Source organism: Azospirillum sp. B510 (assembly GCF_000010725.1).
In the GTDB taxonomy this organism is placed as follows: Bacteria; Pseudomonadota; Alphaproteobacteria; order Azospirillales; family Azospirillaceae; genus Azospirillum; species Azospirillum lipoferum_B.
This window is the reverse complement of record NC_013857.1, coordinates 230,687-286,847: the sequence shown is the minus strand read 5'-3', so window position 1 is coordinate 286,847 and position 56,161 is coordinate 230,687. Positions and strand designations below refer to the sequence as shown.

53 protein-coding genes (2 of these 53 cut by a window edge) are annotated in these 56,161 nt (G+C 66.7%); 19 read left to right on the top strand and 34 right to left on the bottom strand.

What is annotated here, in order from left to right; translation table 11 throughout:
* Both AZL_RS25770 and AZL_RS25765 read right to left on the bottom strand, forming a co-directional pair.
* A protein-coding gene (locus AZL_RS25770) for a hypothetical protein (protein WP_012977359.1) crosses the window boundary here: on the bottom strand, positions 1-859 show its 5' portion. 209 nt of this gene lie to the left of the window's left edge; only the first 859 of its 1,068 coding nucleotides appear in the window; it begins with the start codon at positions 857-859; its stop codon lies off the left edge, out of view.
* Positions 860-967: 108 nt separating this feature from the next.
* A complete protein-coding gene (locus AZL_RS25765) occupies positions 968-2,482 on the bottom strand; it encodes a bifunctional metallophosphatase/5'-nucleotidase (protein WP_012977358.1) in 1,515 nt (504 codons plus the stop codon).
* Positions 2,483-2,664: 182 nt separating this feature from the next.
* Here AZL_RS25765 and AZL_RS25760 point away from each other — a divergent pair, with 182 nt between their 5' ends.
* On the top strand, positions 2,665-3,363 hold the full coding sequence (locus tag AZL_RS25760) for a type 1 glutamine amidotransferase (RefSeq protein ID WP_012977357.1): 699 nt from the start codon (positions 2,665-2,667) through the stop codon (positions 3,361-3,363).
* On the opposite strand, the gene AZL_RS25755 is transcribed toward AZL_RS25760, so the two are convergent.
* The 8 genes from AZL_RS25755 to AZL_RS25720 all read right to left on the bottom strand — a co-directional run bounded on the left by AZL_RS25755 (position 3,320) and on the right by AZL_RS25720 (position 12,140).
* On the bottom strand, positions 3,320-4,987 hold the full coding sequence (locus tag AZL_RS25755; RefSeq protein WP_012977356.1) for an NTP transferase domain-containing protein: 1,668 nt from the start codon (positions 4,985-4,987) through the stop codon (positions 3,320-3,322). The two genes, AZL_RS25760 and AZL_RS25755, sit on opposite strands and share 44 nt — an antisense overlap.
* A gap of 124 nt (positions 4,988-5,111) precedes the next feature.
* The gene (locus AZL_RS25750; RefSeq protein ID WP_012977355.1) at positions 5,112-5,828 is read right to left on the bottom strand and encodes an XdhC family protein; all 717 of its coding nucleotides are present in this window, start codon (positions 5,826-5,828) and stop codon (positions 5,112-5,114) included.
* Positions 5,825-6,154 (bottom strand): XdhC family protein, encoded by a 330-nt coding sequence (locus AZL_RS25745; protein WP_173380524.1) that lies wholly within the window; start codon positions 6,152-6,154, stop codon positions 5,825-5,827. The genes AZL_RS25750 and AZL_RS25745 overlap by 4 nt, the downstream gene beginning before the upstream one ends.
* Positions 6,151-7,368: a vWA domain-containing protein gene (locus AZL_RS25740; protein ID WP_012977353.1), complete on the bottom strand. Its 1,218-nt coding sequence runs from the start codon at positions 7,366-7,368 to the stop codon at positions 6,151-6,153. Before AZL_RS25740 ends, AZL_RS25745 begins: the two co-directional genes overlap by 4 nt.
* Before the next feature lie 7 nt (positions 7,369-7,375).
* On the bottom strand, positions 7,376-8,299 hold the full coding sequence (locus tag AZL_RS25735) for an AAA family ATPase (protein WP_012977352.1): 924 nt from the start codon (positions 8,297-8,299) through the stop codon (positions 7,376-7,378).
* A 71-nt stretch (positions 8,300-8,370) separates the two neighbouring features.
* Positions 8,371-9,162 (bottom strand): FAD binding domain-containing protein, encoded by a 792-nt coding sequence (locus tag AZL_RS25730; protein WP_012977351.1) that lies wholly within the window; start codon positions 9,160-9,162, stop codon positions 8,371-8,373.
* A 28-nt stretch (positions 9,163-9,190) separates the two neighbouring features.
* Positions 9,191-11,581 carry a xanthine dehydrogenase family protein molybdopterin-binding subunit gene (locus AZL_RS25725; RefSeq protein ID WP_012977350.1) on the bottom strand — a complete coding sequence of 797 codons (2,391 nt, stop codon included), beginning with the start codon at positions 11,579-11,581 and terminating at the stop codon, positions 9,191-9,193.
* A gap of 64 nt (positions 11,582-11,645) precedes the next feature.
* Complete coding sequence (locus AZL_RS25720) at positions 11,646-12,140, bottom strand: (2Fe-2S)-binding protein (RefSeq protein WP_012977349.1); 495 nt, start codon at positions 12,138-12,140, stop codon at positions 11,646-11,648.
* A 347-nt stretch (positions 12,141-12,487) separates the two neighbouring features.
* On the opposite strand from AZL_RS25720, the gene AZL_RS25715 reads away from it, so the two are divergent.
* From AZL_RS25715 to AZL_RS25700, 4 genes are all read left to right on the top strand, one after another.
* Positions 12,488-13,450, top strand: coding sequence for a TAXI family TRAP transporter solute-binding subunit (locus AZL_RS25715; RefSeq protein ID WP_042445631.1), 963 nt, complete (start codon positions 12,488-12,490; stop codon positions 13,448-13,450).
* Between the two features lie 25 nt (positions 13,451-13,475).
* Positions 13,476-15,566, top strand: coding sequence for a TRAP transporter permease (locus AZL_RS25710; protein WP_012977347.1), 2,091 nt, complete (start codon positions 13,476-13,478; stop codon positions 15,564-15,566).
* Between the two features lies 1 nt (position 15,567).
* Positions 15,568-15,945, top strand: a complete 378-nt coding sequence (locus AZL_RS25705) for a DUF1850 domain-containing protein (protein ID WP_012977346.1) — start codon at positions 15,568-15,570, stop codon at positions 15,943-15,945.
* A gap of 118 nt (positions 15,946-16,063) precedes the next feature.
* Positions 16,064-17,551 (top strand): sodium:proton antiporter, encoded by a 1,488-nt coding sequence (locus tag AZL_RS25700; protein WP_012977345.1) that lies wholly within the window; start codon positions 16,064-16,066, stop codon positions 17,549-17,551.
* Positions 17,552-17,723: 172 nt separating this feature from the next.
* On the opposite strand, the gene AZL_RS25695 is transcribed toward AZL_RS25700, so the two are convergent.
* Together AZL_RS25695 and AZL_RS25690 are read right to left on the bottom strand one after the other, a co-directional pair.
* A complete protein-coding gene (locus AZL_RS25695; RefSeq protein ID WP_012977344.1) occupies positions 17,724-20,846 on the bottom strand; it encodes an efflux RND transporter permease subunit in 3,123 nt (1,040 codons plus the stop codon).
* Positions 20,843-21,961, bottom strand: coding sequence for an efflux RND transporter periplasmic adaptor subunit (locus AZL_RS25690; protein WP_012977343.1), 1,119 nt, complete (start codon positions 21,959-21,961; stop codon positions 20,843-20,845). Before AZL_RS25690 ends, AZL_RS25695 begins: the two co-directional genes overlap by 4 nt.
* A gap of 111 nt (positions 21,962-22,072) precedes the next feature.
* On the opposite strand from AZL_RS25690, the gene AZL_RS25685 reads away from it, so the two are divergent.
* Positions 22,073-22,687 carry a TetR/AcrR family transcriptional regulator gene (locus AZL_RS25685; RefSeq protein ID WP_012977342.1) on the top strand — a complete coding sequence of 205 codons (615 nt, stop codon included), beginning with the start codon at positions 22,073-22,075 and terminating at the stop codon, positions 22,685-22,687.
* Between the two features lie 5 nt (positions 22,688-22,692).
* Here the strand turns inward: AZL_RS25685 and AZL_RS25680 are convergent, their stop codons facing one another.
* The gene (locus AZL_RS25680) at positions 22,693-24,084 is read right to left on the bottom strand and encodes an HD-GYP domain-containing protein (RefSeq protein WP_247894494.1); all 1,392 of its coding nucleotides are present in this window, start codon (positions 24,082-24,084) and stop codon (positions 22,693-22,695) included.
* A gap of 161 nt (positions 24,085-24,245) precedes the next feature.
* Between AZL_RS25680 and AZL_RS25675 the strand changes: the two genes are divergently transcribed.
* Complete coding sequence (locus AZL_RS25675; protein ID WP_012977340.1) at positions 24,246-24,719, top strand: YchJ family protein; 474 nt, start codon at positions 24,246-24,248, stop codon at positions 24,717-24,719.
* A gap of 24 nt (positions 24,720-24,743) precedes the next feature.
* Here the strand turns inward: AZL_RS25675 and AZL_RS25670 are convergent, their stop codons facing one another.
* Both AZL_RS25670 and AZL_RS25665 read right to left on the bottom strand, forming a co-directional pair.
* Positions 24,744-25,373 carry a YitT family protein gene (locus tag AZL_RS25670; protein WP_012977339.1) on the bottom strand — a complete coding sequence of 210 codons (630 nt, stop codon included), beginning with the start codon at positions 25,371-25,373 and terminating at the stop codon, positions 24,744-24,746.
* 14 nt (positions 25,374-25,387) lie between these two features.
* Entirely contained in the window at positions 25,388-26,560 is a 1,173-nt protein-coding gene (locus AZL_RS25665; protein WP_012977338.1) for an amino acid aminotransferase, read from the bottom strand.
* 206 nt (positions 26,561-26,766) lie between these two features.
* On the opposite strand from AZL_RS25665, the gene kynU reads away from it, so the two are divergent.
* From kynU to AZL_RS25650, 3 genes are read left to right on the top strand one after another with little or no spacing between them, the layout of a single operon-like run.
* Positions 26,767-27,960, top strand: coding sequence for a kynureninase (gene kynU / locus AZL_RS25660; RefSeq protein WP_012977337.1), 1,194 nt, complete (start codon positions 26,767-26,769; stop codon positions 27,958-27,960).
* An 11-nt stretch (positions 27,961-27,971) separates the two neighbouring features.
* Positions 27,972-28,808 carry a tryptophan 2,3-dioxygenase gene (gene kynA / locus AZL_RS25655; protein WP_042445842.1) on the top strand — a complete coding sequence of 279 codons (837 nt, stop codon included), beginning with the start codon at positions 27,972-27,974 and terminating at the stop codon, positions 28,806-28,808.
* Positions 28,805-29,638, top strand: coding sequence for an alpha/beta hydrolase (locus AZL_RS25650; RefSeq protein ID WP_012977335.1), 834 nt, complete (start codon positions 28,805-28,807; stop codon positions 29,636-29,638). The genes kynA and AZL_RS25650 overlap by 4 nt, the downstream gene beginning before the upstream one ends.
* Positions 29,639-29,673: 35 nt before the next feature.
* Here AZL_RS25650 and AZL_RS25645 read toward each other — a convergent pair whose 3' ends face one another.
* From AZL_RS25645 to AZL_RS25635, 4 genes are all read right to left on the bottom strand, one after another.
* Positions 29,674-30,201, bottom strand: coding sequence for an ATPase AAA (locus AZL_RS25645; protein ID WP_012977334.1), 528 nt, complete (start codon positions 30,199-30,201; stop codon positions 29,674-29,676).
* 81 nt (positions 30,202-30,282) lie between these two features.
* Positions 30,283-30,441, bottom strand: coding sequence for a hypothetical protein (locus tag AZL_RS36425; protein ID WP_158306018.1), 159 nt, complete (start codon positions 30,439-30,441; stop codon positions 30,283-30,285).
* 21 nt (positions 30,442-30,462) lie between these two features.
* The gene (locus tag AZL_RS25640) at positions 30,463-30,765 is read right to left on the bottom strand and encodes a cytochrome C oxidase subunit IV family protein (protein ID WP_052293779.1); all 303 of its coding nucleotides are present in this window, start codon (positions 30,763-30,765) and stop codon (positions 30,463-30,465) included.
* Positions 30,766-30,776: 11 nt separating this feature from the next.
* Positions 30,777-31,376: a cytochrome c oxidase subunit 3 family protein gene (locus AZL_RS25635; protein WP_012977333.1), complete on the bottom strand. Its 600-nt coding sequence runs from the start codon at positions 31,374-31,376 to the stop codon at positions 30,777-30,779.
* A gap of 231 nt (positions 31,377-31,607) precedes the next feature.
* Here AZL_RS25635 and AZL_RS25630 point away from each other — a divergent pair, with 231 nt between their 5' ends.
* The 7 genes from AZL_RS25630 to hypF all read left to right on the top strand — a co-directional run bounded on the left by AZL_RS25630 (position 31,608) and on the right by hypF (position 40,397).
* Positions 31,608-32,060, top strand: a complete 453-nt coding sequence (locus tag AZL_RS25630) for a c-type cytochrome (RefSeq protein WP_012977332.1) — start codon at positions 31,608-31,610, stop codon at positions 32,058-32,060.
* Positions 32,061-32,073: 13 nt separating this feature from the next.
* The gene (locus tag AZL_RS25625) at positions 32,074-33,423 is read left to right on the top strand and encodes a cbb3-type cytochrome c oxidase subunit I (RefSeq protein WP_012977331.1); all 1,350 of its coding nucleotides are present in this window, start codon (positions 32,074-32,076) and stop codon (positions 33,421-33,423) included.
* A 65-nt stretch (positions 33,424-33,488) separates the two neighbouring features.
* Complete coding sequence (locus tag AZL_RS25620) at positions 33,489-34,322, top strand: CbbQ/NirQ/NorQ/GpvN family protein (RefSeq protein WP_012977330.1); 834 nt, start codon at positions 33,489-33,491, stop codon at positions 34,320-34,322.
* A 23-nt stretch (positions 34,323-34,345) separates the two neighbouring features.
* A complete protein-coding gene (locus tag AZL_RS25615) occupies positions 34,346-36,259 on the top strand; it encodes a nitric oxide reductase activation protein NorD (RefSeq protein WP_012977329.1) in 1,914 nt (637 codons plus the stop codon).
* Positions 36,260-36,277: 18 nt separating this feature from the next.
* A complete protein-coding gene (mog, locus tag AZL_RS25610) occupies positions 36,278-36,832 on the top strand; it encodes a molybdopterin adenylyltransferase (RefSeq protein WP_012977328.1) in 555 nt (184 codons plus the stop codon).
* A 146-nt stretch (positions 36,833-36,978) separates the two neighbouring features.
* Positions 36,979-38,046: a copper-containing nitrite reductase gene (gene nirK / locus AZL_RS25605; RefSeq protein WP_012977327.1), complete on the top strand. Its 1,068-nt coding sequence runs from the start codon at positions 36,979-36,981 to the stop codon at positions 38,044-38,046.
* Positions 38,047-38,156: 110 nt separating this feature from the next.
* The gene (gene hypF / locus AZL_RS25600) at positions 38,157-40,397 is read left to right on the top strand and encodes a carbamoyltransferase HypF (protein ID WP_012977326.1); all 2,241 of its coding nucleotides are present in this window, start codon (positions 38,157-38,159) and stop codon (positions 40,395-40,397) included.
* A gap of 69 nt (positions 40,398-40,466) precedes the next feature.
* Here the strand turns inward: hypF and cybH are convergent, their stop codons facing one another.
* The 15 genes from cybH to AZL_RS25525 form a co-directional block, all read right to left on the bottom strand.
* Entirely contained in the window at positions 40,467-41,261 is a 795-nt protein-coding gene (gene cybH, locus AZL_RS25595; RefSeq protein WP_012977325.1) for a Ni/Fe-hydrogenase, b-type cytochrome subunit, read from the bottom strand.
* Positions 41,262-41,285: 24 nt separating this feature from the next.
* The gene (locus AZL_RS25590; RefSeq protein WP_012977324.1) at positions 41,286-43,100 is read right to left on the bottom strand and encodes a nickel-dependent hydrogenase large subunit; all 1,815 of its coding nucleotides are present in this window, start codon (positions 43,098-43,100) and stop codon (positions 41,286-41,288) included.
* A gap of 2 nt (positions 43,101-43,102) precedes the next feature.
* Positions 43,103-44,176, bottom strand: a complete 1,074-nt coding sequence (locus AZL_RS25585; protein ID WP_012977323.1) for a hydrogenase small subunit — start codon at positions 44,174-44,176, stop codon at positions 43,103-43,105.
* A 192-nt stretch (positions 44,177-44,368) separates the two neighbouring features.
* Positions 44,369-44,917 carry a HupE/UreJ family protein gene (locus AZL_RS25580; RefSeq protein ID WP_012977322.1) on the bottom strand — a complete coding sequence of 183 codons (549 nt, stop codon included), beginning with the start codon at positions 44,915-44,917 and terminating at the stop codon, positions 44,369-44,371.
* 86 nt (positions 44,918-45,003) lie between these two features.
* Positions 45,004-46,491 carry a sigma-54-dependent transcriptional regulator gene (locus tag AZL_RS25575; RefSeq protein ID WP_012977321.1) on the bottom strand — a complete coding sequence of 496 codons (1,488 nt, stop codon included), beginning with the start codon at positions 46,489-46,491 and terminating at the stop codon, positions 45,004-45,006.
* Between the two features lie 59 nt (positions 46,492-46,550).
* A complete protein-coding gene (gene hypA, locus AZL_RS25570; protein ID WP_012977320.1) occupies positions 46,551-46,892 on the bottom strand; it encodes a hydrogenase maturation nickel metallochaperone HypA in 342 nt (113 codons plus the stop codon).
* Positions 46,885-47,724, bottom strand: a complete 840-nt coding sequence (gene hybE, locus AZL_RS25565) for a [NiFe]-hydrogenase assembly chaperone HybE (protein WP_012977319.1) — start codon at positions 47,722-47,724, stop codon at positions 46,885-46,887. Before hybE ends, hypA begins: the two co-directional genes overlap by 8 nt.
* Positions 47,721-48,590: a hydrogenase expression/formation protein gene (locus tag AZL_RS25560; protein WP_012977318.1), complete on the bottom strand. Its 870-nt coding sequence runs from the start codon at positions 48,588-48,590 to the stop codon at positions 47,721-47,723. The genes hybE and AZL_RS25560 overlap by 4 nt, the downstream gene beginning before the upstream one ends.
* A complete protein-coding gene (locus AZL_RS25555) occupies positions 48,587-49,027 on the bottom strand; it encodes a hydrogenase (protein WP_012977317.1) in 441 nt (146 codons plus the stop codon). Before AZL_RS25555 ends, AZL_RS25560 begins: the two co-directional genes overlap by 4 nt.
* A 5-nt stretch (positions 49,028-49,032) precedes the next feature.
* Positions 49,033-49,344 (bottom strand): HypC/HybG/HupF family hydrogenase formation chaperone, encoded by a 312-nt coding sequence (locus tag AZL_RS25550; RefSeq protein WP_012977316.1) that lies wholly within the window; start codon positions 49,342-49,344, stop codon positions 49,033-49,035.
* Between the two features lie 14 nt (positions 49,345-49,358).
* Entirely contained in the window at positions 49,359-50,009 is a 651-nt protein-coding gene (locus AZL_RS25545) for a HyaD/HybD family hydrogenase maturation endopeptidase (protein ID WP_042445833.1), read from the bottom strand.
* Positions 50,010-50,223: 214 nt separating this feature from the next.
* Positions 50,224-51,513, bottom strand: coding sequence for a hypothetical protein (locus AZL_RS25540; protein WP_247894493.1), 1,290 nt, complete (start codon positions 51,511-51,513; stop codon positions 50,224-50,226).
* Between the two features lie 431 nt (positions 51,514-51,944).
* A complete protein-coding gene (locus AZL_RS25535; RefSeq protein ID WP_247894492.1) occupies positions 51,945-52,661 on the bottom strand; it encodes a uridylate kinase in 717 nt (238 codons plus the stop codon).
* A 4-nt stretch (positions 52,662-52,665) separates the two neighbouring features.
* Complete coding sequence (locus tag AZL_RS25530; RefSeq protein WP_012977312.1) at positions 52,666-53,163, bottom strand: dihydroneopterin aldolase; 498 nt, start codon at positions 53,161-53,163, stop codon at positions 52,666-52,668.
* A gap of 190 nt (positions 53,164-53,353) precedes the next feature.
* Entirely contained in the window at positions 53,354-54,298 is a 945-nt protein-coding gene (locus AZL_RS25525; protein WP_204367326.1) for a GlxA family transcriptional regulator, read from the bottom strand.
* Between the two features lie 54 nt (positions 54,299-54,352).
* Here AZL_RS25525 and AZL_RS36420 point away from each other — a divergent pair, with 54 nt between their 5' ends.
* Together AZL_RS36420 and AZL_RS25520 are read left to right on the top strand one after the other, a co-directional pair.
* Complete coding sequence (locus AZL_RS36420) at positions 54,353-54,526, top strand: hypothetical protein (protein ID WP_158306017.1); 174 nt, start codon at positions 54,353-54,355, stop codon at positions 54,524-54,526.
* 804 nt (positions 54,527-55,330) lie between these two features.
* On the top strand, positions 55,331-56,161 hold the 5' portion of the coding sequence (locus AZL_RS25520) for an HAD family hydrolase (protein WP_042445830.1). 207 nt of this gene lie beyond the right edge of the window; the window shows 831 of its 1,038 coding nt (coding positions 1-831); its start codon is at positions 55,331-55,333; its stop codon lies beyond the right edge, outside the window.

Below are 56,161 nucleotides of genomic sequence, written 5' to 3'. Positions count from 1 at the left end.
ACCGGTGCACGGCCAGACCGTCGGGCGGCTCGATCCCGCTTTCCTCCATGTAATGGACCAGCATGCCGAGGCTGGCCATCGACAGCGGCACGATCTGCTTCAGGCTGCGGTGGACGAGGTCGTCGTAGAAGGCGGCGTCGCGGCCGGGGACCAGCAGAGGAGCCGCTTCCACCAGGGCCCAGCAGATATGGATCGCCGTATGGCTGCCGGTTTTGGTGATCGACAGCATGTCGTAGCCGGCGCGCTGGTAGAGCGGCGAATGTTCCAGCACCGTGCGCAGGACGAAGGTCGCCGCCGCCTCCAACGAGATGGCTCCGGAGCCCTGGGAGCGGAAATACTCCTCCTCATGCACCAGATCGACGGCCCAACCGGTGATCAGCCCATCCAGCAGATGGCAGGTGGCGTCACGCAGGACGGAGCAGAAGACATCCGGTTCCGCCGCCGCCATGGCGGCGCGGTCGGCCGGATCCAGCCCATGCGGCGAACGCGGCGGAATCGGCAGCATCGGCCGTCCGTCGGCGTCGAAGGGCAGCTTCTCGGCGATATGGTCGCGCAGGCGGTTGAACAGCAGCGACAACAGGCTGTTGACCGCCACCTTGTCGGCATCATCCTGGGGGATGGGTGCCTGGGGATTCGACGCTTCCCCCTCCGGTCCCTCCGCCTTGTCCGCTGTCGCCCCGGCATGGAACGGGCATTGCCCGGCGCCCCGGCGGAACTCCTCGCTGAACAGGAAGCTCGGGTCGGACTGGACGCGCTGGAGAATGTGGGCGATCGACACCCGGCCCAGACCGGCCTCGCCATGGGCGGTGTTGAAGATCTGGGCGAAGTCGTTGGAGCGGGCGGACACGGTGTCGGACATACGGCAGCCTTCGGCGCGGACTGGGACAGGCAGACTACCCTAAATGGGAATGCCCGCCTTGCGCAACGGAGTGGCGGCATGGCGCTCCATAAAGTCCCCATCGCTGCGTTATTTTGCCACGACCCGGCCCTCGACCTCGGGTGCCACCGTCTTCTTGGATTCGACATAATTCATCACGATGGTCGCCAGCAACACCGCCCCCGAAGCGTCGACGATGACTTTGGCGCGCGGGAAGGCGGCATAGCCGTCGCCGCCCTTCAGCATGTAATCGTTGGTGGCGACGCGATAGGTCGCCTGCGCATCGACCGGCTTGCCGCCAACCAGGACGGAGGTCACCCGCCGCCCCGCCGGCGCCTTGGGGTCGTAGGTCATGGTCAGGCCGGAGACCTGGGGAAAGCGGCCAGCCTTCTCCTCCACCTTGCTGACACCATGTTCCAGGGTGGAGATCAGATCCTGGCCCGACATCTCCACCAGCACGCCGACATTGCCGAAGGGGAGTTCGGCGAAGATGTCGCGACGGGTCAGCCGGGCTCCCGCCGGATGCAGCGCATCGGCGCGGATACCGCCGCCGTTGGTGATGGCGACGTCGGCCTTCAACGTTTCGCGCAGCGCATCGGCGATCAGATTGCCCATGCTCGATTCGCGGCTGCGCACCACATCCTTGCGGCTGTCCAGTTCGGTCGTCGTCGTGCCGATCTCCGCGGCCAGATCGCTGTCCAGACGCTTGGTATAGCCATCGACCACCGTTTCGACCGCCGGATCCGGGGCGACGCCGGCGGTGGTGACGAAGCGCCATTCGGTCGGGATGGTCGTGGTCGCCGGCCCCTTCCCGGCATCCTTGGTTTCCACCGCCAGCTTGACGACGCCGAGATACTGGGCGTCGTGCCCGGCCTTCAGGATCAGGGTGGAGCCCTCGTAGAAGCTGATCGGGTCATGATCGTGGCCACCGAGGATCAGGTCGATGCCCTTGACCTTGGACGCCAGTTCCCGGTCCTCCGCGATGGTCAGATGGGTCAGCGCCACCACGACCGCGGCCCCCTTCGCCCGCAACTCCTTCACCGCCGACGCCGCCGTCTCCAGCACCGGCGGGAAGCTGAGGCTCGGTCCGGCGCTCGACAGGCGGGCGGTATCGGGGGTGATCAGACCGAGGAAGCCGACGCTGATGCCGTCGATGGTCCGGGTCCAACTCGGCACCGTGCCGGCGAAGGCGGAGCCGTCGGCCAGACGGACATTGGTGCCGATCCAGGGGAACTTCGATTCGGCCATGCGCTGCTTCAGCAGATCGGGGCCGAAATCGAACTCATGATTGCCGAAGGTCACCGCATCGACGCCGATGGCGTTGAACAGCGCGATCATCTGTTCGCCCCGCGTCGTGCCCGACAGCAGCGACGGCGAAAGGAAATCGCCGCCGACGGTGGTGATCGCGTCGGGAGCCGTGGCGCGTTCGCGCTTCAGCAGGGTCATCAGCGGCCCGAATCCACCCTGTCCCTTCACCGGCGCGATCTCGTACACGTCGTTGACGTGCAGGAAGGTCAGCGTGCCGTTCTGCGCCCAGGCGGGCAGGGCGGCTCCCAGAATAGCGGCGAACAGCGGTGCGGCGAACAGGCTGGGGCGGATTGACATGCGCGGAGACCTCCGGAGGGAAACAAGGGTGCCGGGCGCACTCTAGACCAGCTTTCGGCCGCCGCGCATAGCGGCTTTGCACAGCGGGGCAGGCGATCGGGAGCGGCTGTGGCTTGAACTCCGTTCGCGACGGTCTCACAACTTCATGATATCCGTGCCAACGACGCGAGCCGAGCCGACCCATGCGCATCCTGGTCATCCAGAACAGCCGTACCGCTCCCATCGGTCTGGTGGGCGATGCGCTGACCGACAATGGCGCCAGCCTCGTCACCATCGCCGCCAACGAGGGGGAGGCGATTCCCGACAAGGACGGCTACGCCGGTCTGGTGGTGCTGGGCGGCCCGCAGGACGCCTGGGATGACGCGAAGGGGCCGCATTTCGGCCGGGTGATGGAGAGCATCCGCGACTTCACCGACGCCGACCGTCCGGTGATGGGCATCTGCCTGGGCGCGCAGCTCGCCGCCCGCGCCTATGGCGCCAAGGTCTATCGCCACACCACGCCGGAACTGGGTATCCACACCGTCAGCCTGACCGATGACGGCAGGGAGGATGCGCTGCTGGGTGGCTTCGGTCCGGAGCTGAACCTCGCCCAATGGCATTACGACACCTTCGAGTTCCCGGACGGCGCCGTGCCGCTGGCCCACAGCCCCGCCTGCGAGCGGCAGGCCTTTCGTCTCGGCCGCGCCACCTACGCCTTCCAGTTCCATCCCGAGGCCACCGGCGACATCCTGCGCGGCTGGGCCTCGCGCATCCGCGAGGAGGCGCGGGAGACCAATGCGGATATGCTGCACGGGCTGGAGGATTCCATCACCACGCACATGCCGGTTGCGGAGCGCTTCACCCGGGCGATGACCCGGCGCTGGCTGGATCTGGCCCGCTGACCATGCCGTTGCCGGCCATCCCGGCGAAGCGGGCGAGCAGGTCGGGGGTGTCGACGTCGTAGAGGATGCCGGCGTCGTCGACCGGCACCTCGCACAGCCGGTCGGCATGCTGGCCGATCAGCCGCTTGGCCCCGGCGTCGCCGGCCAGCGCCGCCATCTCAGCGAAAAAGGCCCGGTCCCACAGCACCGGGTTGCCCTGCTTGCCATGAGTGGTGGGAATGCAGATGGCGCGGCCCTCCAGCGGGCTGTAGGCGGCGATCAGCCGGTCGATCACCGCCGACGCCACCCGCGGCATGTCGCCCAGGCACACCACCACCGCATCCGACTCCCCGGGCACCGCCGCCAGCCCCGCGCGCAGTGAACTGCTGAGCCCGTCGGCGAAGGCGGGATTGTGGACGAAGGTGACGGGGCGGTCGGCCAGCGCCCGCGCCACGCTTTCCCCCTGATGTCCGGTGACGACGATGACGCCGGCCGCTTGCGAGGCCAGGGCGGCATCGACCGCGCGGGCGACCAGCGGCGCGCCATTGATCTCGGCCAGCAGCTTATTGGTCGGCCCCATGCGGCTGGAGCGGCCGGCGGCCAGCACCAGCGCGGTGACGCGCGGCGCGCGCGGCGTGTCCGCCGCGACGCCGGCGCGCGGCAGCGGGCGCGTCGGAATCTCGGCCAGCAGCCCACCGACGCCCATCCGCATCACGTCGGCCCGGCCCGGCGGAATGCCGGCGGCGATGCGTTGCAGCACCCAGTCGAAACCGTTCAGCTTGGGCGAGCGCGCGCAGCCCGGCAGCCCCAGGACCGGCTTGCCGTCGCGCCGGGCCAGCAGCAGCAGGTTGCCGGGATCGACCGGCATGCCGAAATGCTCCACCACGCCGCCGGCCCTTTCTATGGCGGCTGGCAGCACGTCGCGCCGGTCGGTGATGGCCGACGCGCCGGCGATCAGCAGCAGGTCGGCCAGCGGTGCCGCCCCGATTTGCGCCGCCAGCGCCGCCTCGTCATGGGCGCAGCGCGAGTCATGGACCAGGCTGCCGCCGAATGCCTCGACCCGCTCCCGCGTCACGGTCACGGTCTTGTCGAGCACGCTGTCCTTCACCCCCGGCAACCGCGTCTGGATCAGCGCCACCGACAGCGGACGGTAGGGCAGGACGGCCAGCGGCGGCACCCCATCGGCGGCCAGCCGCTCCGCCCGCTCGACCGCGGCGAGAGGAGCGGCGAAGGGGATGATCTTGACGGTGGCCAGCATCTGTCCGGGCTCGACCGGGGCGAGGTCGGGCAGGGTGGCGATGGTTACGCTCTCCTCGATCGCATTGATGGCGTCGATGCGCGCCGGGTCGAGGCGCAGCAGGCCGCGCGCCTGCGCGAACAGATTGACCCGGCCGGTGAAGGCGGCGGCGACCTGGACCGATCCGCCGGCCACGGCGGCGGCGACGCGGGCGGCGGCGGCATCCTCGCCGATGTCGGTGTCGGACAGCTTGGCCGCGATCACCTCGGCAATGCCGACCGCGCCCAGGGCCTTGATGTCATCGGCCGACAGCCGGCGGCCCTTCTTGAAGGCGATGGTGCCCAGGCGCAGGGAATGGGCGAGAATCGCGCCCTCGGCGTCGGACAGGGGAAGCGGGCCGAAATGCATGGAGGCTCCGGAAGGGCACGGACGAGCTATGCCCACGGATATGGCAACCGCGCCGGAACCGGGCAATGGGCTGAAGGTATGGGGTGGAGGGAGACGACCACTCCCCCATCCCGATCCTCAGCCGTCAGCAGGGATGATTCTCGCCGCGCCGCACGCAGGTGATCTGCCCCATGATGGCGATGGCGATTTCCGCCGGGGTGACCGCGCCGATCGACAGGCCGACCGGGCCACGGATCCGCTTCACCTCGGCCTCGCTCAGCCCCTCGTCGCGCAGGCGGTCGAGACGAAGCGCGTGGGTGCGCTTGCTGCCCAACGCGCCGACATAGAAGGCGGGCGAGCGCAGAGCGGCGATCAACGCCGGGTCGTCGAGCTTGGGATCATGGGTCAGCGTGACCACGGCGGTGCGGACATCGGGCTTCAGCTCGGCCAGCGCCTCGTCCGGCCATAGATGATTCAGCTTGACGCCGGGGAAGCGCGCCTCGGTGGCGAAGGCGCCACGCGGGTCGATCACCGTCACGTCATAGCCGGTCAGCACCGCCACCGGCGCCAGCGCCTGGGCGATGTGCACGGCGCCGACGATCAGCAGCCGCATGGCCGGGTTGTGGACATGCACGAACAGGCGGAATCCGTCCTCGTCCTGCGGATCGACCAGCAGGCCGGAACGGTCCTGGCGGATGCGCCGGCGCACCTCGTCCAACAGGTCTGGCTCCAACCCGAAGCCGCCATGGACGGCGTCCTCGAACACGAGGGTCTGGAGGCCGCTGTTCAGATCGGTCACCAGGGCCGCCGGAACGGCGGCGGCCTTCGCCGCCAGCAGCCGGTCAAGAATTTCGCGTTTCATTCCACGGCCTCGACATAGACCTGCACCTGCCCGCCGCAGGCCAGCCCGACTTCCCAGGCCATTTCGTTGGTGATGCCGAAGGACAGCAGGCGCGCCTCGCCATCCTCCATCGTCTTGGCCGCCTCATGCGCGACCGCACCTTCGATGCAGCCGCCGGACACCGAACCGGCCATCGAGCCACGGTCGTCGACGGCCATCTGGCTGCCGACCGGCCGCGGCGAGGAGCCCCAGGTCGACACGACGGTCGCCAGGGCCACCCTGCGGCCGGCGGACCGCCACGCGGCCGCCTGCTCTATGATGTTGTCCGCCATCAGGGTGTCGTTCATCCCGCCGCCTCCTTCAACCAGCGGCGCAAGCCCGGGCTACGACGCGGACCATCAGCCGACAGGACGCCGGCCAGATCCGCGAGGCTGTTCAGGCTGTGGGCCGCAAGAAAATCGTCCACATGCGGCAGCAGCGCCCGGATGCCCGAGGATTTCGGCGCGAAGCCTTCCCATCGCAACAAAGGATTCAGCCAGACGAGCCGCCGACAGCTTTTGTGCAACCGTTCGGCCTCTGCCGCAAGCCCTTCCCCTGCATCCCTGTCCAGCCCGTCGGTAATGAGAAGAACCACCGCCCCCTGGCCCAGCACCCGGCGCGCCCAGGTCCGGTTGAAGGCGTGCAGCGCGGTGCCGATCCTGGTCCCCCCCGACCAGTCGGCCACCGCGCCCGATACGGCGTCCAGCGCCACATCGACATCCTTGTGCCGCAGATGGCGGGTGATGTTGGTCAGCCGCGTGCCGAAGACGAAGCTGTGCACCCGGTCGCGGTCGTTGGTGACCGCATGCATGAAATGCAGCAGCATCCGGGAGTAGCGGGTCATCGAGCCGGAGATGTCGCACAGCACCACCAGCGGCGGCGGCCGGGTGCGGCGACGCTTGCGGGCCAGATCGGACAGATCGCCGCCGTTGCGCAGCATGCGCCGCAGCGTGGCGCGCGGATCGACGCGCGGCCCCGCCGGGTCGGGGCGGTGGCGCCGCGTCGTCACCTCCGCCAGCGGCAGGGCGAGACGGGCGAGCAGGCGTTTGGCCTGCGCCATCTCCTCCCCCGTCATCTTCTCGAAATCCTTGTCCTGAAGCCGTTCGGCGGCCGATACGGTGAAGGAGGCGTCGAGTTCGATCTCGGTCTTCTCCGGCTCCTCCCGTTCGGTGCCGCCGCCATGCAGGGCCTCGGCGAGGCGTTGGGCCATCTCCGGCTGGTCGGGCGGCGCCTCGGTCCGCACCTTCGGCAGCATCAGCGACATCATCTTCTTCAGGATGTCCGGATTGCGCCAGAAGACGTGGAAGGCCTGGTCGAACAGCTCGCTCTGGTCGTTGCGGTTCACGAAGATGGCGTGCAGCGCCCAATAGAAGTCGGTGCGGTTGGACAGGCCGACCGCCTCCACCGCCTCGACCGCCTGGAGCACCTTGCCGGGGCCGACCGGCAGGCCGGCGGCGCGCAGCGCGCGGGCGAAATGCATCAGGTTGAGGGTGAGGCGCCCGGCCGGCGCGTCGTCGGTCATGACGGCCTTACCGGGCGGTGGTGGCGGCCAGCTCGGTCTTGACCTGGGTCAGGATGCGCGCCGCCTCGCCGCCCTGGATGCGGGCGATGTCGTCCTGATATTTCAGCAGCGTGCCCAGCGTGTCGTTGATGATGGAGGGCTCCAGCTCCAGCTGGTTCAACTCGACCAGGGCCTGCGCCCAGTCCAGCGTCTCCGCCACGCCCGGCGCCTTGTAGAGGTCCAGGCCGCGCAGGGTCTGGACGAATCCCACCACCTGGGCCGCCAGCCGGGCATCGGCCTGCGGCGCCTTGACCGCGACGATCTCGCGCTCCCGCGCGGCGCTGGGGTAATCGACCCAATGATAGAAACAGCGCCGCTTCAGCGCGTCGTGGATCTCGCGCGTGCGGTTGGAGGTGAGGATGACGATGGGCGGCTCCGGCGCATGGATTGTGCCGAATTCCGGTATGGAGACCTGATAGTCGGACAGGATCTCCAGCAGATAGGCCTCGAACGGCTCGTCGGTGCGGTCCAGCTCGTCGATCAGCAGCACCGGCGGCCCGGCGAGGTCCGGCTCCAGCGCCTGGAGCAGCGGGCGCTTGACCAGGAAGCGCTCGGAAAACAGGTCGGCGGCCAGCGTTTCGCGGTCCTGTCCGCCCGACGCCTCGGCCAGCCGGATTTCCATCATCTGGCGGGCATAGTTCCACTCATAGACGGCGGATGAGGCGTCCAGCCCCTCATAGCATTGCAGCCGCAGCAACTTGCGGCCGAGCGTCGCCGACAGGACCTTGGCGATCTCGGTCTTGCCGACGCCGGCCTCGCCCTCCAGGAACAGCGGGCGCCTCAGCTTCAACGCCAGGAACAGCGCGGTCGCCAAAGAGCGGTCGGCGACGTAGTTGCCGCGGGTGAGGAGCGCCAGCGTATCATCGACCGAGGCGGGGAGGGTAGTGGTCATGAAGGGCCTTGGAGAGAGGGGCGAGGAATGCCCTCTCGCTCTCCCAGCCGGGAGAGCGAGAGGGAGCCAAATCACCCCGCCGCCTCCACCGCCCGCTTCGCCATCACGGTGACGAGGTGGGCGCGGTAGTCGGCGCTGGCGTGGATGTCGGCGTTCAGCCCGTCGGCCTCCACCGACAGGCCGTTCAGCGCTTCGGCACGGAAGTCGGCGGCGAGCGCCGCCTCGAACGCCTCGGCGCGGAAGACCGAGCCGGCAGCACCGGTCACCGCCACCCGCACTTCCACGCCGAACTTGGCGACGAAGACGCCGACGATGGCGTAGCGGCTGGCCGGGTTGCGGAACTTGGCGTAGGCCGCCTTGTCGGGTCGGGCGAAGCGCACCGACTTGACGATCTCACCCGGCTCCAGTGCGGTTTCGAACATGCCGGTGAAGAAGTCGTCGCCGGCGATGGTGCGGCGGTCGGTGGTCACCGTCGCTTTCAGCGCCACCACCGCCGACGGATAGTCGGCCGACGGATCGGCGTTGGCGATGGAGCCGCCCATCGTGCCCATGTTGCGGACCTGCCGGTCGCCGATGCCCTCGGCGAGGCTGGCCAGCGCCGGGATCACCCGCTTGACGAGGTCGGAATGGGCGACCTCGGCATGGCGGGTGAAGGCGCCGATCTCCAGCCCGCCATCAGCCTCGCGGATGCCTTTCAGCTCCGCAATGGCGCCGAGGTCGATCAGGTCGGTCGGCCGGGCGAGCCGCTGCTTCAACGTCGGCAGCAGGGTCTGACCGCCGCCCAGCAGCTTGGCCTCTTCCGCCTGGATGGCGGTGGCCGCGTCGGCGAGCGATGTCGGCCGGTGGTACGTGAACGCGTACATTCTCTAGCCTCCTTCTTCTTCGGCCGTCTTATTCCGCCGCCATGGCGGGGGCAGCGTCGCGGATGGTCCGCCAGACCTTCTCCGGCGTCGCCGGCATGTCCATGTGGGTGACGCCATAGTCCGACAGCGCATCCACCACCGCGTTCATCACGGCGGCGGCGGCGCCGATGGTTCCGGCCTCGCCGCAGCCCTTCACGCCCAGCGGGTTGTGGGTGCAGGGCTGGTCCTCGTGATAGCGCACGGTGAAGGATGGGACATCGTCCGCCCGCGGCATGCAATAGTCCATGTAGGAGCCGGTGACGAGCTGGCCCGACTCCTCGTCATAGACACAGTTCTCGTAGAGCGCCTGTCCGATGCCCTGGACCAGGCCGCCATGCACCTGCCCCTCGACGATCAGCGGGTTGATGACGTTGCCGAAATCATCCACCGCGGCGAAGCCGACGATGGTGGTGACGCCGGTGTCGGGGTCGATCTCCAGCTCACAGACATGGCAGCCGTTGGGATAGGTGAAGTTCTTCGGATCGTAGAAGGCCTGCTCGTCCAGCCCCGGCTCCAACTCGTCGAGCGGGAAATTGTGCGGGACATAGGCTTGCAGGGCGATGTCGCCGATGCCCAGGCTCTTGTCGGTGCCGGCGACGGTGAAGCGGCCGTCCTTCACCTCGATGTCGGTTTCGGCGGCCTCCAGCATGTGGGCGGCGATCTTCTTCGCCTTGCGCTCCACCTTGTCCATCGCCTTCACCAGCGCCGATCCGCCGACCGCGAGCGAGCGCGAACCGTAGGTGCCCATGCCGAAGGGGATCTTGTTGGTGTCGCCATGGACGATCTCGACATTCTCGATCGGGATGCCGAAGCGCTCCGCCACGATCTGGGCGAAGGTGGTCTCATGGCCCTGGCCATGGCTGTGGGCGCCGGTGAAGACCGTCACGGAACCCGTTGGATGGAAACGGACTTCCGCGCATTCATAGAGTCCCGCGCGGGCGCCGAGAGCACCGGCGACATTGCTGGGGGCGATGCCGCAGGCTTCGATGTAGGTCGCGAAGCCGATGCCGCGCAGCTTGCCGCGCGCCTTCGATTCGGCCCGGCGCCGCTCGAAGCCGGCGTAATCGACCAGCGGCAGGGCGATGTCCAGGTTCTTGGCGAAATCGCCGGTGTCATATTGCAGCGCCACCGGGGTCTGGTAGGGCATCGCCTCCTTCGGGACGAAGTTGCGGCGGCGCATCTCCGTCTTGTCCATGCCCATCACGCCGGCCGCGACATCGACCAGCCGTTCGATCAGATAGCAGGCTTCCGGCCGGCCGGCGCCGCGATAGGCGTCGACCGGGGAGGTGTTGGTGAAGACCGCCTTGACCTCGGCGTAGATCGCCGGGGTCTTGTACTGCCCGGCCAGCAGGGTGGCGTAGAGGTAGGTCGGGATCGACGGAGCGAAGGTCGACAGATAGGCGCCGAGATTGGCCAGCGTCGAGACGCGCAAAGCCAGGAAATTGCCGTCGGCGTCCATCGCCAGCTCGGCATGGCTGACATGGTCGCGACCATGGGCGTCGGTCAAAAAGCTTTCGGAGCGGTCGGCTGTCCATTTCACCGGCCGGCCGACCTTGCGCGCCGCCCAGGTGACGACGGCCTCCTCGCCGTAATGGAAGATCTTGGAGCCGAATCCGCCGCCGACGTCGGGCGCCACCACCCGCAGCTTGTGCTCGGGAATGCCCAGCACGAAGGCGCCCATCAGCAGGCGGGTGACATGCGGGTTCTGGCTGGTGGTGGTCAGCGTGTATTCGCCGCTGGACTGGTCGTATTCGCCCATCGCCGCCCGCGGTTCCATCGCGTTCGGCACCAGACGCTGGTTGACCAGATCGATCGTCGCGACATGGGCGGCGTTGGCGAAGGCGGCATCGACCGCCGCCTTGTCACCCAGATGCCAGTCGTAGCAGACATTGTCCGGCGCATCGTCATGGACCAGCGGAGCGCCGCCGGCGATCGCACGGGTCGAGGAACCGACCGCCGGCAACTCCTCATAATCGACCACCACCATCTCGGCGGCGTCGCGCGCCTGCTCGCGGGTCTCGGCGATCACCACCGCCACCGCGTCGCCGACATAGCGCACGCGGTCGCGCGCCAGCGGGTAATGCGGCGGCTCCTTCATCGGCGAGCCGTCCTTGGAATGGATCTGCCAGCCGCAGGGCAGGCTGCCGACCTTGTCGGCCTCCATGTCGGCCCCGGTCAGCACGGCGACCACGCCCGGCATCGCCGCCGCGTCGGCGAAGTCGATGCCCAGGATGCGGGCATGGGCGTAGGGGGAGCGCACATGGACCGCATGGGTCATGTTCAGGCGCTTGAAATCGTCGGTGTAGTTGCCGCGGCCCGTCAGAAAGCGCTGGTCTTCGCGCCGGCGCACCGAGGCGCCGATGCCATTGGGGTTCGCCATCTCGTGTTTCCTCCCACAGGAACGCGTAAGATGCGGAAATGCCTGTTCTGGACGTTTCGTCCTGTTATTCGGCCGCGATCCGCGCCGGTGCGGCCATCGCCTCGGCTCCCGCCTTCACCGCCTTGACGATGTTGTGATAGCCGGTGCAGCGGCAGATGTTGCCCTCCAGCCCCTCGCGGATTTCGGCCTCGGTCGGGTTGGGATTCTCGCGGACCAGATCGACGGCGCTCATCACCATGCCCGGCGTGCAGAAACCGCATTGCAGCCCGTGATGCTCGCGGAAAGCGGCCTGCATCGGGTGCAGCGTGCCGTCGGCCGCCGCCAACCCTTCGATGGTGGTCACCGCCGCCCCGTTGGCCTGGACGGCCAGCGTGGTGCAGGATTTCACCGACCGGCCATCGACATGGACGACACAGGCGCCGCACTGGCTGGTGTCGCAGCCGACATGGGTGCCCGTCAGGCCGAGATGCTCGCGCAGGAAGGTGACGAGCAGCGTGCGCTCCTCCACCTCTCGCGACACCGTCTTGCCGTTGACGGTCATCGAAACGCTACAGGACATCGGTTTTCCTCCCGCTGGCTGAAGTCTGGCTCGCAGTCGTTTGGCGTGCAGTTGGGACTGTTCACTGTCGGATGATGCGCCTTGCGCCGTGGCCATGGCGGTGTCCACCTCAGGCCGGCGGTCCTTCGCCACAAGGATAGGGGGTGTCCGCCCACCAAGGTCAAGGAGCCTGTGCATGTCTTGGCCGAAAGAATGGCATGTCAACCATCGTTATGTCGGATTGTACGTACTGGCGCGCAATTTTGTGGCGCGTTACAGTGGGTTGGGGCCGCCCGCCTGCTGTGGGTGTACGAACAAATCCACCCGGCAACGATCCGGGTGCCGCAACGATGACAGGGAGAGCCGCAATGAATCGCCCATCCGTGACGCGCCGGATCCTGACGCTCTGCATGGCCGCCGGCATCGGTCTCGCGGCGCTTCCGGCCAGGGCGGAGACCTTCATCACCGTTCTGACCGGCGGCACCAGCGGAGTCTATTATCCGCTCGGCGTGGCGCTGTCGAACGTGTATGGCAAGGCGCTGCCGGGGGCGAAGGTGACGGCCCAGGCGACCAAGGCGTCGGTGGAGAATCTGAACCTTCTTCAGGCCGGACGTGGCGAGATCGGCTTCACGCTGGGCGATTCGCTGAGCGATGCCTGGAAGGGCAACGAGGAGGTCGGCTTCAAGCAGAAGCTGGACAAGCTGCGCACCATCGCCGCCATCTACCCGAATTACATCCAGGTCGTGGCCGCCAAGGAGTCGGGCATCAGGACGTTGGCCGATCTCAAGGGCAAGCGGGTGTCGGTGGGGGCGCCGAAGTCGGGGACGGAGTTGAACGCGCGGGCGATCTTCGGCGCCGCCGGCCTGACCTACAAGGATTTCGCCAAGACCGAGTATCTGCCCTTCGGCGAATCGGTCGACCTGATCAAGAACCGTCAGTTGGACGCGACGCTGATTTCCGCCGGGCTCGGCGTGGCGGCGATCAAGGATCTGTCCTCGTCGCAGGAGATCACCGTGGTCAGCATCCCGGCCGACATCGTGCGGAAGGTCGGCGATCCCGCCTACATCACCGAGACGATCCCGGCCGGGACCTATCCCGGCCAGACCGAGGCGGTGCCGACCGCCGCCGTCCGCAACCTGCTGGTCAGCCATTCCGGCGTGTCGGACGATGCGGCTTACGCGATGACGAAGACGCTGTTCGAGAATCTCGACGCGCTCGCCGCCGCCCATGTCGCCGCCAAGCAGATCAAGCTCGACCAGACAGCCACCCAATCGCCGGTGCCGCTGCACCCCGGCGCCGTCAAATATTACAAGGAAAAGGGGTTGATGTGAGCGGCGGCCGGGCGGAGAGGACGCCGTGAGCGCCCAGAAGACCCAGGCGGAGGCCGAAATCCGCCAGGCGATCGACCGGGAGAACCCGGCCACCGTCGCCGCATTCGAGGGATTCGACGGGCGGGCGGTCTTCGCCATCGCCGTCGCCTTCTCCGCCTTCCAGATCTGGACCGCCGCCTTCAACCCGCTGTCCACCATGGTGGTGCGGGCGGTCCATGTCGGCTTCCTGCTGCTGATGACCTTCACCCTGTTCGGCTTCCGCCAGACGGCGGTGCGCCGGCGGGTTCCCTGGTACGACTGGTTTTTGGGGCTCACCGCCTTCGGTGTCGGCCTCTATCATTACGTGTTCGAGGTCGAGCTGATCCAGCGGGCGGGCGATCCCAACATGACCGACCTGATCGTCGGCACCGTCGCGGTGGCGCTGGTATTCGAGGCGGCGCGGCGCATCATGGGGCTGGCTCTGCCGATCATGTGCGGCATCTTCATTCCCTATGCCCTGTTCGGCCGATATCTGCCTTTCGGACTGGCCCACCGCGGCTATGACACCGATCAGGTGATCGACAACCTCTATCTGTCGACGGAGGGGCTTTACGGCACGCCGACCTTCGTGTCGGCCAGCTACATCTTCCTGTTCATCCTGTTCGGCGCCTTCCTGGAACGCGCCGGCATGATCAAGCTGTTCAACGACGTGTCGCTCGGCCTCGTCGGCCATGCCAAGGGCGGACCGGCCAAGGTGGCGGTGATCTCGTCGGGGCTGATGGGTACGATCAACGGCTCCGGCGTCGCCAATGTGCTGACGACCGGGCAATTCACCATCCCGCTGATGATGCGCTTCGGATATCGCCCCGCCTTCGCCGGCGCGGTGGAGGCCACCGCCAGCATGGGTGGACAGTTGATGCCGCCGGTGATGGGGGCCGCCGCCTTCATCATGGCCGAGACCATCGGCGTCCCCTACAGCGACATCGCCATCGCCGCCGCCATTCCGGCCACCCTCTATTTCGGCAGCGCCTTCTGGATGGTCCATCTGGAGGCGGGCATGCGAAACCTCGTCGGCCTGCCCAAGGACCAGTGCCCCAGCGCGCTGCGCGCCGTGGTCGAAGGCTGGTATCTGATCCTGCCGCTGGCGGCGCTGATCTATCTGCTTTTCTCGGGCTTCACCCCGCTGTTCGCCGGGGTGATCGGCATCGCGGCGACGGCGGCGCTGATCCTCGGCACCACCATCGTCGGCACCATCGGGCCACTGGCGCTGCGCGCGGCCTTCTGGGTCGTGGTCGGGTTGGTCGCCGCCGGCCTGTGGAAGCTTGGCTTCCGCACCGAGCATCTGGCCTTCACCATGGTCATCCTGCTGATCATCCCCTGCCTGCTGTTCAAGGGCGGCCGCCAGACGCTGGCGCTGGTGGTCAACAGCATCGCCGACGGCGCCAAGAACGCGGTCGGCGTCGGCGTCGCCTGCGCGCTGGTCGGCGTGCTGATCGGCATGATGACCCTGACGGGACTGGCGTCGAGCTTCGCGTCCACCATCGTCGACTGGTCGGGCGGCAATCTGCTGGCGGCGCTGGTGCTGACGATGATCGCCTGCATCGTGCTCGGCACCGGGCTGCCGACGACGGCGAACTACATCATCACCGCCTCCATCGCGGCGCCGGCCCTGCTGACCATGGGCGTGCCGCTGATCGTCAGCCACATGTTCGTGTTCTATTTCGGCATCATGGCCGACCTGACGCCGCCGGTCGCGCTGGCGGCGCTGGCGGCCTCGTCAATCTGCAAGGCCGACCATATGGAGATCGGCTGGATCGCCACTCGCGTGGCGATGGCGGGCTATGTCGTGCCCTTCATGGCGGTCTACGACCCGGCGCTGGTGCTGCAAACCGGCGATTGGCTGGCGGTGGGCTATGTGTTCGTCAAGGCCTGCGTCGCCATCGCCCTTTGGGGGGCCGCCACCATCGGCTTCTTCTGGACGCCGCTGTCGCCGGTCGCCCGGATCTATGCGGCGGCGGCCTCCTTCCTGTTCATCGTGGCGCTGCCCTTGACCGACGAGGCCGCCTTCGTCATGACCGGCCTGTTCCTGCTGTGGCAGCATCGGCGGCGCAACGCCCCGGCCGCCGCCACGGCCTGAGTTGGAAAGCCTTTGCCTGTTCGCGCTTGGCGGGGCGCTGCTGGCGTCGCTGCCGGGAACGGGCTTCACCCTGTCCTGGACCCATTCGATCGAGAAGACCGAATGGCGGGAGGTCTGGGCGGTGGAGGGGGGCCGGCTTCATGTGGTCGAGGCCCGCATCCGCGGCGGCGGGGCGGGGATGGAGCCCGGACCGGATGCCCGGCTGACCGCCGACGGCTGGCTGGTCTGGACGCCGGGCCTGCCGCCACAGGACAGCGTCACGCTCGCCGCCTCCGGCTTCACCGGCGAACACCGGCTGTGCGCCGGTGCCGAGTGCCGGCCGCTGTCCGAATGGACCGGAGCGGCGGACCGGGCCGTGCTTCTGCGGGCCTGCCGGTGAGAGGGAAGCCGCACCGTCCGCATACGAAAGTTTGTGTCGCCAGCGCCCCTTGCGGCTTGGCTTACGCTGCGTCAATCCGCATACTCCCGTTCCTTTCGTCAGGCTATCGTCCGGACCGATGATCACTTCCCCCTCGCACCGTCGCCGCCTGTCCAGTTTTCCGGTCGCCCTGGGGGCGGTCGCCATCGCTGGCGTTTTGTTGAGCGGCCATGGCGCCCTGGCCGCCGAGGCGGCGGCCGATATCGCCCATGGCGGCGTGCCGCATCTCGACGGGCGGCTGCTGGGAGCGGTCTGGGTGGTGCCCTTCGCCGGAATCCTGCTGTCGATCGCGTTGTTCCCGCTGCTGGCACCGATGGTCTGGCACCATCATTTCGGCAAGATCTCGGCGGCGTGGGCGCTCGCCTTCCTGGTTCCCTTCGCCGCGACCTTCGGGGTCGACCTCGCGACCTATGAGCTGCTGCATACGGTCCTGCTGGAATATATCCCCTTCATCGTGCTGTTGACCGCGCTGTTCACCGTGGCGGGCGGCGTGCGGCTGGCCGGGTCGCTGGTGGGGACGCCGCTGGCCAACACGGTCGGGCTGGCGCTGGGGACCGTGCTGGCCAGCCTGATGGGCACCACCGGCGCCTCCATGCTGCTGATCCGCCCGCTGCTGCGCGCGAACGAGCATCGGCGACACAAGGTCCATACCGTGGTCTTCTTCATCTTCCTGGTGTCGAATGTCGGCGGCTCGCTGACGCCGCTGGGGGATCCGCCGCTGTTCCTCGGCTTCCTGAAGGGCGTCGATTTCTTCTGGCCGACGATCCATCTGCTGGCGCCGATGGCCTTCCTGTCGGGCCTGCTGCTGGCGATCTATCTCGCGCTGGACCTTGTCCTGCACACCCGCGATCCCGGCAAGCACCCGCTGATCGAGGGCGTGCATGAACGCGAGCCGATCCGGATCGAGGGCGGCGTCAACCTGCTGCTGCTGATCGCCATCGTCGGGGCGGTGCTGCTGAGCGGCGTCTGGCATCCGGGGACCGGCGTCACCGTCCATCATGTGACCGTGCCGCTGGAGACCATCGTTTCGAACCTGCTGCTGCTGGGGATCACCGGCCTGTCCCTGGCATTGACGAGCAAGCGGAGCCGCCGGCTGAACGGCTTCAACTGGGGCCCGATCCTGGAGGTGGCGAAGCTGTTCGCCGCCATCTTCCTGACCATCATCCCGGCCATCGCCATCCTGCGCGCCGGCACCGACGGGGCGCTGGGCGCCATCATCGCCGCGGTGAACGAGGGCGGGAAGCCCAATCCAGCCACTTATTTCTGGGCGGCCGGCATCCTCTCCAGCTTTCTCGACAACGCCCCGACCTACCTGATCTTCTTCAACACGGCGGGCGGCGACGCGCACACGCTGATGACCGACCTGTCGCTGACGCTGACCGCGATCTCCGCCGGTGCGGTGTTCATGGGCGCCAACAGCTACATCGGCAACGCCCCGAACTTCATGGTCAAGGCGATCGCCGAGGAACGTGGCGTCGCCATGCCCAGCTTCTTCGGCTATATGGCATGGTCCTTCGGCATCCTGGTGCCGCTGCTCGGCCTGACGACGCTGGTCTTCTTTCTGTAGGGCGGCAAAAAAAGGCGCCCGGAGGCATGGGGCCGCCGGGCGCGAAGGCTCAGTACGAAAGAGGATCATCAGCGATGATGATGCAATCGGGAGAACGATTGTGCCGCCACCCTGTCACCGGGTCGGCCGGTCTCCCTTGATCGCGGTCAAGCCCAAGTAAAAGAGTAAGCCATCAATCTCCCAGCGCCGGCGTCGCCACGCTCCCGCCAATGCCGCCATCCTCCGCCGTCTCGGCTTCCGGCCGGGGCACGCGGAACCAAGCGGCATAGAGCGCCGGCAGGAAGAAGATCGTCAGCACCGTGGCGCCGGCCAGGCCGCCCATGATGGCGACCGCCATCGGCCCCCAGAAGACGCTCTGCGTCAGCGGGATCATCGCCAGGATCGCCGCCGCCGCGGTCAGGGCGATGGGACGGGCGCGCCGCACCGTCGCCTCGACGATGCTGTCCCAGCGCGAACGGCCGCTACGGATGTCCTGTTCGATCTGGTCGACCAGGATGACCGAGTTGCGCATGATGATGCCGGCCAGCGCGATGACGCCCAGCATGGCGACGAAGCCGAAGGGCAGGTTGAACAGCAGAAGCGAGGCGGTGACGCCGATCAGCCCCAGCGGCGCCGTCAGCAGGACCATGAACACGCGCGAGAAGCTCTGCAATTGCAGCATCAGCGTGGTGACCATGATCAGCAGCATCACCGGCATCATCGCGTTGATCGAGTCCTGGCCCTTGGCGCTCTCCTCGATGGCGCCGCCCATGGTGATGGCGTAGCCGTCGGGCAGGCTGGCGCGCAGGCTGTCGAACTGTGCGTTCAGCTGGTTGCTGACGACCGGAGCCTGGAGGCCGCCGATGGCGTCGCCCTTGACGGTCATCGTCGTCTCGCGCGCCCGGCGCCACAGAACCGGCTCCTCCAATTCGTAGCGGACGGCGGCGACCTGGCTGAGCGGCACGGTGGTGCCGCGGCTGGTGCGGATGTTCAGCTCGCCCAGGCGCGACAGGTCCATGCGCTCCTCCGGCGTGGTGCGCAGCAACACGCCGATCAATTCCGTACCCTCGCGATACTGGGTGACGGACATGCCGTTCAACAGCAGTTGCAGGGCGTTGGACAGGTCCTGCTTCGAGACGCCGAGCGCGCGGGCCTTGGCGGTGTCCACTTCCAGCCGGATGCGCTTGGACAACTCGTCCCAATCGAGATGGACATTGGCGGTGTTGGGATGGGTCCGCATGGCGTCGCGCACCTGATAGGCGATCTTGCGGATGACCGCCGGATCCTCGCCGGTGATGCGGAACTGCACGGGATAGCCGACCGGCGGACCATTCTCCAGCCGGCCGATGCGGACGCGGGCGGCGGGGAAGTCGGACTCCAGCGTCGGCTCCATCCGCCGGATGAACCGCTCCCGCTGGTCCAACCCCTTGGTCATCACCATGAACTGGGCGAAGTTGGAGGTTTCCAGCTGCTGGTCGAGCGGCAGATAGAAGCGCGGCGAGCCGCCGCCGGTGTAGGCGACCCAGTAATCGACGTCCGGATCCTTGGCCAGCTTCGCCTCCATCCGCTTCACCTCGGCCGCCGTCGCCTCGAAGGAGGAGCCTTCGGCGAGCTGGATGTCGATCAGCAGCTCCGGCCGGCTGGCCGACGGGAAGAACTGCTGCTGGACATGGCCGAAGCCGACCAGGGCGGCGGCGAAGGCGGCCACCGTGACGCCGATGGTGACCCAGCGCGCCCGTATGCAGGCCTCGATCATGCGACGCAGGATGCGGTAGGCGCGGGTGTCGTAGATGTCCAGCTCGTGCCCGTCCGGCACCACATGCTTGGGCTTGGGCAGCAGCAGCCAGCCGAGATAGGGGGTGAAGATCACCGCCACCACCCAGGACAGCAGCAGCGACAGCGCCACCACCCAGAAGATCGAATTGGTGTATTCGCCGGCGGCCGATGCCGCGAAGCCGACGGGGACGAAGCCGGCGGCCGTGACGATGGTGCCGCTCAGCATCGGAAAGGCGGTGGAAGTGTAGGCGAAGGCGCCGGCCTTCAGCCGGTCCCATCCCTGTTCCATCTTCACCACCATCATCTCCACCGCGATGATGGCGTCGTCCACCAGCAGGCCCAGCGCGATGATGAGGGCCCCCAGCGAGATGCGTTGAAGGTCGATGTGCAGGATCTGCATCGCCACCAGCGTCATCGCCAGCACCAGCGGAACCGCCAGCGCCACGACGATGCCGGTGCGCCAGCCCAGGCTGACGAGACTGACCAGGATGACGATGCCCAGCGCCTCGGCCAGCGATTCCATGAACTCGCCGACCGAATGCTCGACCACCTTCGGCTGGTCGGAGACCTGGGCGGCCTCCAGCCCGACCGGCAGTTCGGCGCGAATCTTCTCCATCGCGGCATCGAGCTGTCCGCCCAGCTTCAGCACATTGCCGCCCTTGGCCATGACGATGCCGATGCCGATGGCGTCGCGGCCGTTGTAGCGCAGGGTGTACCGGCGCGGCTCGACATAGCCGCGCTTGACCTCCGCCACGTCGCCGATGGTCAGCAGCCGGCCGCCGCTTTCCACCGGGATGGCGCGCACCGCGGCGGCGGTGTCGAGGCCGAGATCCAGACGGACATAGACCCGCTGCGATCCGGTATCGACGTCACCCGACGCCGCGATGACGTTTTCGCGCTGGAGCGCCTGGATCACCGATTCCACCGGCAGGCCGAAGCTGGCGAGCCGCTGGCTGGAGATCTCCACATAGACCCGCTCCTCCTGCGGAGCGATCAGGTCGATCTTCTCCACGCCCGGCAGTTTCAGCAGGCGGGCGCGGGCCTGTTCGGCCACCTTCTTCAGTTGGGCGGGGGTGAAATCCTCGCCCATGAAGGCGTAGATGGCGGAATAGACGTCGCCGAACTCGTCATTGAAGAAGGGACCAACGACACCATCGGGCAGGGTATAGCGGATGTCGCCGATCTTCTTGCGCACCTGATACCACAGGTCCGACACCATCTTCGGCGGGGTGGAATCCTTCAACTGGACGAAGATGACCGACTCGCCGGGCTTGGAATAGCTGCGGGCGACATCGTAATAGGGCACCTCCTCCAGCTTCTTCTCGATGCGGTCGGTGACGAACTGCTCGACCTCGCGGGCGGTGGCGCCCGGCCATTGGGTACGGACCACCATCACCTTGAAGGTGAAGGAGGGATCCTCGGCCCGGCCCAGCGTCATATAGGCGAGCCCGCCGGCCAGCACGCTGGCGAGCATCATGAACAGCACCAGCGTGCGGTGGGCCAGCGCCCAGGCCGAGAGATTCATGCGGGAGTGGTTCATCGCGCCGGCTCCGTCCAGACCCGGACCTTCTGACCGGCGTCCAGCTTGTGCACCCCGGCGGTGACGATGCGCTCGCCATCCTTCAGCCCGCCGCCGATCACGGCGAAGTCCCCGGCATAGGCGGCGACGGTGACCGCCCGCAATTCCAGACGGTCATCTGGTGCCGACAGTACCCAGACCGCTGGTTTCTGCTCGCGCTGGGTCAGCGCGCTCAACGGCAGGCGGGCGACCGGAGCGCCATGACCGGCCGCGGCGGTGACGGTGGCGGTCATGCCGAGTTGAACCGTCGGTGGTGGGTCGGTCAACGTGATCTTGGCCTGAAAGGTGCGGGTGTTGGCGTCGGCGCTGGGCGAAAGCTCGCGCAGGCTGCCGGTCAGGATCAAGCCGGGATGCGACCACAGCTCCACCGACAGTTTCTGGCTGGGCAGGGTGCCGACGCTCTGTTCGGGGATGTTGGCCACCGCCTCCAGCGTGCCGAGACGGGCGACACGCAGGGCGGTCTGGCCGGCGGCCACCACCTGTCCCGGCTCGATCAGCGTCGCGGTGACGATGCCGGCCTCGTCCGCCACCAGCGTGGCGTATTGGGCGGAATTGTTGAGGACGCGCAGTTGCGCCTCGACCTCCCGCACCTTGGAATCGGCCTTGTCCAGCGTGGTCTTGCGGCGGTCATATTCCTGGCGGGTGGTCCATTCTCCCTGGCGCAGGCTGGCATAGCGCTGGAAATCGCTGCGCGCGTTGGCCGCATCGGCCTGGGCGGAGGCGAGCTGGGCCTGCTCGGCGCGGATCTGCAATTGCAGGTCGGTGGGATCGAGGCGGGCGAGCGGCGTGCCAGGCTCGACACGGGTGCCGACCTCCACCATCCGGGCCGTCACCTTGCCGCCGACCCGGAAGCCGACATCCGCCTCCACCCGCGGGCGGATCACCGCCGGGTAGCGCACGCTGTCCACCAGCGGCTCCAGCATGACGGTGGCTACGCGGACCGGCCGCAACTCTCCCTCCGCCGGCGTGGCGGCGGACTGTGTTTCATTGCAACCGGAAAGCAAGCCCGCCGCCGTCAGCAGGGCGGCTGTCGCCATGACGGAGGATGCGAACCGCCCCTCGCGAATTCGGGCCATACCACCTCTCCTCGCTGGACTGGACTGTATCGTACTGATAACGTCCTACTCCGCCGACCAATCCACGTCAAGAGTGAACGGTACAGTTCAGTGCAGCCATCGGACCACAAAATGTCGTCGCCCACCTCCTCCCTCGATGCGAAGGCCGAGCAGATCATCACCGCTGCGCGGGAGGTGTTTCTGGAGCTCGGCTATGCCGCCGCCTCCATGGATCAGGTGGCGCAGCAGGCCCGGGTGTCCAAGACCACGCTCTACACCCGCTTTCCGTCGAAGGAGGAGCTCTACACCGCGGTGATTTCCGCCGAGTGCGAGCGGCGCGGCCTGCACTTTCCGCCGGAGATGTTCGACGGGGTGCCGCTGCGCGACGTGCTGATCCAAGTGGGCCGCCGCATCGTCGACCTGCTGTGGTCGGAGGCGGCGATCCGTGTTCATCAGTCGGTGGTGGGGGAGGCGACCAGGATGCCCGTCGCCGCCCGGCTTTATTATCAGGCGGGGCCCGAACTGGGCATCTCCAGCATCGTCGCCCTGTTCACCCGGTTGGCCGACCAGGGCGTGATCGCCACCGACGATCCCGCCTTCGTCGCGAAACAGTTCCTGGCGGCTCTTGAGGGCGGCGCCTATTGTCAGCTGGTTCTGGGGCTCTGCCCGCAGCCGGGGGAGGAGGAACGATACGCCTTCGTCGAAAAGGCGGTCGACCTGTTCCTGCGCGGCCCGCTGCCGGGCTGACCGGTTCACGCCAGCTTGAAATAGCGCATCACCAGCCGGCCAAGCTCCTCCCGGACACCGTCATCGCCCAAAGCGGTCAGCCTCTCATGCAGACCGGCGGCGATGGCGGTGAAACGGGCGAGCACCGCCGGGTCGAAATGCTTGCCCGCTCCTTCCGCCAGAATGTCCATGGCGGGGGCGAAGGACATCGGCTCCTTGTAGGGGCGGCGGGAGGTAAGGGCGTCGAAGACGTCGACGACAGCGAAGATGCGGGCGGCGATCGGGATCGCGTCGCCTTTCAGCCCGCGGGGATAGCCCGAGCCATCGAACTTCTCGTGATGGCCACCGACCACATCGGCCGCATCGGCCAGCCAGCCCGACGAGCCGATGATGTCCAATCCGTGAACCACATGGGTTTTCATCACGGCGAACTCCTCGGCGTCGAGTTTGCCGGGCTTCAACAGGATGCTGTCGGGAATGGCGATCTTGCCAACGTCATGCAGAAAGGCGCCCTTCACCAGCTGGCGGATGGCCGCGTCGTCCAGCCTCAGCGCCTCGGCCAGACGGATGGCCAGAACGGTCACCCGGTAATTGTGGGCGTTGGTGTCGCTGTCACGCTTGGCGATGGCACTACCCAGCGCCGTCAGCATGCCGATGTTGGCGTCGAGCAGTCCGCGCGACAGGCGCAGGAATCCCCTGTTGTAGGCTCCGAAGATCGGCAGGAGAACGAGCGCCGCCCCCAGCACCGACAGCGACGAGACGCCAGCGACCGTGGCGGTGTCGCGCAGGATCTCGTTGGAGCGCCGCGAGGACAACTGGAAGACGCTCTCGAAATAGCCGAGCAGGCGGCCATCGGAATCGAGCAGAGGCTCCATCGTTTGTATGAAGATGCGCCCGCCCAGTGTGAAGCGGTCGTAAAGGGAGCCGTCGGCGTCCGGGAAACCATGCCGGCTGGCGGAAAGTCGTTCTTCCGCCCATTCCGCTCCGGGAACCACATATTCGGCCGTTTTCCGCTGGTCCGGCCCATAGAGTTCCGCGACGATGAAGTGGCCCTCTCCGTGGCGCAGGCGTGTCTCCTCCCGGTTCGACATGAAGCGCCGGAGCGACGCCTCCACATCGGCATCGGCCGCGCCGGCCGAGAGCGACGACCGGGCTTCCGCAAGGAAGGCGGCCGACTCGTCCCGCGCCAACTCCACCACCCGGCCGTCGGCGATCTCGACCTCGACCAGGAATGCGATGCCGCCGACCGCCATCGCCAGGAACAGGGCGGCGCCGGCCAGACGGCGCAGAACCGCGCCGGCGGTCGGCAGGCGCATCGCCGACAGATCGGCGGTATGACGGCCCAACCAGGGCCTGAAGAACAGGTTCAGCCGCCGCCGTCCACCCGCCGCCATCGATCTGCCGATTCGCACACTCATCGTCCCAATTCCTCGCCGGGCCGGCCGATCCGGAGCTTGTCCTTGCCAGGCACCGATGTCATCGATTGCAGAATTCCGCCAAACATGTTGAGACGGCGTTAAGGTTCGGCATGCACAGTCGCGCCGACTGTCCCTCCGCCCGTGAAAGGAAATGTTTCACGATGTCCGCCTGTCCCTGCGGGTCTGGTCTGATTGTCGATCAATGCTGCGGCCCGATCCTGGCCGGCCAGCCAGCCCCCTCACCCGAAGCGCTGATGCGGTCGCGCTACACCGCCTTCGTCCGTCATGACATCGATCATATCGAGCGCAGCTATGCGCCGGAAAGCCGCTCCGCCTTCAGCCGCGCCGACGCCGAGCGGATGGCACGGGAATGCGAATGGGGACCGCTGACCGTCATGAAGACGGAGGAGCGAGGCGACGACGGGATGGTCGAGTTCTTCCTGACCTTCCAGCGCGACGGCGAGGAGTGGCCGCTGCATGAACGGTCACGCTTCCGCAAGGTCGATGGCCGCTGGCTCTATGTCGACAGCGTCCTCAACCCGAAGGACCCACCGCGCCGGGTGGTGAAGGTCGGCCGCAATGATCCCTGCCCCTGCGGATCGGGACGCAAGCACAAGGCCTGCTGCGGGCGCTGACGGCGCCCGCACATCGGCACGGCTTCAACTGATGCCGAGATAGCGGCCCGGCTTGTGATTGATCGCCAGCGTGACGTTGACGATGGTCGCCCCCAGCACCGACAGCAGCAGCCGGTCCGGCGCCAGCACGAAGAAGGCGCCGGCCAGGATGGCGAGATCGACGCCGAGCTGGAAATAGCCGGCGCGGATGCCATGGCGCTCCTGAAGATAGATCGCCAGGATGTTGACGCCGCCAAGCCCGGTGCGGTGACGGAACAGCATCAGCAGGCCGGTGCCGCAGAGCCCGCCGCCGACCACGGTGGCATAGAGCGGATCCAGGTGGGTGAAGCCGATCCACTGGTCGGTCAGGCGCGAGAACAGCGTCACCAGCGCCACGGCGATGAAGGTGCGGGCGGTGAACTTCCAGCCCAGCCGCTTCCAGGCCAGCCAATAGAAGGGCAGGTTGATCGCGAAGAAGAGGATGCCGAACTGAACCTTGGTGACGTAGCTCAACAGCAGAGCCAGCCCGGCGGTGCTGCCGGTCAGCAGCATCGTCTTGGAGTAGATCAGCATGCCCAGCGCGATGAACAGCGTGCCCAACAGCATGGCGAGCGCGTCTTCATAGAGCTGGTGGCGCTCGGTTGCGGCGGACGGGGCCTGGAGGGCGGCGGTCATGGTCGTCCGTCTCCTCAGCGGAGGGCCGCGAACTTCGCCACCACATCCTCCACCTCGGCCGTCTTCAGGCCGGCGATGTTGATGCGGCCGGAGGTCGGCATGTAGATGGCGTGGTCGGCGCGCAGGCGCAGCACCTCCGCCTCGGTCAGCGGCAGCAGGGAGAACATGCCCTCCTGCGCCGCCACCGCGGTCAGGGCCGGGAAGGCGCCGGCCAGACCGGCGGCCAGCTTGCGGCGGATGCCGGTGATGCGGGCGCGCATGCCATCCAGCTCGGCCGTCCAGTCGGCGGTCAGGGCGGCGTCGCCCAGGATGGTGCGGACCACGGCGGCGCCATGGTCGGGCGGCATCGAATAGCTGGTGCGGGCCAGCCCCATCAGGTTGGACTTGGCGAGATCGGCGGCCGCCGGCACCGCGGCGACGGCGAAGATGGCGCCGGTGCGCTCCCGGTAGAGGCCGAAGGACTTCGACGACGACACGGCGACCAGCGTTTCCGGAACGGCACCGATCAGGTGGCGCAGCCCCTCGGCATCCTCGTCGAGCCCGCGCCCGAAGCCCTGATAGGCGAGATCGACCAGCGGCAGCACGCCGCGTTCCTCCAGCACGGTGGACAGCGTCTTCCACTGGTCGAGCGACAGCGGCGCGCCGGTCGGGTTGTGGCAGCTCGCATGCAGCAGGGCGACGTCGCCCTGCCGCGCCGCCTCGAACGCCGCGATCATGCGGTCGAACAGCACGGCTTGGCTGGCGGTGTCGAAGAAGGGATGGCTCACCACCTCCAGGCCGGCGGCGGCGAAGATGCCGACATGGTTGGGCCAGGTCGGCTGGCCGACCAGCACGCGCTTCGATCCGCCGCGCAGGAGAAGATCGGCGGCCAGACGCAGGGCGCCCGACCCGCCGGGGGTCTGCACGCCGGCGGCGGTGACCTTCGCACCCGCCGCGCCGCCAACCAGCGACCACAGCCGTTCCAGATAGAGCGCGTCGCCTTCCAGCCCGAGATAGGCCTTGCTGTCCTGTCCGTCGAGCAGCGACCGTTCCGCCGCCTTCACCGCGCGGAAGACCGGGGTGCGCCCCTCCTCGTCGCGATAGACGCCGACGCCGAGATCGACCTTGTTCGGCCGCGTGTCCTGCTTGTACAGCCCGATCAGGGCGAGCAGAGCGTCGTCGGGCTGGCGGGAAAGCGCGTTGAACATGGCGGTTCGTCCGGTCCTTGGCTGGAGAATGGCGGTTAAGAATTTATCGATGTCGATGGCCGGGCGATCCGGCTGGTGCGATCCTCCACTTTCGCGGTCTTCGGGACAATGATGAATTGACTTCCCCAGACCCGCTTCGGCATCACGACAATTTACAGCGCGAGCGTTTGCGGGGCATGCTGCGCCGGGAAGGAGCTGTCAGATCGATGACCGATTTCGCAAAGACCCGCGCCCGCTTCGATATTCCGGATGGGGTGATCTATCTCGACGGCAACTCGCTGGGCCCCTTGCCCATCGCGGCGAAGGAGCGGGTGGCCCGCACCCTGGCCGAGGAATGGGGCGGCCAACTGATCCGCGGCTGGAACAGCGCCGGCTGGATGGTTCAGCCGCGCAAGGTGGGCGACCGTATCGCCCGCCTGATCGGTGCCCCGGCCGGCAGCGTCGTGGTCGGCGATACCCTGTCGATCAAGGTCTATCAGGCGCTGGCCGCCGCGCTGGCGATGCGTCCCGAGCGCCGGGTGATCCTGTCCGACAGCGGCAACTTCCCCACCGACCTCTATATGGCGGAGGGGCTGATCGAAACGCTGGGTCAAGGGCACATTCTGAAGGTGGTGGCGCCGGAGGAGGTGGAGGGGACAATCGGCGAGGATGTCGCCGTGCTGATGCTGACCGAGGTCGATTACCGGACCGGACGCCTGCACGACATGGCGGCGCTGACCGCCAAGGCCCATGCCGCCGGCGTGGTGACGGTGTGGGACCTCGCCCATTCCGCCGGCGCGCTGCCGGTCGATCTGGCCGGGGCCGGGACGGATTTCGCCGTCGGCTGCACTTACAAATACCTGAATGGCGGGCCGGGGGCGCCGGCTTTCATTTATGTCGCCCCGCAGCATGCGGAGAGGGCGCGTCCGGCCCTGTCGGGCTGGATGGGGCACGAGGCGCCCTTCGCCTTCGATCCCTCCTACCGCCCCGGCGCGGGCGTGGAGCGGATGCGCGTCGGCACCCCGCCGGTGATCGCGCTGGCCGCACTCGACGCGGCGCTCGACGTCTGGGACGATGTCGACATGGCCGACATCCGCCGCACCTCCATGACGCTGTGCGACCTGTTCATCGAACTGGTCGAGGCGCAATGCCCGACGCTGGAGCTTGCCTCCCCGCGTGACGGCAGCCGTCGCGGCAGCCAGGTGTCGTTCCGCCATCCACAGGGCTATGCCATCATGCAGGCGCTGATCGACCGCGGCGTGATCGGCGATTTCCGGGCACCCGACGTGCTGCGCTTCGGCTTCACCCCGCTCTATATCGGCGAAGCGGAGGTGCGCGGCGCCGTCGCGGTTCTGAAACAGGTGACGGATGGCGGGCTTTGGGACCGGCCGGAATACCACAGGAAGGCGATCGTCACATGAGCGGGCAGGATATGAAGAAGCCCTACGATCCGGCATCCGAGGGCGCGCAGATGGCCTTCGATGGGCGGATGTCCTACGGCGACTATCTGCAACTGGACCGCATCCTGGGCGCACAGATCCCGCGCTCCAGCGCCCATGACGAGATGCTGTTCATCATACAGCACCAGACGTCGGAGCTGTGGATGCGGCTGGCCGTCTACGAGATCCGCGCCGCCCGCGAGGCGATCCGCGAGGACCGGCTGTCCCCCGCCTTCAAGATGCTGGCCCGCGTCGCCCGCATCTTCGAACAGCTGAATTCCGCCTGGGACGTGCTGCGCACGATGACGCCCAGCGAATACACCCGCTTCCGCGACGATCTCGGCCAATCCTCCGGCTTCCAATCCTATCAATACCGGGAGATCGAGTTCCTGCTGGGCAACCGCAACCCGGCGATGCTGCGGCCCCACGCGCACCGGCCGGAGATCCATGCTCTGCTGGAACAGGAACTGGCCAGTCCCAGCCTGTATGACGAGGCACTGCGCCTGCTCGCCCGCAACGGCATCCCGGTTCCGGCGGAGGTGCTGGAACGCGACGTGTCGCAGACCCACCAGCCGCATGACGGCGTGACCGAGGCATGGCGGACGGTCTACCAATCCCCGGAAGCCCATTGGCCGCTCTACGAGCTTGCCGAGAAGCTGGTGGATTTCGAGGATTACTTCCGCCGCTGGCGTTTCAACCATGTCACGACGGTGGAACGGGTGATCGGCTTCAAGCGCGGCACCGGCGGGACCGGCGGCGTGTCCTATCTGCGCAATATGCTGGCGGTGGAGCTTTTCCCGGAACTTTGGCGGGTGAGGACGGTGCTGTGACGGACTTGCGCAAGATCACGGATTGGGACGACGCCTACAGCAATGGCGCCCATATTCCCGGCGGCGACGCCTATCCCGCCCGCTGGGCGGAGCGGGCCGCCGCCTTTCGGGCCGAACTCACCGCAGGCGGCCGGGCGGAGCTGGACCTGCCCTATGGCGAGGGGGAGCGGGAACGCTATGACCTGTTCCTTCCGGCCGGCACCGCCAAGGGAACGGTGGTCTTCGTCCATGGCGGCTATTGGATGGCCTTCGACAAGGGCGGCTGGTCGCATCTGGCGGCCGGGCCGCTCGCGCGTGGCTGGGCGGTCGCGCTGCCAAGCTACACGCTATGCCCGGACACCCGCATCGGCGGGATCACCCGGCAGGTGGCGCGGGCGGTCTCGACCATCGCGCAGACCCGGCCGGGGCCGCTCCGCCTGACCGGCCATTCGGCCGGTGGTCATCTGGTCAGCCGGCTGGTCTGCGCCGATGCGCCGCTGATGGAGGAGGTTCGGGAACGGGTGGAGCATGTCGTCTCGATCAGCGGCCTGCACGACCTGCGCCCACTGCTGAATACCCGCATGAACGCCAAGCTTGGGCTGGATGAGGCGGAGGCCGTTGCGGAAAGCCCCGCCCTGCTGAAACCGCAGCCGGGAACCCGCATCACCTGCTGGGTGGGGGCCGACGAGCGGCCGGAATTCGTCCGCCAAACGGAGCTGCTGGCCAACATCTGGCTCGGGCTGGGGGCCGCCACAGCCTCCCGGCTGGCCGATGGGCGCCATCACTTCGACGTCATCGACGATCTGGCCGATCCGGACTCCGGTTTGGTCGCCGTGCTGCTCGGCTCATAGTGGATGTGCTGCGATGGGGCTTGGAGAGAGACGGGTTATCTTTCCAACCCCCATCGACGGTAACAATCCTTGATCGCGCGGATCGATGGCAGGCGAATTTTCGGCAGATCGGCTTGTTCGAACCGGGCAAGATTGCGGTTCCGGTTCCTCGGCGTGACCACGGCGATATGGTGGATCATTTCCCATTTGATGCTGTCGCGCCCGCTATCCAACGCGCCAAGTCTTTGGTGCTCGAACCATGTCCGGCGGAAATAGCGCAGCAGGCTGGCCGGCATGGCGATGTCCAACAGGATCAGCCCGGTCGCCCGCGCGAAACGCTGCGGCATGCAGATTGAGTAATTTCCATCCATGACCCACCGGTCCGCGGCGATGGCAGCATCGTGAAGGCCGACGAACTCATCTGAGGGGCGGGGCTCCCAATCGGTGCCGGGCCGATGGTGAAGCTGATCGAGGTGGATGGCCTTCAGGCCGCGCTTGCGCGCGATCGCCACCGCGAGTGTTGATTTGCCGCTGTTGGATGGTCCCAGGATACAGATGCGCTGACCGAGATCCTCAAGTTGCATGGTTTCCGCTCCATCCGCCTGCCGCGACCGACCTTACGCATCCCGGTGGCCCGGTCCAGTTGAGCAAATGAAGGACCCCGGTCACTGTGTGAAGAACATCGCGGCGAAGATGGCGGCGGTGGCGGCGATCACCGTCACCAGCCCGCTGCGTCCGAGCGCCCGTTGCCGATGAAGCGCAACCGCCATCACCGTTATGGCGATGCTGGTCAGGATCAGGCCCAGCTTGGCTTCGGTCATCATCCAGTCTCCTTGAGGATTGTGTCAGCGCGGGCTGATCCAGCCCAGCGCGCCGGCGGCGGTGACCAGCAGGATGGCGCCGCACAGCAGCCCCAGCCAGCCGGTCATCAGAAACCGCCAGCCCGGACCGGCATGGTCGAGTTCCAGGTAATGCACCAGGATTTCGCGCCCCTTCGCCACCGCGAGCGCCAGCAGCGCCGCCGCCCCGGCGACACCGATACCGCCCCCCAGATCTCCATGGCGGGCGAACAGCAGGGTGACGGCGGTCAGCCCCATCAGGATCAACCAGGACAGCGTCAGCCGGTCGATTTTCCTGAGAAAACTCATGGGTCGTCTCCTCAGCGGATCAGATAGACGAGCGGGTAGAGGATCACCCAGACCAGATCGACCATGTGCCAGAAGGCGGCCCCGGTCTCCAGATTCTCCACCAGCGTGTCGGGGCCGGACCGGGCGACCAGCAGCAGGATGATGATGCCCAGCATCACATGCAGGGCGTGGAAGCCGGTCAGCAGGAAATAGAGGGTGAAGAAGCCGTCGCTGTCGATGGTCAACCCGGCGCCCAGCGTCGCCGAATACTCCACCGCCTTCACCGCCAGGAACACGGACCCGACCGCCGCCGCCACCAGCATCGCCCGGCGTGCCTGCGGCACCGCGCCGCGCCGGGCGGCGGCGACCCCCTTGGCGGCGAGATAGCCGCTGGTCACCAGCACCATGGTGTTCAGCGCACCCGCGGTGCCGTTCAGATGGGCCTGCCCGGCGGCGAAGGTCGCCGGGTCCAGCAGACGGGCAACGGCGAAGCCGAGGAAGGCGACGCCGAACACCGCCAGCTCGCTGAAGATCAGGATCCACATCATCAGGTTGCCGGGCAGGGCGGCAAGGCCGCTCCCGCGATCCTCCGCCCCCGCGATACCCAGGCCCGTCATGTCAACGTCGGCCATGTCCAAAGTCCAAATCTTGTCATCACGTACGCGAATGATAAGCCGCCTCTCCGCCCGCCGGCTTGATCGCGGTCAAGGAATGCCCTCCCCCCACGGTCAATTATTCGCCCGACCCGTGGCGACAGGACGCTGCGACGCCCCGGCAACCGGCTCCGGGGTGCCGCACACCCGACGCCTCCCGAACCGACGCCCTCCCGACCGACAGGTCGAGATTTCCAGGGATCCCGAGCGATGACCGAACGCTTCACCAAGGCGGCCGCGCGCAACATCTTCTATGGCGGATCGCTGTTCTTCTTCGCGACCTTCGTCGCGTTGACCGCGCTCAGCCACAATTACATCGTCAACACCAGCACCGATAAGAAGACGCTCACCGATGCGGTCGCCCGCGGCAAGCATGTGTGGGAGAGGAACGCCTGCATCAACTGCCACACGTTGCTGGGCGAAGGCGCCTATTTCGCCCCCGAGCTGGGCAATGTCTGGCTGCGCTATGGCGGCGACAAGGACCCCGAGGGCGCCGTCCTGGCGCTGAAGAGCTGGATGGCGGCGCAGCCGTCCGGGATCGAGGGCCGGCGCCAGATGCCGCAGTTCCACCTGACCGACGGCGAGGTCGAGGATCTTGCCGCCTTCCTGGAATGGACCAGCCGGATCAATACCCAGAACTGGCCGCCCAAGCTGTCCGGCTGAGGAGATTTCCGTCATGAAGTACGAATCGCAAAAAGTCGCCCTCTATTACTTCGCTGCGGCCATGGGGCTGTTCGGGGTCCAGATCCTGGTGGGTCTCCTGGCCGGCACCGTCTATGTGCTGCCGAATACCTTGTCGGAACTGCTGCCCTTCAACATCATCCGGATGATCCACACCAACGCGCTGATCGTCTGGTTGCTGATCGGCTTCTTCGGCGCCGCCTATTACCTCGTGCCCGAGGAAGCGGAGACCGAGCTGCACAGTCCGAAATTGGCATTGGTCCAGCTCGGCCTGTTCGTCTTCGGCGCGCTGGCCGCGGTCGTCGGCTATGTCTTCCGCATCCATGAGGGACGCGAGTTCCTGGAACAGCCCTTGTGGATCAAGGCCGCCATCGTCGTCGTGGCGCTGATGTTCCTCTACAACATCACGCTGACGGTGCTGAAGGGCCGCCGCACGGTCATCACCAACATCCTGCTGGTGGGCATGTGGGGCATCGCGCTGTTCTTCCTGTTCTCCTTCTACAACCCGGCCAACCTGTCGCTGGACAAGATGTATTGGTGGTACGTCGTCCATCTCTGGGTCGAGGGCGTGTGGGAGCTGGTCCTGGCCTCCATCCTCGCCTTCCTGATGATCAAGATGACCGGCGTCGACCGCGAGGTGGTCGAGAAGTGGCTCTATGCCATGGTCGGCCTGGCCCTGTTCAGCGGCATCCTCGGCACCGGCCATCATTACTACTGGATCGGCACGCCCGGTTACTGGCAGTGGATCGGCTCGCTGTTCTCAACGCTGGAGGTCGCCCCTTTCTTCACCATGGTCGTCTTCGCCTTCATGATGGTTTGGAAGAGCGGCCGGCGTCACCCGAACAGGGCGGCGATGCTGTGGTCGCTGGGCTGCGCGGTCTTCGCCTTCTTCGGCGCCGGGCTGTGGGGCTTCCTGCATACGCTGGCCCCGATCAACTACTACACCCACGGCACCCAGGTGACGGCGGCGCACGGGCACCTCGCCTTCTACGGCGCCTATGCGATGATCAACCTCGCCATCATCACCTACGCCATGCCCTACCTGCGCGGCCGGGCGCCCTACAACCAGACCCTCAACATCTGGAGCTTCTGGCTGATGAGCGGCGGCATGGCCTTCATGACCTTCGCGCTGACCGCCGCCGGCATCGTGCAGACCCATCTTCAGCGTGTGATGGGCATGGGCTACATGGAGGTCCAGGAACAGATCGCCATGTTCTACTGGCTGCGTCTGGGCGGCGGCGTCGCCGTCGGCATCGGCGTGCTGCTCTACCTCTATGCCGTGTTCGGTCCGGCCCGTGAAGAGCGCCCGGTCTCCGTCGCCAAGGGCCTCCAGGCGGCCGAGTAAGCGTCAAATCCACGGCCCCCGTCCGTTCTTCCGGCGGGGGCCGTCCGCTTTTCAGGAGTTTCACGATGATCCGCAGCGCCGCCCCCCACCTCGCAGCCGTGCCTGGAATCACCGACGCCAGCGCCGATCCGCCCTTCTATCAGCCGACAGGCGACGAGTGCGCGCTGTTCGAGCATGCCTATCATCACCGGCTGCCGCTTCTGCTGAAGGGGCCGACCGGCTGCGGCAAGACCCGCTTCGTCGCCCATATGGCGGCAAGGCTCGGCCGTCCGCTCCACACCGTCTCCTGTCACGACGACCTGACCGCCGCCGACCTGACCGGCCGTTACCTGCTGAAGGGCGGTGACACCGTCTGGGCGGACGGGCCGCTGACCCGCGCCGTGCGCGAAGGCGCCATCTGCTATCTCGACGAGGTGGTGGAAGCGCGCAAGGACGTCACCGTCGTGCTGCACCCGCTGACCGACGACCGCCGCATCCTGCCGCTCGACCGCACCGGCGAGACGCTGGAGGCACCAGCAGGCTTCATGCTGGTGGTGTCCTACAATCCCGGCTACCAGAATGTCCTGAAGGCGCTGAAGCCCAGCACCCGCCAGCGCTTCCTCGCCGTCGAGTTCGACTTTCCCAGCGCCGAGCGCGAAATTCCCATCGTCGCGACCGAAAGCGGTCTGGCGGAAAACCGTGTCGCTCCGCTGGTCCGCCTCGCCAACGCGTTGCGCGCCCTGAAGGGTCAGGATCTGGAGGAGGGGGTGTCGACCCGCCTGCTGATCTACTGCGCCACGCTGATCCGCTCCGGCATGAAGCCGGAACGCGCCATCCGCGCCGCCCTGATCGAACCGCTGACCGACGACCCGGACATCCGCGCCGCCCTGCTGCGTGTCGCCGAGGTCACTTTGGGCTGATCGAAGGGGCGGGGGACATCGTCATGCTGGAGTTCTTCGAACCGGAAGAAACCGTCGGCCGGCTGTGGCATCGCCTGATCGGCGGCCGGTCGAGCTATCCGCGACATCCAGAGGCCGCGGTCACGCTGGAGACGATGCGGCCACGGCTGGCGGTGTTCTTCCGGGCATTGGGTGGAGACCGCGGGGTAAGGCTGGCTGCGGGAACCGCCACCCTGTCCGGGCACCGGCTGCCGTTGCCCGACCGCATCGGCCTGGGGGCGGAGCGGGTGGAGCGACCGGCGCTCGATGGCGACGTGCTGCGACTGCCGGCGACGATCGACCTCTTTCCCGATCCGGCGCTGAACGAACGGCTGTATGAATGGCTGGCCGCCTTCTTCGCCCATGCCGAGGCGGAGCCGGCGCCCGCAGACCCGCTGCAAGCCGATGTGCAGGCGCTGCGCGCCGCGGCGGCCACCACGGCGCGGGTGCTGGACCGCTGGCCGGGCCTGACCCGCCCGCATGAGGCGTTGGCCCGCGCCGTCGCCGCCACCCGACCCAACCGCCGCCTTCCGCCGGTCGAGGCCGCCGTGGAGAGTGCCGCCATGGCGCTGCTCGGCACCGCTGCGGCCGGCGGAGAGGCCGCACGCATGCTCTCTCCCGCCGTTCCGCTGACCGCCTTTATCGCGCCTTACGGCTATGCCCGCCTGTTGCCGGTGCCGCTGTGGGGGGAGGTGGTCACATCCGCCGGGCATGGCGCCGCGGCCGCCGACAGCCCCGGCGAAGGGGGAAAGGCGGTCGAAGGGGACCAGCGCCGCCGCGCCGCCACCCGGCGGCAGACCGACCAGATCCAACGCTCCGATCCGCTGATCCTCAACCGCTTCGAAAAGATGCTGAGCCTTGCCGAGGCGCTGAACATCCCGCGCGCGGTCGATGACGACGACGCGGAGAATGCCCGCAAGGCCGCCGACGATCTGGACGAGATCGCGGTCGGATCGCATCAGCGCAAGGCATCGACCAAGCTGAAGCTCGATCTCAAGCTGGGCGCGCCGATCATCGACGACACGCCGCTGACGGCGGTGTTGAGCTATCCGGAATGGGATCATGGCCGGCGGGCCCATCTTCCCGACCATTGCCGGGTGGTCGCCGAGACCGCGCCGGCCGACGGCGAGTCCTGGCAACCCGATGCCGCCGCCCAGCGCCGCATCCGGCAGGTCCGCCGCCAGTTCGAGGCGCTGCGCCCGCGTCGCATGCTGTTCACCGGTCAGGCCGACGGCGACGAGCTGGACCTGGCCACCCTGGTGCGCAGCCGGGCCGATCTCCGCGCCGGCGGTTGCGGCAGCGACCGCGTGCACCAGCAGGTGCGCAGCGCCGCCCGCGATCTGGCGGTCGCGGTTCTGGTCGATGGCTCCCTGTCCACCGATGGCTGGATCGAGGGGCGCCGCGTCCTGGATGTGGAGAAGGAGGCGCTGCTGGCGCTGACCCACGGGCTGACCGCCTGCGGCGACGACCATGCGCTCTACTCCTTCACCTCGCGCCGGCGCGACTGGGTCCGGGTGCAGACGCTGAAGGGGTTCGAGGAGCCGCTGGGCGCCACCGTCACCCGCCGCATCGCCGCGCTGAAGCCCGGCTATTACACACGCATGGGTGCTGCGATCCGCCATGTCGCCGCCCAGCTTGCCGAACGGCCGAACCGCCACCGGCTGCTGGTGCTTCTGACCGACGGCAAGCCGAACGACGTCGATCATTACGAGGGGCGTTACGGCATCGAGGACACGCGGCAGGCGATCCGCGAGGCCCGGCGCGAGGGGCTGGCGGTCTTCGCCATCACCGTCGACGCCCGGGCCCGCGATTACGTGCCCTATCTGTTCGGCCGGGGCGGCTATGCCATATTCCCGCAGGTCTCCCACCTGACCAAGGCGCTGCCGGCACTGTACCGGCAGGTCGCCTGCGCCGTTTGACCATAAGGACCATCGACCATGACCGACGCCAGCCCCGACGCGACCGCTGCGGTGAAGATCGGGATCGTCACCATTTCCGACCGTGCCAGCCGCGGCATCTATGAGGACAAGGGCGGCCCGGCGATCCGGGAGGAGTTGACCCGCATCGTCGCCTCCCCCTGGGTGGCGGAGGCGCGGGTCATCCCGGACGAGCTGGACCTGATCGCCGCCACCCTGGCCGAGCTGTGCGACGTCGCCGGCTGCGCTCTGGTGGTGACCACCGGCGGCACCGGCCCCGCCCCGCGCGACGTGACGCCGGAAGCGACGGAACGGGTCTGCGACAAGATGATGCCGGGATTCGGCGAATTGATGCGGTCGGTCAGCCTGCGGGTGGTGCCGACCGCAATCCTGTCGCGCCAGACCGCCGGCATCCGCGGCCGCAGCCTGATCGTCAACCTGCCGGGCAAGCCGTCGGCCATCCATGACTGCCTGATGGCGGTGTTTCCCGCGATCCCCTATTGCCTTGATCTGATCGGTGCCGGACGAATCGAAACCGACCCCGAAATCTGTGTCGCGTTCCGTCCAAAATCTTGAACTCCAATTCCTTATAAGTTGTATGGAAATAAATAAGATCTGCGACAAAATTGCGGTCATGCTTTTGACTTGACGGCGGTCAAGCAGGAAAGCCGGAGGTCGAGGGAATATTCCTTCACAAGAAACAAATCTCCGGGACAACGTCCATGAAAACGAAGATCTCCCTCGTCACCGTCAGCGCCGCCGCGCTGATGCTCCTGTCCGGGATCGGTGCCGCGTCGGCGGCCGACACGCTCTATGCCGATCCGAAGGTGAAGCAGCCCACGCTCAGCGTCGTGCAGGATCCGGCCGCCGTGCCGGCCCCGGAAAAGGCCGGCAAGCGGGCGCCCAAGACCCAAAAGGTTTCGCTGACGACGACGGAGGTCGAATCCAAGCTCGATGACGGCACCAGCTACACCTATTGGACCTTCAACAACACGGTTCCCGGCCCGATGGTCCGGGTGCGGGTCGGCGACACGGTCGATGTCTCGATCACCAACGCGCCGGAATCGACGATGAACCACTCCGTCGATTTCCACGCCGCGACCGGCTTCCTCGGCGGCGGCCAGATCACCCAGGTGGAGCCGGGCCAGACCAAGGCCTTCAGCTTCAAGGCGCTGACGCCCGGCGTCTATGTCTATCACTGCGCCACGCCGATGGTCGTCCATCACATCTCCAAGGGAATGTACGGCCTGATCGTGGTGGAACCGGAAGGCGGCCTGCCGCCGGTCGATCACGAATTCTATGTGATGCAGCAGGAAATCTACGCCACCAAGGCCAAGAATCTGGCAAATGCCGAGGATGACTATGACGGTCTCGTCAACGAGCGCCCGAGCTATCTGGTCTTCAACGGCACGGTCGGCGCCCTGACCAAGGACAAGCCGCTGAAAGCCAAGGTCGGCGAGACGGTGCGCCTGTTCTTCGGCGTCGGCGGCCCGAACCTGACCTCCTCCTTCCATGTGATCGGCGAGATCTTCGACAAGGTCTATACCCTGGGTGGCCTGGAAAGCGAGCCGGCCAAAGGCATCCAGACCGTCACCGTCGCCCCCGGCGGCGCCACGATGGTGGAGTTCAAGGTGGATTATCCCGGCAAATACGCCCTGGTCGACCATGCGCTGAGCCGCGCCACCAAGGGCCTGATCGGCATCCTGGAGGTCGAGGGCAAGGCCGACGACGGCATTATCCTCGACAAGACCGGCGACAGCCGCAAGCAGCTCGGCGAAATGCAGCACTGAGGATTTGGTGCGGCAAAGCCCCTCTCCCATGGTGGGGGAGGGGCTTTGATCATGGAAATCCGTTAGAATGCAAGGGATCGGGAAAACCGAAGGCCATTTGCGGGACGTTCATGTCCAACATTCAAGAACGGTTGCGGATCCGCGTGCGCGGGCGGGTGCAGGGGGTTGGATTCCGGCCGCATGTCCATGCGCTCGCCCGGCGGTTCGGCCTGACCGGCTGGGTCCTCAACGACCCGCAAGGCGTGCTGATCGAGATTCAAGGACCCGCCATCGCCGCCTTCCAGGCCGCCCTGACCGCCGAGGCGCCACCGCTGGCCCGCATCGACGGCATCGAGTGCGTGACCGTCGCCCAAATTCCGGAAGACGGTGGCTTCGTCATCCGTCACAGCGAGCCCGGCGGGGCGATCGCCACCGGCATCGGGCCGGACGCCTCCGTCTGCCCGGCCTGTCTGGCCGAGCTGTTCGACCCGGCCAACCGCCGCTATCGCTACGCCTTCCTGAACTGCACCCATTGCGGCCCGCGCTACACCATCACGCGGCGGCTGCCCTATGACCGGCCGCAGACGGCGATGGCGGGATTTCGGCTCTGCCCGGACTGCCTGTCCGAGTATCGCGATCCGGCCGATCGCCGCTTCCACGCCCAGCCGACCGCCTGTCCGGTCTGCGGCCCCCGGCTGTCGCACCCGCCGGAGGACATCCTGGCCGCCCTGCGGGATGGCCGGATCGTCGCCATCAAGGGGCTGGGCGGCTTCCATCTCGCCTGCGACGCCACGCGGGCGGACGCGGTGGAACGGCTGCGGCGGGTCAAGCAGCGCAACGGCAAGCCTTTCGCCCTGATGGTCGCCAACACCGAATCCGCCGCCCGCCATGTCCATATGGACGGGGACGAGCGCAGCCTGCTGGACGGGGTGGCGCGGCCCATCACCTTGTTGCGGCGGCGGGTGAACGCGCCGGAACTGGCGCCGGACATCGCCCCCGGTCTGGCGTGGCTGGGCGTGATGCTGCCCTATACCCCGTTGCATTACCTGCTGTTCCACGAGGCGGCGGGGCGCCCCGACGGCACCGGCTGGCTGAATGAGGCGCAGGATCTGACGCTGGTGATGACCTCCGCCAATCCCGGCGGCGAACCGCTCGCCATCGGCAATGCGGAGGCACGGGAGCGGCTGACCGGCATCGCCGACCTGATCGTCGATCATGACCGCGACATCGTGATCCGCGCCGACGACAGCGTCGTCCGCAAGCTGGCCGGGGCGCCCGCCTTCCTGCGCCGGGGCCGGGGCCATGTGCCGGAACCGATCCGGCTGGGCCGCCCCGTCCCGCCGGTCCTGGCCGTCGGCGGCCATCTGAAGATGACGATCTGCGTCACCCGTGGCGACGAGGCCTTCCTGTCCCAGCATATCGGCGATCTCGACAACGCCGCGACGCTGGGTTTCCTGGAGGAGACCGTCACCCATCTGCTGCACATCCTCGGCGTCGAGCCGGTGGCGGTCGCCCATGACAAGCATCCCGATTTCCAATCCACCCGCTTCGCCGAGCGTACCGGCCTGCCGGCTGTCGCGGTCCAGCACCATCATGCCCATGTCGCGGCCGTGATGGCCGAACACCGGATCGACGGGCCGGCGCTGGGCCTCGCTCTCGACGGCTTCGGGCTGGGGGAGGGGGGAGGGTCCTGGGGTGGAGAGATGCTTCTGGTCGATGGCGGGCGGGCGGAGCGCCTCGGCAGTCTGGCGCGGCTCGCCCAGCCGGGCGGCGACGTCGCCGCCCGCCAACCCTGGCGGATGGCCGCCTCCGCCCTGGTCCGCATGGGCCGGGCCGACGAGATTGTTCCCCGTTTCGCCGGCCTTGGCCCGGCCGAGGGAGTCCGCCGTATGATCGAGCGCGGCATCAACGCACCGCCGACCAGCTCCTGCGGACGCTGGTTCGATGCCGCCTGCGGCCTGCTGGGCGTCCGCGCGGTGGCCGGATTCGAGGGCGAGGCGCCGATGACGCTTGAATCGCTGGTGCGCCGACCGCACGTGGCCGAGGGGGCTTGGCGGATCAAAGACGGGAAACTGGACCTGACACCACTCTTGGAACGTCTGCTCGCCGCCGCCGACGCGGTGGAAGGGGCGGAGCTGTTCCATGGCACGCTGGCCGCCGCACTGGTCGATTGGACGCTGCCGGTGCTGCGCTCCCGCGATCTCGACCGGGTGGTGCTGTCCGGCGGCTGCCTGATGAACGCGGTTCTGGCGGAGGAACTGGTGGCCGGCTTCCGCGCCGCGAGCATTGAGCCCTTGCTGCCCCGGCTGGCGCCCGCCAACGATGGCGGACTCAGCCTCGGCCAGGCGTGGGTGGCGTCCTTCGCCCTGTAGGAAATGACGGAGCCCGGCCGGCAAGCCGGAGTTGGAACGATCCGACGCTCCAACTCCGGCACATTCATCCTATCCCGCCGGCACTTCACGTTTCGCCGGACGCTCATGCTCCTCGTCCGCCGGGGCTTCGGCATCCTTGAAGGTGCGCACGCCGCTGATCATGGTGGAGATGATCGATTGGCGCGACATGATGTCCTCGCGCACCGCCGCATAGACATGGACGATCACGAACAGCAGGATCGCCCACATGCCCATATGATGCCAGGTGTGGACGTCCATGCTCTGGCCGAACAGCGGGATGACCCAGCCGAACAGCCGGTCCTGCCAGCTGCCCTGGCCCGCCCCCTCGCTGTAGAGCGCGAAACCGGTGACGATCATGAAGACGCTGCCGACCGCGATCGCCCAGAACATGGCGAACTGGGCCAGCGGGTTGTGGCCGACATACAGCTTCGGCTTGCGCTCAAGGAACAGATACCAGCGGGCCTCCGTGAACAGTTCCTTCCACCAATGGCCGTTCCAGAAGGGGAAGCGGAACAGCTGCCGGGCATGGTGATTGCCGGCGAAGGCCCAATAGAACCGGCCGATGAAGCCGATGGCGAAGATGTAGGCCGTGGCGAAATGGACGAAGCGGATATAGCCCATCAGGAAATTGGCGCTCGCCTCGCCCGGCATGGCGGGCAGCGGATTGGCGATCAGATAGCCGGTGACCGACAGCACCGTGATCGCCAGCGCGTTCACCCAATGCCAGATCCGCACCGGCACCTCATACACATAGATCGCCTTCAGGAAGCGGCCCCCGCCCGTGGCGGCAGCCCCCTCATCTCCCGGTGCCGCGACCGGCTTGGCATTGTCGAGAGGAGCCATGATGTAATCCTCCTCGGTTGCCGGTCAGCGCACGGTGACGCGGGCCAGTTCGGCACCGTCCGGCGCCATGACGTGGGTGGAGCAGGCAAGGCACGGGTCGAAGCTGTGCAGGGTGCGCAGGATCTCCACCGGCTCCTCCGGGCGGGCCATCGGGGTGTTCATCAGCGAAGCCTCGAAGGCGCCGATGTTGCCCTTTGGATCGCGCGGGCTGCCGTTCCAGGTCGTCGGCACGACGCACTGGTAATTGTCGATCTTGCCGTCCTTGATCCCGATCCAGTGGCCGAGCCCGCCACGCGGGGCCGCGACGGTGCCCACCCCCTTGGCCTCCTTCGGCCAAGTCTTCGGATCCCATTTCTCGACATTGGCGGTGGCGCTGTCACCGGCCTTGATGTTGGCGATCAGGGCGTTCCAGTCGTCCATCATCATCGTGCAGCAATATTGACATTCCAGCGCGCGGGCCAGCGTGCGGCCGATGGTGGTCGGCAGCGCCTGCTGCGGCGTGAAGTTCGTCCCGGCCAGCCTGTTGAAGGCGCCCAGCGATTCGGCGATCTGGTCCTTCACATAGCCGACACCGTGGGCATAGGCCAGGATGTAGCGCGACAGGGGGCCGACCTCCACCGCATGGCCGCGCCAGCGCGGGGCCTTGATCCAGGAATATTTGGCGGCCTCGTCCAGTTCCTTGATGTCGGTGCGGGTGCCCTTGGTCTTCGCCCCCAGCTCGAACTTGGCCTGGGTCACCCCGTCCCACGGGTGCAGGCCCTTGCTCTCGTCCTCGTAATGGTACCAGCTGTGGGCGACGAATTCCTGCACCTGCGCCGGGTCGCGCGGGTCGATGGGGTGGACCTCGTTCCAGTTGCCGTTCAGGATGACGCCGCCCGGCAGCTGGCAGGTCGAATGGTCGTACGGCACCTTCTCGTAGTCGCCGTAATCCATGACATTGGTCGCCGACAACCCGCCGCCATAGAGCCAGTCCTTGTAGAAGCTGGCGATGGCGAGCACGTCCGGCAGATAGACATTGTCGATGAAGGCCGCGGCCTCCTGGATGCGGGCGCGGATGAAGTTCAGCCGCTCCATGTTCAAGGGTGCGCCCGACGCCCCGGTACCGTCCAGATTGATGGCGCAGGGCACGCCGCCGACCATGTAGTTCGGGTGCGGGTTCTTGCCGCCGAGGATGGTGTGGATCTTGACGATGTCCTTCTGAAGGTCGAGCGCCTCCAGATAATGGGTCACCGCCATCAGGTCGGCTTCCGGCGACAGCTTGTAGGCCGGGTTGTCCCAATAGCCGTTCTTGAAGATGCCGAGCTGACCGCTCTCCACGAACTTTTTCAGACGGGTCTGGACGTCGCGGAAATAGCCGGGGCTGGACTTGGCATGGTGCGGCGACACCGCCTGCTGGAGCGCCGAGGTCGCCTGCGGATCGGCCTTCAGCGCGTTGACCGGGTTGACCCAGTCGAGCGCGTGCAGATGATAGAAATGGACGATGTGGTCATGAATCTGCAACGTCTTCGCCATGATCTCGCGGATCAGATGGGCGTTCTTCGGGATGCGGATCTGGAGCGCATCCTCCACCGCGCGGACCGAGGTCAGCGCGTGGCAGCCGGTGCACACGCCACAGATGCGCTCGACGAAGGCCCAGGCGTCGCGCGGATCGCGTCCCTTCAGGATGACCTCGAGCCCGCGCCACATCGTGCCGGTCGACACCGCGTTGCGGATGATGTTGTCGCTGTCGACATTCACCTCGCAACGCATGTGCCCTTCGATGCGGGTGACCGGATCGACGACGATGCGCTTGCCGCCATTATCGAGCGAGAACCCGTTCGGGGTCTGGACGATGCCCATGGTCAGACGTCTCCCTTGTGCTGAGCGCGCTTCAGGGCGCTGACGGCCGCGTGGGCGGCGATGAGGCTGCCGACGCCGATGGCGGCGGTGGTGCCGATCTGGTCGGCGTTGGCCTCGATCCCGAACTGGAGGATGTCGGACTGGCGGGCATACCAGGACCCCTTGTCCCAGAAGCCGTCCTCCGAGCAGCCGATGCAGCCATGGCCGGCCTGGATGGGGAAGCTGGTGCCCTCGTTCCAGCGCACGGTGGAGCAGGCGTTGTAGGTGGTCGGTCCCTTGCACCCGACCTTGTAGAGGCAATAGCCCTTGCGCGCGCCCTCGTCGTCGAAGGATTCGACGAACTGGCCGGCGTCGAAATGCGGCCGGCGGTAGCATTTGTCGTGGATCCGTTGGCTGTAGAACATCTTCGGCCGGCCCTGGCGGTCCAGCTCCGGGATGCGGTCGAAGGTCAGCATGTAGGTGATGACGCCGGTCATCACCTCGGCGATCGGCGGGCAGCCGGGAACCTTGATGATCGGCTTGTCGGTGATGACCTCATGCACCGGGGTGGCGCGGGTCGGGTTCGGGCGCGCCGCCTGGACGCAGCCGAAGGACGCGCAGGAGCCCCAGGAGATGATCGCCTTGGCGTCCTTGGCGACCTTGCGCAGCTGGTCGACGAAAGGCTTGCCGCCGACGATGCAGTACATGCCGTCATCGTTCAGCGGCGGATTGCCCTCCACCGCCAGGATGTAGTTGCCCTTGTACTTCTCCATCACCTCGTCGAGGATCGCCTCGGCATGGTGGCCGGCGGACGCCATCAGCGTGTCGTCATAATCCAGCGAGATCATCGACAGCACCACGTCCTTGACCAGCGGGTGCGCCGAGCGGATGAAGGATTCCGAGCAGCAGGTGCATTCCAACCCATGCAGCCACAGCACCGGCGTGCGGGGCTTGGTCTCCATCGCCTGGACGATCTGCGGGACCAGTTCCGGCCCCAGGCCGAGGGCCGCGGCGGTCAGCGAACAATATTTCAGGAAGGAACGGCGTGTGATCCCCTGCCGCCGCATCACCTCGTAGAAGGTTTCCAGCGTTGCCATCGGTTTGTTTTCTCCCGTCGGGCGGCACCGGCGTGCGAGGGGCCGGTGCTCTTCTCCAAGGGTCATAGGCAACAACCGTGCCGTGGTACCAACATTCGGCAAAGCAACGATTCTGGAGCCTGATTGCCGCCGAAGCTGGCAAGTCCCCAGCCGAATTGGCGACTGGGGTGGAAGGAGGCTTGCCGGTGGCGGTCAGGCGGCTTGACCGTCCTCTTCCGGCCGGCCGATCAGCCGGTGCAGCGCCAGCCCAAGGGCGATGCCGACCACATGCAGCCCGGCGGTGCTGATCAGGAAGCCGGCGGCATAGCCGAGCGCCGCGGCGTCGGCCGGCATCTCCGCCCCATGGGCAAAGCCATGGAACAGGCCGAAGCCGGCGGCGAACAGCGCGCCGACGATGCCGTTGCGCGACATCGGCATGACGCACAGCAGCGCCAGCACGACGGTGGAGGCATAGATGGTCGGCTCGACCAGCGGCAATTCGCCCCCCAGAAGAGCGTACAGGCCACCGGCCAGCATGGCGGCGAGAAACGCCCCCGGCACCGCCAGCACGGCGCGCCCGCCGATGGTGGCGCCATAGACGCCGACCGTGACCATGGCGATCAGATGGTCAATCCCGCTCAACGGGTGCGTGGCGCCATCGAGGAAGCCGGCCCCGGCGAGATGACCGGGATGGGCGAGAGCCGGAGTGGCGGCAAGGGTGAGTGCGGCCGCGACGGCGGCAAGGCGGGTCATTTTCGACATTGCGAACGGCTCCTCGGGGTTCTTGTGGTTTGGTGATCTCTCCCTCTCCCCGAGGGGGAAAGGGGACCATGTGCGGGAGAGGGGGACTAGTGCCGCTGCGCCGGGCCGCGCTCGATGCCGTAGCGCTCCAGCTTGGCGCGCAGTCCCATGCGGGACAGGCCCAACTCGTCGGCGGCCTTGCTCTTGTTCCAGCGGCAGCGGACCAGCGTCTCCATCAGGATGCCTGCCTCCAGCCGCTCGATCCGCGATTTCAGCGGTCCGCCCTGGCCGATCAGGTCGAGCGGCGGCGGCGGACCGTCATCCGGCGAGGCCGGACGCGTGTTCAGGGCGGCACCGCGCAGCACATGGTCGGAGAGCAGCTCGGCACCCAGCGTCCCGCCCTCGCACAGCACCAGCATGCGCATGATCTCATTCTGCAACTCGCGCACATTGCCGGGCCAGCCATAGGCCTCCAGACAGGCCAGCGTGTCGGGAGCGAAGCCGGCGACGCTCTTGCCATGGGCGGCCGACAGGCGGTTGAGGATGTGGCTGGCCAGCACCGGAATGTCGTCCGGCCGGTCGCGCAGCGGCGGCATGGTCAGCGTCATGGTGCTGAGCCGGTAATAGAGATCCTCGCGGAAGCGGCCGGCCTTCACCTCGGCGGTCAGGTCGCGGTGGGTGGCGGCGACGACGCGGACATCGACCCGCCGCGTCTCGTTGGAACCCACCGGCCGGATCTCGCCCTCCTGCAGGAACCGCAACAGCCGGACCTGGAAGGCCGGGCTGATGTCGCCGATCTCGTCGAGGAAGATGGTGCCGCCGTCCGCCTGCTCCAGCAGCCCGACCCGGTTGCTGTGGGCGCCGGTGAAGGCGCCCTTCTTGTGGCCGAACAGCTCGCTTTCCAGCAGCTCGTCGGGGATGGCGCCGCAATTCTCGCAGTAGAAGGGCTGGTCGGAGCGCGGACTGCCGTAATGGATGGCGCGGGCCAGCAGTTCCTTGCCGGTGCCGGTCTCCCCCAGCACCAGGACCGGCACGTTGAAGCCGGCCACCCGCTCCGCCTGACGACAGATCTCCTCCACCGGGCTGCCTTCGGCACGGATCAACCCGTCGAAGCGGTAGGATTGCCGCACCCGCTCCCGTCTGGTCGCCACGCGGGTCTCGGCCAGCGGCGGCAGCAGCTTCAGCTCGCTGGTCAGCCGGTCATGCTCGCGTTGCAACTGGAACAGCTTGGCCGCGTTGCGGGCGGTCAGCAGCAGATGGTCGGGGTGCCAGGGCTTGGTGATGAACTGGTGGATGCCGGCGGTATTGATGGCGCCGATGATGTCCTCGGGGTCGATGTAGCCGGTGATGACGATGCGCACCACGTCGGGCCAGCGTTCGCGCACCTGGGTCAGGAACTCCACCCCACTGACCTCCGGCATCCGCTGATCGGAGAAGACCACCTGGATCCACTCGGTTTCCAGCAGGCGCAACCCCTCCTCGGCCGACAGCGCGGTGAAGACCTCGAACTCCTCGTCCAGCAGACGGGCGATGACCTCGACGGAGCGCGGCTCGTCGTCCACCACCAGGATGCCGGGGCGGGTGGGGTCGCTCATCGCACGGGCTCCTTTCTCATCGGCTCTTGCATCGGGGGGCCTTCCATCGGGCGCCAGCCTCATTCGACCTCGAGATCCTTGATCATCAGTTCGGTGCCGCCATTGGGATGCAGACGGCTGCCGCCACAGTGTGGACAGGGCGACAGCCGGTCGTCCAGATCCACCGTGTCGCCGCAATCGAAGCACCAGCCACGGCCCGGTACCTCCAGCACCACCAGTTCGGCCCCGTCGGCCAGCGAGCCGCGCGTCACCACGTCGAAGCCGAACCGCAGCGCCTCCACCTCCACCCCGGCGAAACGGCCAACCTCCAGCCGCACCTTGCTGACCCGCCTGAAGCCGTTGGCCCGCCCGGCCTCCTCCATCGCCTGGAGCAGGCTTTCGCACAGGGCCATCTCATGCATCGGTCTGGTCCCCGGTCCCCATCCCCAGCAGGGCGCGGCGCGACGGACGGACCGGTTCCGGCGATGCCGGAGCCGCTTCGGGCGGCGGCGCAAGCTCCGCCTCGCGGCGGCGGCGGATCTCGGCGGTCTGGGCACCGTCCTCCCGGATGGAGGGATCGAAGAGCGAGACCAGAGCCGACGCGGCGGTCTCCGTCGCCTGGAGCATGGAGGCGAATTCGAACATCGGCGAGAAGAGCGAGCAGGCCTTGTAGGCACCGACACCCTTGCGGTTGGCGTGAACGAACTCGTAGCGGCCGGAGGGGAACTCGATCAATTCCTTGGCTCCCGGCACCAGCCCCGACCACTCATCCTCCTCTCCGGGCAGCAAGACCAGATTCAGGAACCAGGGCGTCACAAGGGCGCCCAACCAGCGCTGGTCATGGCGGCGGAACCCCACCGCCTTCACCGCCAGCGCGTCGTTGACGATGGGCATGCCGCGCATCTGGGCGGTGTGGATCTCGCGGAAGGCCGCCTCAAGCCGGGCGATGGCCTCGGTCGGCAGGGCGGGGGCGGGGGCCGGCACCGGCACGGCAACCACCGGCAAAGCGGGCGCCTCCACAATTCCCGGCTCGCCATCCAGCGCCATGAACTGGTCGCGCGCGCCATCGCAGACCGGGCAACGCCAATGGTCGGGCAGGGCGGCGAAGCCGGTCCCCGGCGGGATCTGCCAATGCTCGCACCCCTCCGCCGGATCATAGACATGCCAGCAGATCTTGCATTCCATCCGCGTCACCGCGCCGATGCGCGAGGCGTCGCCGAGATAGGAGCCTTCGAACCGGGGCCCGGCGCTCATCGGACCCGCTCCAGATCGGTCGCCAGCGCGTCGAGGATCTCGGCCAGCCGTTCGGCGCTGTCGGCGATGTCCTCGGCGGCGGCGCAGACCACCGCCGGCACATCGACGATCTCCACCGTGTCTAGGATCAGCGTATCGACGGAGTTGTAATAACGCACCCACCAGACATTCGCCGTCGCGGTGGCGGTGACCCGGCAATTTCCGTAACCGCGCGAGAGGATGGTGGTGGCGCCGACGCCCAGCCGCCGCTCGACGAAGGCCAGATCCTCGGGCGTGTGGGGAAGCAGGCTGAAATTCACCGCATGGGGCGCGTCGCCGCGGCGCCAGGAGGCGCTGCGGTCCAACAATTCGGTCAGGATCGGCAATCCATTCATCAACCCGGCCGGCGCCGGACCGGCCACGGCCGGTGCGGCAGCGGAGAAGGCGCGATTCAGCGCCACACGTGGAAAGGCGCCCACCAGCAGGCTCTCCCGCGCGGAACCATCGCCGAAGGCACGCACACGCCACACGCCGGCGAGCGATGCCTCCTGGATCTCCAACCGGTCGCCGGCCCGCTCCACCTTGACCGCGACCTCTCCTTCGCCCAGCGCCTCGTCCACCAGGGCCATCACCGGGGCGTCAAGATCATCGACCGGGATGCGGATTTCCTCACCGGCCGACCAGCTGCTCAGCGCCTCATGGATGCGGACCAGCACCGCATGGGCGGCGGCGGCCCGGGCCGGATCGGCGATATCCGGCAGATGCGGTTCGTAGACACGCATCCCGGACGGCAGCGGCAGATACTCCAGCCCCTCCTCGGTCGCATCGGGTTGGCTGCCGGGGCCGAAGCCGACCGGCGGATGGGTCATGCCGAACAGGGAACTCATGCCGCACCGCCTTCCGAGCCATCGTCCAGAATGTCGCCGATGCGCCGCAGATAGTCGTCCCAGTCGCGCACCCGCGGAATGCTGCCCAGCAGCCGGTCGCCGCGCAGGAAGACCAGGGCCGGCAGGCTCATCATTCCGGTCAGCCCCAGCAACGCCCGCTCCACCGCCTCGCCAGCCACCGCCGGGGTCAGGCGCGGATGCAGCGCGCGCACCAGTTCCGGCAGGATGACGGCGACATCGGCGGTCTCGGCGTTGCCCTTGCCATGGCCGGGCAGGAAGACCACCCAGTCCGCCGCCGGATCCTCCAGCCACGGCCGCTCGTCGGCACTGTCGAGCCGCCGGTATCCATGGACCTCGGTCAGCAGATCAACCAGTGGCGGCAGAGGCTGGCGTTGCTTCGCGGCAGGGGGGGCAAGATCGGGAGCAACATCGGTCATGGGGGTCAGGCCTCCGTCAGGCCGGCCGCGCGGGCCGCCTCCAGATGAGCGGGCAGGGTGGGTTCACGGCCGGTCAGGTCGGCGAAGGCGCTCTCCAGCCGGTCTCCGTCCAGCGCCGCGCTCATCGCCGTCAGCGCGTCGAGGATCTGGGCCGCCTCCACCGGATCCAGCGGACGGCGCGCCGTTCCCAGAAAACCAAGCACCCACGCGCCGGGGACAGCCTCCGGAACCAGCGACAGGTCGATGAGCGATCCATCCTCCGTCCGGCCGGCGATGCCGTCGACAGCACTCAGGCGCAGGGGAATGCCGATGCACATGTCCGATCCCCGGCTCAGGCTTCACCGGCGGACAGCGCCGCCAGAATGCGGGAGTCGCCGATGCGGCAGGCCTCCTCGGCGCTGGGACGGCCCGCCTCATAGGCGTCGCGGGCGATGGCCGGGGCGGCGATGTCGGCAGCGGCCTCGCGGCGCATGGCCTCGATACCGAACTCGTCACGGAGAAGGGACAGGATGACGTCGATGGTCGGGGCGACCTGGGCGGCGACCGTCGCGGTCAGGCCGCCACCGTAGTCCTCCAGGCATTCCGGCTGGACGCCGACCAGAATCAGCGTCTGCGGACAGCGACCGAGGAACATGGCGCTCGCCAGCACCTCCTGAAAGCCGGTCTGGTGCAGGCTCATCTTCTTGGCGCCGAGGAAGGCCGGCACATCGCCGTTACGGAAGATCCGGCGGGTGCCGGGCGGCAGGCCATAATCGATGGCGTCGACCACGATCAGCGCATCGGCATTCTCCAGATGCGGCAGCAGGTAGAGCCCCTGGGTGCCGCCATCCATCAGCGTGACGGCGTCGGGAAAGCGCCAACCGGCCGCCAGCCGTTCCACCGTGCGGACACCGAACCCCTCGTCGGCCCACAGGATGTTGCCGATGCCCAACACCAGGATCCGACCGATCCCGCCACCGCCACTGTCCTCCGCCACCGTCATGCCCGTGCCCCAACTCTGGTCCGAATGATGCGGGATACCGCCGCCCACACCATTCGTACAAGTTCCATGCCAGGACCGGCGGCCCCACCATGGTGTTGATCACACAGGGTATTTTCAAGTTCATCGCTGGATAGGTCAGCGATTGTGGATATCAACATTACAGTGTGGGTGCCAAGTGGCAATGAACTTGCCAGTTTGGCTGCAAGCTTGCCGATCAAAAGTGCCGCGTCATCCTGGCCGATCGCTGGATCAGTTCGCGTTCGGTCACACGCTTCATATGTCCGGGAACGTCCGTATCGGTTCCGACCAGCGGACCCGCCACATAGGATGCACCGGCCTCCTCGGCCACGCGCAGCATCGTCGCGGTTCGGATCCCGTCCACGAAGAAGACCATGCCGTGACGTCGGACATGGGTACCGAAATTGTGGACCCGGGTCGCGGCCCGCGCTTCCGGTTCACCAGGCTGGACGATTATTCCCAAACCGCGGACTCCGGCCTGGGCAAAGGCCGCAAGGTTGGGAGCCCCATCGTCGAACAGAACGAGGACAGCCCGTGCATAGGGCTTGAGAACAGTCATGATCTCGGCGATTCGGCCATAGGGGACACCCATGGGTACGCCGTGCAGAACGAATACCATGAATGGAACGAGATGTACGGGAATGGAATGACAAAGCGCGATATAATCACGCCGATAGCGTGCGATTGAAATCGTGGAGAAATGTATTACAAGATTTTGAATGTATCTAAAATTATTTTTGTGAAGATCTCCATGTATCTCCACAGATTGCATTAGTATAGCAGAATCCGCGAGGAAACGATACTCCTCTCCTCGCAAATCATCGGCAGGGAATGCGCTCAACGTCCTCTTGGTGCCATCGTCAAGATGACAAACATAGGTTGAAAGAACCTTGTGCGCGACATCGAAGACAGGGCGGAAACATATGTTTGGATGAAAGGATTCGACCTCCTGGGGAACCGTCACGTCACGATGATGATCAACCGTTTCCGGCTCAATCGATGTGGATGTGGCGATCCCCTGTTGCAGGGCTTTCGCGATGAGTTGATCGAAGGAGGCCTCTTCGACAGCGATGTTGCCGTCGAATTCCGTTACGACGCTGCGGACGGTTATGCTGCCGGTATCGTTGTTTCCCAGCATCAGCCGATGCAATTCGGATACGACCCGGCCACAAATGAGTTCGGCCGACTGCCGGTCCAACGTTGCGAAGACGATCAGATAATTCGCCTCGTCGGCCCGAAGCCACACATCCGATGGCGGCAGATGCCGATTGAGCAATCGTTCGGCCTGATCATGGACTCGCGCCTTCACGCTGTTCCAACGGCTTCCCAATTGAATCCGCAGGGCATCAAGGCCGATGAGTTGGATAGCCCCGGCGGAGTGGCGGCTGTTTCCGTTCAGGATTTGCCGAAGACGCGCCTTGGTGCTTGCCGGAATAGAGTTGGTTTCATCGGCCGCAGTCGGCTCAGCAAGTGTTTGATCAGCCATGGCGGCAATCCCCCTCTTCCAGGCATTCGGGGTTCGAGCTTTCGATTGGGGAAATTGCCGGAACCACAAAAAAACAAAAACCTTCTGTTCAGTCCTAAACACATATTATTGGTTCTCTATTCTCTGTTCCCTTTGGCTTCCCCATCAGCGCCCCGGTGTTCGTCAAACGCACCCGATTTTCAGGAACATAGTGAATGGAACATTCTAAAAATCTAAAGCGTCCGGGATAGGTGAAAACCTGTAGGCTTGGAGGCGCCACCATTTTACGAGGGGAAAAACCTTTTATTTCCAGGCGCCTACGGCGCTCTGGAACCGGACGCTCTTCAGCCTGGCGGGCTTGCGGCCGTCGATCGCCGATGACCAGTTCAGGAAGGGCCGGCCCCGGTCAGCGCCCATGCCAGCCGCGGCGGAGCGGGAGGGGGTGATCGCGTTTAGGCCCGCACACCCGGCAGAGGCTCCACCTCCGGATTACGCAGCAGGGCGCAACCGGGGCTGCCGCGGCCTGCCAGCGCTTCTTCCAGCAGGGCGTGGTTGTCGCGGTGGACGCACCAGCTCTCGCCGGCGAACCGCGCACGCCATAACGGAAACGCCGCATCGACCAGCCCGTCTCGTGCCAGTGCCGCCGCATCGGTCGCGGCACATGGGCAGGGTCCCGACTTGACCAGCACCAGCGCCGCCGCGTCCAGTTCCATCGCCAGCCACGCCGCCAGGCTGTCGGACGTGACATCCCAGCTTTCGGCGATCTCGGGCTGATCGAGCGCCATGGCGGACGGCAGCCACACCGACGGCATCCGCGCCCGGATCAGCGACCGCAACCGCTCCCGCGTCGCCGCCATGTGCAGGGCCGGACAGACGCCGTGCAGCATCAGCCCGAACTGTTCCATCGCCAGCAGGGCCATGCGGTGGGCGAGCCGATCGTCGAGGCGCCAATTGTCCTGGGCGTCGCGCACGGCGTCGGCGAAGGGCCCGCCGCCCGGCACGATGACCAGGGGATGGAGATGGCCCGGGCGGGCGATCAGGTCCAGCCAGGTTCCCAGCCGATGCCAGTCCGACAGGCTGCCGCCGATCTTGATCACCCAGGGCCGTGCCGGGGCTTCCGCCGATCGATGGGACGCCGATATGTCGGCAGGCGAGGCGTTGGCCGTCATCGCGTCAAATCCGCCGGTCGGCCATGACCATCAGCCGACGAGACATCGGCTGGAACTGGCCGGGCATATGGTCGCGCCTCCGTTCCAGCCGGATGCCAGGAACCGCGACCCCGTCATAGATGTCCAGCTTCGCCACCGACACGCGAACCCACTGCACCTGCTCGTGGGTCAGGCACATGCGGGCGATCTTCTCCGCCAGCATTTCGACCAGATTGGTATGTTCGTCCATCAGGATCCGCTTCAGCCCGGACAGAAGATCATCATAGGACAATACGTCGCCGATATCGTCGGAGAATTGAGCTCCGTCCTGGCGAACCTGTAGCAGCAGGTCGATGCGCACCCGTTGAGGCGCGTCGTGCTCGTGATCGAAGACACCGATCCGGCAGGGCAGGACGACATTCTCCAGGAACAGCTCGTAGAGGCCGGCGGGACTGGCGGCAGCCAGGGAGTCGGCGGTGCTCACGCCGCGCGCGCACTGGGCGGAAGGGATCGTATCGAGCATCGCTGCCGTCCTCCAGGCTGTTGTCCGGCGGAGCCGGACGCGTGTTGGGTGTCGGGCGGGCCGTTTTGAACCTTAACGACATGTGGAGCGCGGCATCTGTTCGAATGCGACACCGAATTGGCGTTTTCCGCCGTCCCCCCTATGGCGTCCGCACCCGATCCCGACCCACACGGCGGTATGAGCGGCGGCATCAAGACAGGCTGATGAACTCCTGCGCCGCGGCAAGCGGGCTATGCCGCTGGTTCTGGCGTTCGCTCCGCGGTGCGATGCCGAAATGATCACGGTAGCATTTGCTGAAATGGGTGGCGGAAATGAAGCCGCAACTGATCGATACCTCCATCACCGACATGCGGGTCTGGCACAGCAACTGTCGCGCCCGCTTCATCCGGAGGCCGAGATAGTATTTGGCCGGCGAGCAGTTCATGTATTTGCGGAACAGCCGCTCCAGATTCCGACGGGACTGGCCCAGCTCCGCGGCGAGCGCCAGCAGATCCAGCGGTTCCTCGATGTTGGCCTGCATCACCGCCACGGCGGCGTTGAGATCCTCGTGATCCAGCATCGGGTTGGCCTGCAACTCCTCCTGCTGGCGGATGCTGCCGGCGCGGATCTTGGTGTGGAGGAGCTGCTCGGCGATGTCCATCGCAAGCTTCTCGCCATGGCGGGCGGCGATCAGGTGCAGCATCATGTCGGTGGCCGCGGTTCCGCCCGCGCAGGTGAAGCGGTTGCGGTCGATCGTGAACAGCTCGCCCGTCGCCTCGATCTCCGGGAAGGTCTCGGCGAAGCCCGCCATGTTTTCCCAGTGGATGGTGCAACGGTAGCCGTCCAGCAGGCCGGCGCGGGCGAGGATATGGCTGGCCGTGCATAGGGCACCGAAAGCGACCCCCTGGGCGACCGAACGCCGCATCCATGAGAACATCGCCCGATCCTCGTACCAGTGGCCGCCGATGCCGCTGCACACCATCACGGTGGACAGCGGGGGCGCATCGGCGATGGCGTGGTCGACACAGAGCCCGATGCCGTTGCTGGCGCGCTGGACACCGCCATTCGGCGACAACAGCACCCAGCGGTAGAGCTCCTTTCCACTGATATGGTTGGCGAGGCGGAGCGGCTCCACCGCCGCGGTGAACGCGATCATCGAAAAATCGGGAACCAGGAGAAATCCGATCGTGTCGACCTTGGAAACCCCGGATTGCTGTTCATCGCACTTCATTGTCCCGTGCCCCTCTTCCGCTTTCCTGTTCGTATCGTCGTGGGTCGCGAATGGTCGGCGAACACGCTGTTCTTCCATGGCCTTGTTGTTTCTGGCGGCCAGGTTCGGATGGGCGGCAGGTTGTTTCCTTTCCTCGCCATCAAGCTTTTATGACAGACAGCCTACGCAGGTCCGGCCCGACGACATTGAACAAAGCGGACATAATTCTTGAAGAAGCACGGCGTTGGTCGGATCAGGACCGTTTTGTGCGCAAATCATACAGGTGCGAACGGTAATATCCCTCAAGCGGAGCTTCGCCACCCATTCCAATACGAAACTTAGCGGACGGGCCCCGGACCGGAACCATTCAGAGGCAGGCCAGCAGTTCGCCCTGTCCGCCGAACGCACGGTCATCCAACCAGCGGCGGGTCCGACCGATCATGCCTCGGCAGGTGGCTGGAACGCCATCCAGTTCGGACAGAGGCTTGTCCGGAAGTCATCCAACGCTGGTCGACGGGGAGAAGGCCGATCCCGCCGCCGGCCGGATCAGCCGGCAACCGCCGTCGGACGCGTCTCTGCTCGGTGGACGGGCTGGCGACGTGGTGGAATGGCCGTGCCGGGATGGATCCCTATCTCTCATCATCCGCTCGGCATCGCCCGACTGACCTTCCCAAGGGAACTTCAAGGAATTTTTATGTGAAAATGGCATGTTTCGTCGATATTCAAAAATTCATGAAATGGTAAATTTAAGTAAATATTTTTTAATAGAGGATATTCATGAATCTTGTCTGCGCGATCTTGTTAAAACACATCGTGATTCATGTCTTTTAACTGGAAAATCGTAGGAAGTTTCGTATTGTCACCGGGTTGGCCGACGCCGCTGCAACGTTACGGCTTCGGTCTTTGACAGTTGTGTCTTTGAACAGGGAAGAGAGGGCGCAGATGAAGACGCTTTTCCGGTCCGCGCTGCTCGCGGGCATGGTCGCCATTGCCCCGATGGCCGCCATGGCCCAATCGGGCTCCCCTCAACCGCTCGCACATTGGCCGGCGGCGGCGGCGGCGAGCCTCAAGACGCTGGTGTCAGCCAATGCCGGCAAGGGTGCCTACGCGGTGTTCGACTCCGACAACACGCTCTACCGCTACGACCTTGAAGAATCCCTGCTGCCCTATCTGGAACGCAAGGGCGTGCTGTCGCGCGAAAGCATGGACCCGTCCTTGAAGATCATTCCCTTCAAGGACGTGAACGGCCACAAGGAAAGCCTGAACAGCTATTATTACCGGCTGTGCGAGATCGACGATCAGGTGTGCTATCCGTGGGTGGCGCAGATCTTCTCCGGTTTCACCCTGGCCCAGTTGAAGAGCTTCGTCGACGAGATGCTGGCCGACGGCAAGCCGATCCCCGCCACCTATTACGACGGTGACGCGGTCAAGACGGTCGAGATCAGCCCGCCCAAATTCTACACCGGCCAGCAGGAGCTGGTGAACCACCTGACCGCCAACGGGATCGAGGTCTATGTGGTGACCGCCGCCAGCGAGGAGCTGGTCCGGATGGTCCTGTCCGATCCGAAATACGGCTACAACATCAAGCCGCAGAACGTCATCGGCGTCACCATGCTGCTGAAGAACCGCTCCACCGGCGAAGTGACCACGGCGCGCAAGCTGATCGCCGAGGGGAAATACGACTGGGCGAAGACGATGGACCTGGAACTCGGCACCTATCTGTGGGCGCCGCTGACTTGGTTCGCCGGCAAGCATGCGGCGATCCTCACCTACATCGATCAGTGGAAGAAGCCGGTGCTGGTGGCGGGC

What these genes read in the sequence shown, in the direction of transcription:
- AZL_RS25540 (WP_247894493.1), bottom strand. Translation starts at nt 51,513, where the DNA reads ATGGCTGATCAAACACTTGCTGAGCCGACTGCGGCCGATGAAACCAAC.
- AZL_RS25555 (WP_012977317.1), bottom strand. Translation starts at nt 49,027, where the DNA reads ATGACCGATGTTGCTCCCGATCTTGCCCCCCCTGCCGCGAAGCAACGC.
- AZL_RS25685 (WP_012977342.1), top strand. Translation starts at nt 22,073, where the DNA reads ATGTCGTCGCCCACCTCCTCCCTCGATGCGAAGGCCGAGCAGATCATC.
- AZL_RS25765 (WP_012977358.1), bottom strand. Translation starts at nt 2,482, where the DNA reads ATGTCAATCCGCCCCAGCCTGTTCGCCGCACCGCTGTTCGCCGCTATT.
- AZL_RS25640 (WP_052293779.1), bottom strand. Translation starts at nt 30,765, where the DNA reads ATGAGTTTTCTCAGGAAAATCGACCGGCTGACGCTGTCCTGGTTGATC.
- AZL_RS25675 (WP_012977340.1), top strand. Translation starts at nt 24,246, where the DNA reads ATGTCCGCCTGTCCCTGCGGGTCTGGTCTGATTGTCGATCAATGCTGC.
- AZL_RS25590 (WP_012977324.1), bottom strand. Translation starts at nt 43,100, where the DNA reads ATGGGCATCGTCCAGACCCCGAACGGGTTCTCGCTCGATAATGGCGGC.
- AZL_RS25625 (WP_012977331.1), top strand. Translation starts at nt 32,074, where the DNA reads ATGAAGTACGAATCGCAAAAAGTCGCCCTCTATTACTTCGCTGCGGCC.
- mog (WP_012977328.1), top strand. Translation starts at nt 36,278, where the DNA reads ATGACCGACGCCAGCCCCGACGCGACCGCTGCGGTGAAGATCGGGATC.
- AZL_RS25535 (WP_247894492.1), bottom strand. Translation starts at nt 52,661, where the DNA reads ATGACGGCCAACGCCTCGCCTGCCGACATATCGGCGTCCCATCGATCG.
- AZL_RS25630 (WP_012977332.1), top strand. Translation starts at nt 31,608, where the DNA reads ATGACCGAACGCTTCACCAAGGCGGCCGCGCGCAACATCTTCTATGGC.
- AZL_RS25745 (WP_173380524.1), bottom strand. Translation starts at nt 6,154, where the DNA reads ATGAACGACACCCTGATGGCGGACAACATCATAGAGCAGGCGGCCGCG.
- AZL_RS25680 (WP_247894494.1), bottom strand. Translation starts at nt 24,084, where the DNA reads ATGAGTGTGCGAATCGGCAGATCGATGGCGGCGGGTGGACGGCGGCGG.
- AZL_RS25525 (WP_204367326.1), bottom strand. Translation starts at nt 54,298, where the DNA reads ATGATCGCGTTCACCGCGGCGGTGGAGCCGCTCCGCCTCGCCAACCAT.
- AZL_RS25760 (WP_012977357.1), top strand. Translation starts at nt 2,665, where the DNA reads ATGCGCATCCTGGTCATCCAGAACAGCCGTACCGCTCCCATCGGTCTG.
- AZL_RS25720 (WP_012977349.1), bottom strand. Translation starts at nt 12,140, where the DNA reads ATGTCCTGTAGCGTTTCGATGACCGTCAACGGCAAGACGGTGTCGCGA.
- AZL_RS25725 (WP_012977350.1), bottom strand. Translation starts at nt 11,581, where the DNA reads ATGGCGAACCCCAATGGCATCGGCGCCTCGGTGCGCCGGCGCGAAGAC.
- AZL_RS25635 (WP_012977333.1), bottom strand. Translation starts at nt 31,376, where the DNA reads ATGGCCGACGTTGACATGACGGGCCTGGGTATCGCGGGGGCGGAGGAT.
- AZL_RS25645 (WP_012977334.1), bottom strand. Translation starts at nt 30,201, where the DNA reads ATGCAACTTGAGGATCTCGGTCAGCGCATCTGTATCCTGGGACCATCC.
- AZL_RS25620 (WP_012977330.1), top strand. Translation starts at nt 33,489, where the DNA reads ATGATCCGCAGCGCCGCCCCCCACCTCGCAGCCGTGCCTGGAATCACC.
- AZL_RS25690 (WP_012977343.1), bottom strand. Translation starts at nt 21,961, where the DNA reads ATGGCCCGAATTCGCGAGGGGCGGTTCGCATCCTCCGTCATGGCGACA.
- AZL_RS25575 (WP_012977321.1), bottom strand. Translation starts at nt 46,491, where the DNA reads ATGAGCGACCCCACCCGCCCCGGCATCCTGGTGGTGGACGACGAGCCG.
- AZL_RS25665 (WP_012977338.1), bottom strand. Translation starts at nt 26,560, where the DNA reads ATGTTCAACGCGCTTTCCCGCCAGCCCGACGACGCTCTGCTCGCCCTG.
- nirK (WP_012977327.1), top strand. Translation starts at nt 36,979, where the DNA reads ATGAAAACGAAGATCTCCCTCGTCACCGTCAGCGCCGCCGCGCTGATG.
- AZL_RS25735 (WP_012977352.1), bottom strand. Translation starts at nt 8,299, where the DNA reads ATGACCACTACCCTCCCCGCCTCGGTCGATGATACGCTGGCGCTCCTC.
- AZL_RS25695 (WP_012977344.1), bottom strand. Translation starts at nt 20,846, where the DNA reads ATGAACCACTCCCGCATGAATCTCTCGGCCTGGGCGCTGGCCCACCGC.
- AZL_RS25740 (WP_012977353.1), bottom strand. Translation starts at nt 7,368, where the DNA reads ATGACCGACGACGCGCCGGCCGGGCGCCTCACCCTCAACCTGATGCAT.
- AZL_RS36425 (WP_158306018.1), bottom strand. Translation starts at nt 30,441, where the DNA reads ATGATGACCGAAGCCAAGCTGGGCCTGATCCTGACCAGCATCGCCATA.
- AZL_RS25670 (WP_012977339.1), bottom strand. Translation starts at nt 25,373, where the DNA reads ATGACCGCCGCCCTCCAGGCCCCGTCCGCCGCAACCGAGCGCCACCAG.
- AZL_RS25580 (WP_012977322.1), bottom strand. Translation starts at nt 44,917, where the DNA reads ATGTCGAAAATGACCCGCCTTGCCGCCGTCGCGGCCGCACTCACCCTT.
- AZL_RS25755 (WP_012977356.1), bottom strand. Translation starts at nt 4,987, where the DNA reads ATGCATTTCGGCCCGCTTCCCCTGTCCGACGCCGAGGGCGCGATTCTC.
- hypA (WP_012977320.1), bottom strand. Translation starts at nt 46,892, where the DNA reads ATGCATGAGATGGCCCTGTGCGAAAGCCTGCTCCAGGCGATGGAGGAG.
- AZL_RS25730 (WP_012977351.1), bottom strand. Translation starts at nt 9,162, where the DNA reads ATGTACGCGTTCACGTACCACCGGCCGACATCGCTCGCCGACGCGGCC.
- AZL_RS25550 (WP_012977316.1), bottom strand. Translation starts at nt 49,344, where the DNA reads ATGTGCATCGGCATTCCCCTGCGCCTGAGTGCTGTCGACGGCATCGCC.
- AZL_RS25530 (WP_012977312.1), bottom strand. Translation starts at nt 53,163, where the DNA reads ATGCTCGATACGATCCCTTCCGCCCAGTGCGCGCGCGGCGTGAGCACC.
- kynU (WP_012977337.1), top strand. Translation starts at nt 26,767, where the DNA reads ATGACCGATTTCGCAAAGACCCGCGCCCGCTTCGATATTCCGGATGGG.
- AZL_RS25585 (WP_012977323.1), bottom strand. Translation starts at nt 44,176, where the DNA reads ATGGCAACGCTGGAAACCTTCTACGAGGTGATGCGGCGGCAGGGGATC.
- AZL_RS25615 (WP_012977329.1), top strand. Translation starts at nt 34,346, where the DNA reads ATGCTGGAGTTCTTCGAACCGGAAGAAACCGTCGGCCGGCTGTGGCAT.
- AZL_RS25700 (WP_012977345.1), top strand. Translation starts at nt 16,064, where the DNA reads ATGATCACTTCCCCCTCGCACCGTCGCCGCCTGTCCAGTTTTCCGGTC.
- cybH (WP_012977325.1), bottom strand. Translation starts at nt 41,261, where the DNA reads ATGGCTCCTCTCGACAATGCCAAGCCGGTCGCGGCACCGGGAGATGAG.
- kynA (WP_042445842.1), top strand. Translation starts at nt 27,972, where the DNA reads ATGAAGAAGCCCTACGATCCGGCATCCGAGGGCGCGCAGATGGCCTTC.
- AZL_RS25750 (WP_012977355.1), bottom strand. Translation starts at nt 5,828, where the DNA reads ATGAAACGCGAAATTCTTGACCGGCTGCTGGCGGCGAAGGCCGCCGCC.
- AZL_RS25545 (WP_042445833.1), bottom strand. Translation starts at nt 50,009, where the DNA reads ATGACGGTGGCGGAGGACAGTGGCGGTGGCGGGATCGGTCGGATCCTG.
- AZL_RS25560 (WP_012977318.1), bottom strand. Translation starts at nt 48,590, where the DNA reads ATGAGTTCCCTGTTCGGCATGACCCATCCGCCGGTCGGCTTCGGCCCC.
- hypF (WP_012977326.1), top strand. Translation starts at nt 38,157, where the DNA reads ATGTCCAACATTCAAGAACGGTTGCGGATCCGCGTGCGCGGGCGGGTG.
- hybE (WP_012977319.1), bottom strand. Translation starts at nt 47,724, where the DNA reads ATGAGCGCCGGGCCCCGGTTCGAAGGCTCCTATCTCGGCGACGCCTCG.
- AZL_RS25715 (WP_042445631.1), top strand. Translation starts at nt 12,488, where the DNA reads ATGAATCGCCCATCCGTGACGCGCCGGATCCTGACGCTCTGCATGGCC.